The 57,671-nt window shown below is 60.0% G+C and carries 47 protein-coding genes (1 of these 47 running past the window's edge); 19 read left to right on the forward strand and 28 right to left on the reverse strand.

All coding sequences use genetic code 11. The annotated features are described in order from the left end of the window. The first annotated feature begins 77 nt into the window (after positions 1-77). Positions 78-833: a spermidine synthase gene (locus ACIP1X_RS10115; protein WP_053122388.1), complete on the forward strand. Its 756-nt coding sequence runs from the start codon at positions 78-80 to the stop codon at positions 831-833. A gap of 108 nt (positions 834-941) precedes the next feature. On the opposite strand, the gene ACIP1X_RS10120 is transcribed toward ACIP1X_RS10115, so the two are convergent. Further along, complete coding sequence (locus tag ACIP1X_RS10120) at positions 942-1,733, reverse strand: crotonase/enoyl-CoA hydratase family protein (RefSeq protein ID WP_212543698.1); 792 nt, start codon at positions 1,731-1,733, stop codon at positions 942-944. 423 nt (positions 1,734-2,156) lie between these two features. Between ACIP1X_RS10120 and ACIP1X_RS10125 the strand changes: the two genes are divergently transcribed. Beyond that, positions 2,157-3,830: a DEAD/DEAH box helicase gene (locus tag ACIP1X_RS10125; protein ID WP_053122275.1), complete on the forward strand. Its 1,674-nt coding sequence runs from the start codon at positions 2,157-2,159 to the stop codon at positions 3,828-3,830. Positions 3,831-3,989: 159 nt separating this feature from the next. On the opposite strand, the gene ACIP1X_RS10130 is transcribed toward ACIP1X_RS10125, so the two are convergent. Beyond that, on the reverse strand, positions 3,990-4,757 hold the full coding sequence (locus ACIP1X_RS10130) for a DODA-type extradiol aromatic ring-opening family dioxygenase (RefSeq protein WP_400751615.1): 768 nt from the start codon (positions 4,755-4,757) through the stop codon (positions 3,990-3,992). Positions 4,758-4,859: 102 nt separating this feature from the next. Between ACIP1X_RS10130 and ACIP1X_RS10135 the strand changes: the two genes are divergently transcribed. After that, positions 4,860-5,516, forward strand: a complete 657-nt coding sequence (locus ACIP1X_RS10135) for a thiopurine S-methyltransferase (protein WP_400751617.1) — start codon at positions 4,860-4,862, stop codon at positions 5,514-5,516. 90 nt (positions 5,517-5,606) lie between these two features. Here ACIP1X_RS10135 and ACIP1X_RS10140 read toward each other — a convergent pair whose 3' ends face one another. Next, positions 5,607-5,828: a YgdI/YgdR family lipoprotein gene (locus ACIP1X_RS10140; RefSeq protein WP_053122269.1), complete on the reverse strand. Its 222-nt coding sequence runs from the start codon at positions 5,826-5,828 to the stop codon at positions 5,607-5,609. Positions 5,829-5,906: 78 nt separating this feature from the next. Further along, a complete protein-coding gene (mobA, locus tag ACIP1X_RS10145) occupies positions 5,907-6,509 on the reverse strand; it encodes a molybdenum cofactor guanylyltransferase MobA (RefSeq protein ID WP_400751620.1) in 603 nt (200 codons plus the stop codon). An 81-nt stretch (positions 6,510-6,590) separates the two neighbouring features. Between mobA and moaB the strand changes: the two genes are divergently transcribed. Together moaB and glp are read left to right on the forward strand one after the other, a co-directional pair. Continuing rightward, positions 6,591-7,130, forward strand: coding sequence for a molybdenum cofactor biosynthesis protein B (moaB, locus tag ACIP1X_RS10150; protein ID WP_053122265.1), 540 nt, complete (start codon positions 6,591-6,593; stop codon positions 7,128-7,130). Beyond that, positions 7,114-8,340 carry a gephyrin-like molybdotransferase Glp gene (gene glp, locus ACIP1X_RS10155; protein WP_212543694.1) on the forward strand — a complete coding sequence of 409 codons (1,227 nt, stop codon included), beginning with the start codon at positions 7,114-7,116 and terminating at the stop codon, positions 8,338-8,340. Before moaB ends, glp begins: the two co-directional genes overlap by 17 nt. A gap of 60 nt (positions 8,341-8,400) precedes the next feature. Here glp and ACIP1X_RS10160 read toward each other — a convergent pair whose 3' ends face one another. Next, positions 8,401-8,709, reverse strand: coding sequence for a hypothetical protein (locus ACIP1X_RS10160; protein ID WP_212549054.1), 309 nt, complete (start codon positions 8,707-8,709; stop codon positions 8,401-8,403). Between the two features lie 316 nt (positions 8,710-9,025). Here ACIP1X_RS10160 and yegS point away from each other — a divergent pair, with 316 nt between their 5' ends. Beyond that, positions 9,026-9,943 carry a lipid kinase YegS gene (gene yegS, locus ACIP1X_RS10165; protein WP_400751623.1) on the forward strand — a complete coding sequence of 306 codons (918 nt, stop codon included), beginning with the start codon at positions 9,026-9,028 and terminating at the stop codon, positions 9,941-9,943. Here the strand turns inward: yegS and ACIP1X_RS10170 are convergent. The 3 genes from ACIP1X_RS10170 to ACIP1X_RS10180 form a co-directional block, all read right to left on the reverse strand. Further along, positions 9,927-10,586 (reverse strand): response regulator transcription factor, encoded by a 660-nt coding sequence (locus ACIP1X_RS10170; protein WP_053122257.1) that lies wholly within the window; start codon positions 10,584-10,586, stop codon positions 9,927-9,929. The two genes, yegS and ACIP1X_RS10170, sit on opposite strands and share 17 nt — an antisense overlap. Then, positions 10,583-11,476, reverse strand: a complete 894-nt coding sequence (locus ACIP1X_RS10175; protein WP_053122255.1) for a sensor histidine kinase — start codon at positions 11,474-11,476, stop codon at positions 10,583-10,585. The genes ACIP1X_RS10170 and ACIP1X_RS10175 overlap by 4 nt, the downstream gene beginning before the upstream one ends. A gap of 475 nt (positions 11,477-11,951) precedes the next feature. After that, complete coding sequence (locus tag ACIP1X_RS10180; RefSeq protein ID WP_212543691.1) at positions 11,952-12,422, reverse strand: hypothetical protein; 471 nt, start codon at positions 12,420-12,422, stop codon at positions 11,952-11,954. A gap of 456 nt (positions 12,423-12,878) precedes the next feature. Here ACIP1X_RS10180 and ACIP1X_RS10185 point away from each other — a divergent pair, with 456 nt between their 5' ends. Both ACIP1X_RS10185 and ACIP1X_RS10190 read left to right on the forward strand, forming a co-directional pair. Further along, positions 12,879-13,814: a chemotaxis protein CheV gene (locus ACIP1X_RS10185; protein ID WP_007908676.1), complete on the forward strand. Its 936-nt coding sequence runs from the start codon at positions 12,879-12,881 to the stop codon at positions 13,812-13,814. Between the two features lie 259 nt (positions 13,815-14,073). Further along, positions 14,074-14,880, forward strand: coding sequence for an MOSC domain-containing protein (locus ACIP1X_RS10190; RefSeq protein ID WP_400751626.1), 807 nt, complete (start codon positions 14,074-14,076; stop codon positions 14,878-14,880). Between the two features lie 72 nt (positions 14,881-14,952). Here ACIP1X_RS10190 and ACIP1X_RS10195 read toward each other — a convergent pair whose 3' ends face one another. The 8 genes from ACIP1X_RS10195 to ACIP1X_RS10230 all read right to left on the reverse strand — a co-directional run bounded on the left by ACIP1X_RS10195 (position 14,953) and on the right by ACIP1X_RS10230 (position 24,297). Beyond that, complete coding sequence (locus tag ACIP1X_RS10195; RefSeq protein ID WP_007940055.1) at positions 14,953-15,237, reverse strand: pyrimidine/purine nucleoside phosphorylase; 285 nt, start codon at positions 15,235-15,237, stop codon at positions 14,953-14,955. 105 nt (positions 15,238-15,342) lie between these two features. Further along, positions 15,343-15,885 carry an exonuclease domain-containing protein gene (locus tag ACIP1X_RS10200; RefSeq protein ID WP_127929212.1) on the reverse strand — a complete coding sequence of 181 codons (543 nt, stop codon included), beginning with the start codon at positions 15,883-15,885 and terminating at the stop codon, positions 15,343-15,345. Positions 15,886-15,955: 70 nt separating this feature from the next. Continuing rightward, the gene (locus tag ACIP1X_RS10205) at positions 15,956-17,917 is read right to left on the reverse strand and encodes an acetyl/propionyl/methylcrotonyl-CoA carboxylase subunit alpha (protein WP_400751631.1); all 1,962 of its coding nucleotides are present in this window, start codon (positions 17,915-17,917) and stop codon (positions 15,956-15,958) included. 110 nt (positions 17,918-18,027) lie between these two features. Continuing rightward, a complete protein-coding gene (locus ACIP1X_RS10210) occupies positions 18,028-18,825 on the reverse strand; it encodes an enoyl-CoA hydratase/isomerase family protein (RefSeq protein ID WP_400751634.1) in 798 nt (265 codons plus the stop codon). Beyond that, positions 18,822-19,979 (reverse strand): citronellyl-CoA dehydrogenase, encoded by a 1,158-nt coding sequence (gene atuD / locus ACIP1X_RS10215; protein ID WP_105705203.1) that lies wholly within the window; start codon positions 19,977-19,979, stop codon positions 18,822-18,824. Before atuD ends, ACIP1X_RS10210 begins: the two co-directional genes overlap by 4 nt. Before the next feature lie 31 nt (positions 19,980-20,010). Continuing rightward, positions 20,011-21,627, reverse strand: a complete 1,617-nt coding sequence (atuC, locus tag ACIP1X_RS10220) for a geranyl-CoA carboxylase subunit beta (protein ID WP_053122241.1) — start codon at positions 21,625-21,627, stop codon at positions 20,011-20,013. A 3-nt stretch (positions 21,628-21,630) separates the two neighbouring features. Continuing rightward, on the reverse strand, positions 21,631-22,500 hold the full coding sequence (locus ACIP1X_RS10225) for an SDR family oxidoreductase (RefSeq protein ID WP_400751638.1): 870 nt from the start codon (positions 22,498-22,500) through the stop codon (positions 21,631-21,633). Positions 22,501-22,512: 12 nt separating this feature from the next. Then, positions 22,513-24,297: an acyclic terpene utilization AtuA family protein gene (locus ACIP1X_RS10230; RefSeq protein ID WP_400751641.1), complete on the reverse strand. Its 1,785-nt coding sequence runs from the start codon at positions 24,295-24,297 to the stop codon at positions 22,513-22,515. 185 nt (positions 24,298-24,482) lie between these two features. Between ACIP1X_RS10230 and ACIP1X_RS10235 the strand changes: the two genes are divergently transcribed. The 3 genes from ACIP1X_RS10235 to ACIP1X_RS10245 all read left to right on the forward strand — a co-directional run bounded on the left by ACIP1X_RS10235 (position 24,483) and on the right by ACIP1X_RS10245 (position 27,096). After that, positions 24,483-25,106, forward strand: coding sequence for a TetR/AcrR family transcriptional regulator (locus ACIP1X_RS10235; RefSeq protein ID WP_282354236.1), 624 nt, complete (start codon positions 24,483-24,485; stop codon positions 25,104-25,106). A gap of 127 nt (positions 25,107-25,233) precedes the next feature. Then, on the forward strand, positions 25,234-25,995 hold the full coding sequence (locus ACIP1X_RS10240; RefSeq protein WP_400751644.1) for a substrate-binding periplasmic protein: 762 nt from the start codon (positions 25,234-25,236) through the stop codon (positions 25,993-25,995). 87 nt (positions 25,996-26,082) lie between these two features. Then, a complete protein-coding gene (locus ACIP1X_RS10245) occupies positions 26,083-27,096 on the forward strand; it encodes a GNAT family N-acetyltransferase (protein ID WP_400751647.1) in 1,014 nt (337 codons plus the stop codon). A 135-nt stretch (positions 27,097-27,231) separates the two neighbouring features. Here the strand turns inward: ACIP1X_RS10245 and ACIP1X_RS10250 are convergent, their stop codons facing one another. Then, complete coding sequence (locus tag ACIP1X_RS10250) at positions 27,232-27,786, reverse strand: RNA polymerase factor sigma-70 (protein ID WP_053122228.1); 555 nt, start codon at positions 27,784-27,786, stop codon at positions 27,232-27,234. Positions 27,787-28,157: 371 nt separating this feature from the next. Between ACIP1X_RS10250 and ACIP1X_RS10255 the strand changes: the two genes are divergently transcribed. From ACIP1X_RS10255 to ACIP1X_RS10265, 3 genes are all read left to right on the forward strand, one after another. Next, positions 28,158-41,156: a non-ribosomal peptide synthetase gene (locus ACIP1X_RS10255; protein WP_400751650.1), complete on the forward strand. Its 12,999-nt coding sequence runs from the start codon at positions 28,158-28,160 to the stop codon at positions 41,154-41,156. A 191-nt stretch (positions 41,157-41,347) separates the two neighbouring features. Beyond that, the gene (locus tag ACIP1X_RS10260; RefSeq protein ID WP_400751652.1) at positions 41,348-42,172 is read left to right on the forward strand and encodes an alpha/beta fold hydrolase; all 825 of its coding nucleotides are present in this window, start codon (positions 41,348-41,350) and stop codon (positions 42,170-42,172) included. 120 nt (positions 42,173-42,292) lie between these two features. Beyond that, complete coding sequence (locus tag ACIP1X_RS10265) at positions 42,293-43,816, forward strand: hypothetical protein (RefSeq protein ID WP_400751655.1); 1,524 nt, start codon at positions 42,293-42,295, stop codon at positions 43,814-43,816. Positions 43,817-43,864: 48 nt separating this feature from the next. On the opposite strand, the gene dsbG is transcribed toward ACIP1X_RS10265, so the two are convergent. The 4 genes from dsbG to ACIP1X_RS10285 all read right to left on the reverse strand — a co-directional run bounded on the left by dsbG (position 43,865) and on the right by ACIP1X_RS10285 (position 48,036). Continuing rightward, the gene (gene dsbG / locus ACIP1X_RS10270; RefSeq protein WP_400751658.1) at positions 43,865-44,635 is read right to left on the reverse strand and encodes a thiol:disulfide interchange protein DsbG; all 771 of its coding nucleotides are present in this window, start codon (positions 44,633-44,635) and stop codon (positions 43,865-43,867) included. Continuing rightward, a complete protein-coding gene (locus ACIP1X_RS10275) occupies positions 44,611-45,492 on the reverse strand; it encodes a TlpA disulfide reductase family protein (RefSeq protein ID WP_053122220.1) in 882 nt (293 codons plus the stop codon). The genes dsbG and ACIP1X_RS10275 overlap by 25 nt, the downstream gene beginning before the upstream one ends. Then, complete coding sequence (gene dsbD / locus ACIP1X_RS10280) at positions 45,492-47,225, reverse strand: protein-disulfide reductase DsbD (RefSeq protein WP_400751660.1); 1,734 nt, start codon at positions 47,223-47,225, stop codon at positions 45,492-45,494. The genes ACIP1X_RS10275 and dsbD overlap by 1 nt, the downstream gene beginning before the upstream one ends. A gap of 103 nt (positions 47,226-47,328) precedes the next feature. Next, entirely contained in the window at positions 47,329-48,036 is a 708-nt protein-coding gene (locus ACIP1X_RS10285; RefSeq protein WP_400751663.1) for a hypothetical protein, read from the reverse strand. Positions 48,037-48,306: 270 nt separating this feature from the next. Here ACIP1X_RS10285 and ACIP1X_RS10290 point away from each other — a divergent pair, with 270 nt between their 5' ends. The 5 genes from ACIP1X_RS10290 to ACIP1X_RS10310 all read left to right on the forward strand — a co-directional run bounded on the left by ACIP1X_RS10290 (position 48,307) and on the right by ACIP1X_RS10310 (position 52,874). Beyond that, a complete protein-coding gene (locus tag ACIP1X_RS10290) occupies positions 48,307-48,987 on the forward strand; it encodes a response regulator (protein ID WP_053122214.1) in 681 nt (226 codons plus the stop codon). Further along, entirely contained in the window at positions 48,987-50,309 is a 1,323-nt protein-coding gene (locus tag ACIP1X_RS10295) for an ATP-binding protein (RefSeq protein ID WP_400751666.1), read from the forward strand. Before ACIP1X_RS10290 ends, ACIP1X_RS10295 begins: the two co-directional genes overlap by 1 nt. A 216-nt stretch (positions 50,310-50,525) precedes the next feature. Further along, positions 50,526-51,011, forward strand: a complete 486-nt coding sequence (locus ACIP1X_RS10300) for a GNAT family N-acetyltransferase (protein ID WP_400751669.1) — start codon at positions 50,526-50,528, stop codon at positions 51,009-51,011. A 142-nt stretch (positions 51,012-51,153) separates the two neighbouring features. Further along, positions 51,154-52,566 carry an aspartate aminotransferase family protein gene (locus ACIP1X_RS10305; RefSeq protein WP_400751672.1) on the forward strand — a complete coding sequence of 471 codons (1,413 nt, stop codon included), beginning with the start codon at positions 51,154-51,156 and terminating at the stop codon, positions 52,564-52,566. A gap of 83 nt (positions 52,567-52,649) precedes the next feature. After that, entirely contained in the window at positions 52,650-52,874 is a 225-nt protein-coding gene (locus ACIP1X_RS10310; protein WP_053122206.1) for an MbtH family protein, read from the forward strand. Between the two features lie 141 nt (positions 52,875-53,015). Here ACIP1X_RS10310 and ACIP1X_RS10315 read toward each other — a convergent pair whose 3' ends face one another. The 7 genes in view from ACIP1X_RS10315 to ACIP1X_RS10345 are tightly spaced (at most 35 nt apart) and all read right to left on the reverse strand, a layout consistent with a single transcriptional unit that may run on beyond the window. Then, positions 53,016-53,918, reverse strand: a complete 903-nt coding sequence (locus tag ACIP1X_RS10315; protein ID WP_400751675.1) for a metal ABC transporter substrate-binding protein — start codon at positions 53,916-53,918, stop codon at positions 53,016-53,018. Further along, positions 53,919-54,818 (reverse strand): metal ABC transporter permease, encoded by a 900-nt coding sequence (locus tag ACIP1X_RS10320; RefSeq protein ID WP_400751678.1) that lies wholly within the window; start codon positions 54,816-54,818, stop codon positions 53,919-53,921. Next, positions 54,818-55,663, reverse strand: coding sequence for a metal ABC transporter ATP-binding protein (locus ACIP1X_RS10325; protein ID WP_400751680.1), 846 nt, complete (start codon positions 55,661-55,663; stop codon positions 54,818-54,820). The genes ACIP1X_RS10320 and ACIP1X_RS10325 overlap by 1 nt, the downstream gene beginning before the upstream one ends. Continuing rightward, positions 55,660-56,589 (reverse strand): metal ABC transporter substrate-binding protein, encoded by a 930-nt coding sequence (locus ACIP1X_RS10330; RefSeq protein WP_053122200.1) that lies wholly within the window; start codon positions 56,587-56,589, stop codon positions 55,660-55,662. Before ACIP1X_RS10330 ends, ACIP1X_RS10325 begins: the two co-directional genes overlap by 4 nt. A gap of 35 nt (positions 56,590-56,624) precedes the next feature. Further along, positions 56,625-57,200: a DUF6162 family protein gene (locus ACIP1X_RS10335; RefSeq protein ID WP_400751683.1), complete on the reverse strand. Its 576-nt coding sequence runs from the start codon at positions 57,198-57,200 to the stop codon at positions 56,625-56,627. Next, on the reverse strand, positions 57,197-57,538 hold the full coding sequence (locus tag ACIP1X_RS10340; RefSeq protein ID WP_400751684.1) for a hypothetical protein: 342 nt from the start codon (positions 57,536-57,538) through the stop codon (positions 57,197-57,199). Before ACIP1X_RS10340 ends, ACIP1X_RS10335 begins: the two co-directional genes overlap by 4 nt. Beyond that, a protein-coding gene (locus ACIP1X_RS10345; protein ID WP_053122195.1) for a hypothetical protein crosses the window boundary here: on the reverse strand, positions 57,535-57,671 show its end. 406 nt of this gene lie beyond the right edge of the window; the window shows 137 of its 543 coding nt (coding positions 407-543); the start codon falls outside the window, past its right edge — the gene reads right to left on this strand; its stop codon occupies positions 57,535-57,537. The genes ACIP1X_RS10340 and ACIP1X_RS10345 overlap by 4 nt, the downstream gene beginning before the upstream one ends.

A 57,671-nucleotide genomic window follows, 5' to 3' on the forward strand; every position in this document is an offset into this window, starting at 1 on the left:
GCCGACAATCGCCGCTTTGCCACGGCGCCACAGCGGTGCCATCGCGTCACCGCGCCCGGTGACCATCAGGAGACGAAATGACTGAGGAGCGCGTCGAGCATCTGCTCGCCGAAGTACAGGATGAGTTCGGCGTGATTCGCGTGCTGGAAGTGGCCGATTACCGCTTTCTCGAATTCGGCGATGCGATCGAGCAGAGCTGCGTGTTCACCGCTGACCCGAGCTGGCTGGAGTACGACTACACCCGCGCGATGCTGATCGGCGCGTTGTGCCATGAGCAACCGGACAGCGCGCTGTTTCTCGGGTTGGGTGCGGGGACATTGACCCAGGCCTGCCTCAAGTTTCTGCCACTGGAAGATGTTGAAGCCATCGAGTTGCGCCCGGACGTGCCGCGTCTGGCGATCGAATACCTTGGGCTGGATGATGACCCGCGTCTGTACATCCGTGTTGGCGATGCGCTGGAATTGCTGCCGACGGCGGAACCTGCGGATTTGATCTTCGTCGACCTCTACACCGACGTCGGGCCGGGTGTCGGGCACCTGGCCTGGGGTTTTCTCGGTGACTGCCAGAAGCGTTTGAATCCGGGCGGCTGGCTGGTGATCAATCAGTGGGCCACCGATGATGGCCAGCCGTTGGGCGCGGCGCTGTTGCGCGGGCTCTATCACCGGCATTACTGGGAGCTGCCGGTGAAGGAGGGCAATGTGATTCTGCTGGTGCCGGCGGATCTCGATCAGGAACTGGACATGCAGGCGTTGACTGCGCGGGCCGAAGCGCTGGCGCCGCGGTTGGGGTATTCGTTGCAGTCGTTGATCAACGCGATTCGCCCGGCCACCTGAGTTGCCAGTGCTGGCCCCTTCGCGAGCAAGCCCGCTCCCACATTTACAATGCGTTCCCCCTGTGGGAGCGGGCTTGCTCGCGAAGACGGCCTCAAAACCACCACAGCTTCAGATCCCTTTGAATATTCCGGGCCGCCGCTCCACCAGCGACCGCACGCCTTCCTTGGCATCCTCACTCGCCAACAACTTCTTCACCAACGCCGGCAAGCCCTGCGTCGCCGCCGTCTCACCCTCATACCGCGCCTGCCGCGCCGACATCAACGTCGCCTGCACCCCCAACGGCGCCTGTCGCGCGATCCGCTCCGCCAATTCAATCGCCCGAGGCAACAAATCCTCACTGGCCATCACTTCTTGCACCAACCCCAAGCGCAACGCATCGTGCGCATCAAACTCATCGCCGGTCAGCAGCCAGCGCATTGCATTGCCCCAGCCGGCAATCTGTTGAAAACGCAAAGTCGCGCCACCAAAAGGAAAAATCCCACGCTGCACTTCCATTTGCGCGAAGCGGGTGTTGCTCGCGCAAAGATTGATATCCGCCGCCAACATCAGCTCGATCCCGATGGTCAGGCAATAACCCTGCGCCGCGACAATCACCGGTTTGCTTACCCGTGGCCCGACGAAAACACCCCACGGATCGCAACCGCCGGTCGGAACCTGCCAACCTTCGGCCAATGCTGAGCTGGCATTTACCAGATCCAGACCGGCGGTAAAGTGTTCGCCATGGCCGAACACCACCGCTACCCGCGCCTCGCTGTCGGCTTCGAACTCGCCATAGGCCAGGCTCAAGTCGTTGAGCAGGTCGAGGTCGAAAGCATTGCGCTTGGCCGCTCGATCCAGGCCGATCAGGTGGACGTGACCACGACGTTCTCGGCTGACGCGGCCGGCGCAGGGCTGATTCATCGGTAGATCCTCGGGCGGGAAGGGCAGGTGCAGCGACGGAATGCCGCACGTCGGTGAATCGTTTAAGCGTCATCGCCCGCAGGGCCGGGCCTTTGAAAAATAGACCTTGGAACGATTATCCGCAAAACCCCGTTACACAGCGGTGACACACGCATTTTGCCGATAAAAAAAGCTCCCTTTTTGGGCAATTTCCGGTATAGTGCGCGCCGGCCTTTAACCGGGCCGCGTTTAGGTAGCGCAATTCCCCGAAGTCAGCTTCGGCTGCACGTCCGCACTGCGGGCTCTTCCCGGACGATTCTTTTTTTCATTCATTCGTTTTCGCAAATCCCCGCCGACAAAGCAGCCAGGGCGACTCTTGAGTCTCAACACGGCATGCGCAGCTTTGGAGCATGGGTCTTTGCGGATGCACTTAGAGGCAGACCCATGACCCAGGAAACCGGCGGCTTCGCCGCTTTTAATCTTAATCCGAATATTCTTGCAGCCGTCATCGCGACTGGCTACGAAGAACCTTCGGCTATTCAGCAGCAATCGATCCCGATCATCATGGCCGGTCAAGACATGATTGGTCAGGCGCAAACCGGTACGGGTAAAACCGCCGCATTCGCCCTGCCGATCCTGCACCGCATCGATCCTGCCAAGCGCGAGCCGCAAGCCCTGATCCTGGCGCCAACCCGTGAGTTGGCGCTGCAAGTAGCAACCGCTTTCGAAACCTACGCCAAGCAAATGCCAGGCGTTACTGTTGTGGCCGTTTACGGCGGCGCGCCGATGGGCCCGCAACTGAAAGCAATCCGTAATGGCGCACAGATCGTTGTCGCCACCCCGGGCCGTCTGTGCGACCACCTGCGTCGTGACGAAAAAGTCCTGTCGACCGTGAACCACCTGGTTCTCGACGAAGCGGACGAAATGCTCAAACTGGGTTTCATGGACGACCTCGAAGTTATCTTCAAGGCTCTGCCACCGACCCGTCAGACCGTACTGTTCTCGGCCACCTTGCCGCAGTCGATCCGCGCCATTGCCGAACGCCATCTGCGCGATCCGCAACACGTGAAGATCCAGACCAAGACCCAGACCGTTACCGCGATCGAACAGGCTCACCTGTTGGTTCACGCTGACCAGAAGACTTCGGCTGTTCTCAGCTTGCTGGAAGTGGAAGACTTCGACGCTCTGATCATGTTCGTGCGCACCAAGCAAGCGACCCTGGATCTGGCCAGCGCCCTCGACGCCAAAGGCTACAAAGCCGCCGCGTTGAACGGTGACATCGCCCAGAACCAGCGTGAGCGCGTTATCGACTCGCTGAAAGATGGCCGTCTGGACATCGTTGTGGCGACCGACGTTGCTGCTCGTGGTCTGGACGTTCCGCGCATCACTCACGTGTTCAACGTTGACATGCCGTACGATCCAGAGTCCTACGTTCACCGTATCGGTCGTACTGGCCGTGCCGGTCGCGAAGGTCGTGCACTGCTGCTGGTGACTCCACGTGAGCGCCGCATGCTGCAAGTGATCGAGCGTGTAACCGGTCAGAAGGTTGCTGAAGTTCGCCTGCCGGACGCTCAAGCCGTTCTCGATGCGCGCATCAAGAAACTGACCAACAGCCTGTCGCCGCTGGTAGCTGATGCTGAATCGACTCACGGTGAGTTGCTCGATCGTCTGACCGCAGACATCGGCTGCACCCCGCGTGCTCTGGCTGCTGCGCTGTTGCGCAAAGCCACCAACGGTCAAGCGCTGAACCTGGCTGCAATCGAGAAGGAACGCCCACTGGTGCCGAACAATGCACCGCGTGGCGACCGTCCTGAGCGCACTGGCGATCGTCCTGATCGTGGTGACCGCGAGCGTCGCGCGCCAATGCCTCTGGGCGAAGGCCGTGCTCGTTGCCGTACCGCGCTGGGTGCGCGTGACGGTATCGCTGCGAAAAACCTGCTGGGCGCCATCCTCAACGAAGGCGGTCTGGCCCGTGAAGCGATCGGTCGCATCCAGGTGCGTGACAGCTTCAGCCTCGTCGAGCTGCCGGAAGATGGTCTGGACAAACTCCTGACCAAACTGAAGGACACTCGCGTTGCCGGTAAGCAGTTGAAGCTGCGTCGCTATCGCGAAGATTGATCCGCCCTTGGGCTGATTGATCGCACATAAAAAATCCCCGACTGGTTCGGGGATTTTTTTTGCCTGTTTTTCAGGATCAAAAGATCGCAGCCTTCGGCAGCTCCTACATTTGGAATGCGTTCCCCTTGTAGGAGCTGCCGAAGGCTGCGATCTTTTGCTTTAACCGAAGCGGTAAATATCCATCCCCAGCGCACCCATCGTGAACCCCTTGTGCGCCACGCTAAACTCACCCCCCGCACCCCGCGCAAAATACAGCGGCAACAAATGCTCATCACTCGGATGGTTGCGCACCGCATTCGGCGCCTGCTGACGATAATCGTGCAGCGCCGCCTCATCATCGGCCTGTAGCTTGTCGATCACCCAATCACGGAAATCCCGCGCCCATGGCTCAACGCTTTCCGGCCCGGCATGCCAGTCCAGTTCGCGCAGGTTGTGGGTGATGCTGCCAGAGCCGATCAACAGAATCCCTTGCTCGCGTAAACCGGCCAAGGCTCGACCCACACGGGTCTGAAGCGCCGGGCCTGCCCGACTTGGCAGCGAAACCTGCACCACCGGAATATTCGCCTGCGGATACATCAGCGACAACGGCACCCACACGCCATGATCGAAAGGGCGCTGCGGGTCGAGACGTGCTGGCAGGTTGTTCGCCGTCAGCAACTGCGCCACTTCTCCAGCCAGTTGCGGATCGCCCGGCGCCGGGTATTGCACTTCAAACAGCGCACGGGGAAACCCGCCAAAGTCATGCCAGGTTTCCGGTTGCGGATTGCTGCTGACCAACAGTTCGTGGCTCTCCCAGTGTGCAGAGACGATCACGATGGCTTTCGGTGTCGGCAGTTCGGCGGCCAATCGCGCGAGAGCCGGGCCGCTGGCGCCTGGCTCCAATGCAAGCATCGGTGAGCCGTGTGAGATATACAGACTGGGAAACATGTGCGGGCTCCTGAACGGTAAGATGGCCCATCTTCAGTCACTTCATTGATCTAAATCTAATATAAGTTTTAACGCTTTTTGATCGAATTTTTAGGGGGATGCATGCAGCCTGAGTTTTGGCACAAGAAGTGGGCTTCGAACCAGATCGGCTTTCATTTACCGCAAGTGAATCCTTATCTACAACGTTTCTGGCCGGATCTGAACCTCTCGTCACACGCGCGGGTGCTGGTGCCGTTGTGTGGGAAAAGTCTGGATTTGCTGTGGCTGGCCGGGCGCGGGCATCGGGTTCTCGGTATTGAGCTGTCGGAGAAAGCCGTAGAAGACTTTTTCAGCGAGCAACAACTGCAGCCACAGATCAGCGAGCACGGCGTCTTCAAGGTTTACCGCGCTGGCGCAATCGAGTTGTGGTGCGGTGACGTTTTCGCGCTGAGCGCAGAGGACGTTGCCGATTGTTCCGCGCTGTACGACCGTGCAGCAGTGATCGCCTTGCCGGCGCCAATGCGCGAGCGTTACGCCGAGCATTTGCAGAATATTCTGCCGGCGGGTTTGAAGGGGCTGTTGATTACGCTGGATTACGATCAATCGCAAATTTCCGGACCGCCGTTCTCCGTAGACGATGCTCAAGTGCAACACATGTTCGGCGGTGCGTGGCAGATGCAGGTACTGGAATCGCAGGATGTGCTGAGTGACAGCGGCAAGTTTGTGCAGGCAGGTGCTACGCGACTTGAGGAGCGGGTCTATCGGATAACCGCTCGGTAACTTCCTTGCGCGCATAAAAAATGCCCCGACGTATCGGGGCATTTTTTTAGCCAGGCAAACCGGCTGGGTCAGACGTCGCTTCGAAGAACCTTACAGTTCTTTAACGGTGCGAACCTGATCCTTGTTGATGCGAGTTTCTTTGCCGTCCAGCTGCTGGAACTCGTAGAAACCCGAATCATCATCGTATTTCGGCGTGTCGACGGCCTGGATTTCGCGACCGTCATTCAGCGTGATCACTGTAGGCGACGAGCAACCGGCGAGGGTGGCCAGGCCCAGTGCGAGCATGAGAGAGGCGATGGTCCGTTGAGTCATGGGTGTGTCTCCGAATGGGAATTCTTTTGGTTACTGAGCTTGAGACGTATACAAGGCGTGAGAGTTCCTTGAATAGTGTCAGTCTGACACAGTGTTATGCGCCTTTAACAGTTCGGGGGTGTTGAGGTTGCCCAGTCGCGGGTCATTGTCCGGGCATTCCAATGCAGTGGCGCCGAGGCTGCGCATCACCCGGCCGGGGCTGCGTTCACCGCTGTTCCAGGCGGTTTCGAAGGCTGGCAGCAGGCTCACGGGAATCACGCACAACAACGGTTCCCAGTGCTCGTCGTGCCACAACATTAAAGGTTTGTCAGGATTGTGATTGGCGGTTTCGCGCATGCTTTGCAGCAGTGCTTCGTCGATTCGCGGAACATCGCACGGCAACACCAGCAAGTGCGAATGGCGCGCCGCTTTCAAGCCTGCACGAATACCGGCGAGTGGCCCGGGGAAGTCACCTTCGTCATCCACCACCAATTGATCGGCATAAGTTTCATAGCGTTCGCGATTGCGGTTGCAGGAGATGATCAAGTCGTCCGTCAGCGCTCGTACTTTGCGCTGCAGATGCGCAATCAGCGGTTCGCCGTGCCACTCGATCAAACCTTTGTCCTGACCGCCCATGCGCTGGCCGCGTCCGCCTGCCAGCAGCAGCACGGAACAAGGGGGCAATGGCGTATTTGCGGTCATTTTGGCTCTCCGTAGGGGCGGCGTAAAAAGGGGGCGCTGTGATATAACACCGGGCTGTTTCTCCTACAACTGGACGAGCCTATGAAAGCCAAGGCTGATGTACCTTTCGCACCGCTCAATATTGCCGTGCTGACTGTCAGCGATACCCGAACACTGGAAACCGACACCTCAGGTCAGGTCTTTGTCGATCGCCTGTTGGCGGCCGGCCACAACCTGGCCGAGCGGGTTCTGCTCAAAGATGATCTGTATAAAATTCGTGCGCAAGTCGCCAACTGGATCGCCGACGATGTTGTGCAGGTCGTGTTGATCACTGGCGGCACCGGCTTCACCGGCCGTGACAGTACGCCGGAAGCGGTGGCCTGTCTGCTCGACAAACAGGTCGATGGCTTTGGCGAATTGTTCCGCCAGATCTCGGTGGCCGATATCGGCACCTCAACCGTGCAATCCCGCGCACTGGCCGGTCTGGCCAATGGCACGCTGGTGTGCTGCCTGCCGGGTTCGACCAATGCCGTGCGCACCGGTTGGGACGGGATTCTCGCCGAGCAACTGGATTCCCGTCACCGTCCATGCAATTTCGTCCCGCATCTGAAACAGGCGGCGCCTTGTGAATCCCGTGGGTAAGCCGGGCAAGACCGCTGCGCTGATGCCTGTCGAAGTGGCATTGGCGCGGCTGCTGGAAATGGCCGAGGCCTCGCCAATCGTCGAGCGTGAGTATTTGCCGCTCGCTGAGGTTCAGGGGCGCGTGCTGGCCGAGGATCTGGTTTCGACGCTGGATCTGCCGCCGTGGCCGAACAGTGCGATGGACGGTTACGCGCTGAATCTGGCCGACTGGACGGGCGAGCCGTTGCCGGTCAGCCAGAAAATATTCGCCGGGCAAGCGCCTGAACCTTTGCAGCGTGGAACCTGTGCTCGAATCTTCACCGGCGCACCTGTGCCGGCCGGAGCCGATTGTGTCGAGATGCAGGAAAACGCCGAAGTCATGGCGGACGGCCGCGTAGGTTTTTCCGAAGCCATGAAAGTCGGGCAGAACATTCGTCCGCAGGGCCAGGAAACCACGGTGGGTGAACTCGTCCTGTCGGCCGGCACTCGCCTGGGGCCGATCGAGCAGGGCTTGTCCGCTTCATTGGGCCGCGCCGGCCTGAATGTCGTGCGCAAGGTGCGCGTAGCCGTGCTGTCGACCGGCGATGAACTGATTGAGCCCGGTCAGGCATTGGGGCCGGGGCAGATTTACAACAGTAACCGTGTGGTGCTGTGCAGCTGGTTGCAGCGGCTGGGCTGCGAAGTGATCGATGCCGGGATTCTTCCGGACAATCTGGCGACGACCCGAGAGCGTCTGGGCGAATTGCAGGATGTCGATCTGATTCTCTCCACTGGTGGTGTTTCGGTCGGTGAGGCGGATTTTCTCGGCATCGCATTGAGGGAAGAAGGCGAGCTCGCCTTGTGGAAGCTGGCGATCAAACCCGGGAAACCGCTGACCTTCGGCCACTTTCGCAACGTGCCAGTGATCGGCCTGCCGGGTAACCCTGCTTCGACACTGGTGACCTTCGCCCTGTTAACCCGGCCGTATCTGTTGCGGCGCCAAGGCGTGCAAGACGTTGAACCACTCAAGTTCCGCGTGCCGGCAGGGTTCAACTGGCCAGTGGCTGGCAACCGTCGTGAGTACTTGCGCGGACGGCTGGAACAGGGCCGGGCAATCATCTATCGCAATCAAAGCTCCGGCGTTTTGCGCAGTGCAGCCTGGGCTGACGGTCTCGTCGAGGTGCTTGAGGGCCGGACGCTGGTTGAGGGCGACGAAGCTGTCTTCATTCCCCTGAGTGAGCTTCTGGGTTAACTGCCTCGGTATCCGCAGGTGCTGGCGCGTGTCGCCGGCACCTGCGGGCCCGCTCAGGCGTCAGTGAGCCATGAGCGAAATGATCTGGTCAAAACGACTGTTGGCTATCCATCCCAGCAAACCCATCACGACGGCTGTTGCGCCTGCCGCGTAGGCGAGGCGATGCTTGATGGTTCTGACATCGCCCCTGACTTCATCCATGTCCCTGCGGATGTATTTGAGGTGGGTTTCCAGCTCGGTGACGCGAGGTTCCATGTTCGTTTCTCCAGTGGGTTTGGCGCCGCTGTGGAAGTCAGTGGTGTGGCTGGTGCGACTTTGCGCGAGTGGAGCAACCGGGCTCACTGGCAGTCTGGCTTCTTGACTATGCATTGATGTTGACGCCTGCTGGAAATGGACGCGGGTCGCTAACGGTGTCAATGAAAGTATCGAAAGCCCTAGAGGTGTATCCACTCATTACATGCACATCCTTGTGTGTTTTCAGATTGAAGATTGATACCGCCGACGCACGATCTACCAATGGCTGGAGTTGGTCAATGCAGCCAATTCATCACATCTTGTAAGAAAAATCCCAGCCCTGTAGGACGCGTGCGCCGAGACGCCTGAATTAATTACGGTTCTTGCGGCTTTTTTCCGTGCGCCAGTGGTCAAGATGTCTCATACCGAATCCATTCACGGAGTGATTGCAATGAGTGAACGCAGGGCGCTGTTGATTCTGCATGGCAAGCAGGCACTCAACGAGGCGGTTCGTGCCGCCGTCGAAAGTAAACGCGAACAAGGCTGGGAGCTGGCCGTGCGCCTGACCTGGGAGGGCGGCGATGCCGAGCGTCTGGTCGAAGAGGCGCTGGCGGCTGGCTATAAACAGATTATCGCTGGTGGTGGCGATGGCACCTTGCGTGATATCGCCCAGGCGCTGGCGGCGCATCCGGGCGAAGCCAGCCTGGTGCTGTTGCCGCTGGGTACGGCGAACGATTTTTCCCGTGCGGCGGGCGTTCCGCTGGAGCCGGCAGAGGCTCTTGAGTTGCTCGATGTGCCTGCGCGCGACATCGATCTGGGCCAGGTTGGCGGGCAGATTTTCCTCAATATGGCCACGGGCGGTTTTGGTAGCCAGGTCACGGCCAATACTTCTGAAGACTTGAAGAAAGTGCTCGGGGGCGCGGCTTATCTGTTCACCGGTCTGTCGCGCTTCAGTGAGCTGCATGCTGCCTATGGCGAGTTACAGGGACCGGATTTCCACTGGCGTGGCGAGCTGCTGGCGCTGGGCATCGGCAATGGCCGTCAGGCGGGCGGTGGGCACGTGCTGTGTCCGCAGGCACTGGCCGATGATGGTCTTTTGGACATCAGCATTCTGCCGGCGCCACAGGAGTTGGTGGGTACCTTGAAGAATCTGCTCACTGATGGCTTCGGCCTCGACAACATGTTCGTGCGGACACGTTTGCCGTGGGTCGAAATCAAGGTGTCTGAAGGGCTTTACATCAATCTGGATGGCGAGCCACTGGAAGGCGATAGCCTGCGCTTCGAAGCGCGCCCCGCGGCATTGCAGGTGCATTTGCCTGAGGATTCGCCGCTATTGAGCGCTACGCTGCCGATCAGTCGTCCAGACTGATGATCTGTTCGCGCACGGCGAACAGCACCAGGCCCGCCACATCGTAGATCTGCAGACGTTTCATGATCTGCGCGCGGTGGGTCTCGACGGTTTTGATGCTCAGGCCCAGGCCGTTGGCGATTTCCCGGGTCGACTTGCCGCGCACGATCAGTCGGAGGATTTCCAGTTGGCGTGCCGTCAGGTTGTGCGAATCGGTGGTGTCCGGCTGGCCTTTTTGATTGCGAACCAGAGCCTGGTTGATCACCGTGTGGGCGATCGCCGGACTTAGATAACGCTCGTTATTGCGCAGCGCGTCCAGCGCGTGTTCAAGCTCGGTGCCGGTGGTGTCCTTGAGCAGATAACCGTAAGCGCCGGATTCCAGCGCCTGCATGATCAATGCGGGGTCGGTGTGCATCGACAGGATCAGCACTTTGCTTTGCGGGCGCACGCGTTTGAGTCGCTGCAACGCTTCGAGGCCGCCGGTTTCCTTCATGGAAATATCCAGCAAGACAATATCGGGGTTCAGCAGCTCGACCATTTCGAGCAACTGCGAGCCGTCATTGGCCTCGCCGATTACCGCGTAACCGGGAATATCCATAACCAGAGCGCGCACGCCGGCCCTGATCAGCGAGTGGTCATCCACTAGAAGTAAGTTACAAGTCAACGCATAACCTTATTCGTACTGGCCCGCTCGAGTGCGCGCGGCGCCCAGGGGAAAAGTGCTTCGATTTGAGTGCCTTTGCCCGGTTCGCTGATCACGCTCAGGGTGCCACCCAGTTGTTCGATCCGTTCGGCCATGCCGGCCATGCCACGTTGTCCTTCACGCCCAGGATTGACGGCCGGCGCGAAGCCCTGGCCATCATCGCTGATCAGCAGGGTCAAGCCCTTGGGCAAGCGCTGCACGCGAATCAGCAGGTTTTTCGCCTGGGCGTGACGCAGGATGTTGGTCACTGCCTCCTGCGCAATACGAAACGCAGCGACGGCCATTTCTTCCGGAATACCGTTCAAGCGCTGCTGGCAATCGAGGCTCCAGTGCACGTCGGTGTTGGTCAACGTTTTGAGCAGGTGCGCGCGCAGGCTCGCTTCAAGGCCAAGGCTGGTCAGTTGCCGTGGGTTGAGGATGGCCGATACGTCGCGGACTTTGTTGAGGGTTTCTTCGAGGGTGTCGCAGAGAACGGTGCATTGCTCCTGCAATTCCTCCGGCATACGGCGTTTCAGCCAGTCGCTTTGCAATTTGGCGGCGGTGAGCAATTGGCCGATGTCATCGTGCAGCTCGCGGCTGAGGCGATGGCGTTCGTTTTCCTGGACTTCCAGCAGGCGATCGGCCAGTTCCTGTGGCTGGAACTTGATCGATTTGCGTGACAGGCGATATTGCACCCAGACGCACGCCGTGGCTGCGATGTCGAGCAACAACAGACCCAGGCCCAACGGCTTGGAAAAACCGTAGGTCAGAAGGCTGCCCAGCGCAGCGGCGACACACAAGATGAGTGTGAACCGGCGGGCATTTTCCCGGGAGGGTGGCCATGTTGTGAGGGTCTTTATGCTGGCGTACATAACGGATGGAGCCAATGGATGTTCGCTGCGGGTAGACCGGTCGGTGGCTGACGGGTCTCTGTCTGGAAATGCTGTCAATTATGTGAATGATTTCAACTGGCTACAGTGAGCGGTAGTTAACCGCCAACTTCTCTGGACGCCGATCAATGAAATCACTTTGCCATTAATTTGAAAGCAACTAATGGGCGGCATAGTACCACTTAAGATACCGTTGGTCGCGCCTGCTCTATATGTCCAATGAGTCAGGAAAGACGCCATTATGGACGTATGTTCCATAATGGAAAAAAGTCGAAGTATGTTATTCGACAGATAAACAAATTGACTAAATCACGATTCTTAACACACAGGAAAACCCTGAGGCGGGCTGAAAATTATCCGTCGCATCAGGTGTGTTTATTTAGTTCGATATGTCGCTGGCGGGTATGAACTATTCAATAACGACATTAAATGAGTAGTGCTCAAGCCTGACGCCAGATCAGGCCTGTCGCTCGGAGAACGACAGAGGTGGCAAACGTTTGCCCGGCAAAGGCATCTGGAACTGGCTTTGCCCGACATGAAAGGCGAACGCTTCGATTAATGAGGCCTGTTCGCTGCCATCAAGGCTCAGTTGCCCGGTCTTCACATCGACCAGCTCCAGTTGCCAGGCCATCAGCGTGAAGCAATCTTTCAAGGCGCCCAGCGCTTGTTCGTGCAGGTCGACGTGATCCTGGGTCAGATTGAGCAGGCTGTAGATGTGCAGGGAAAACTCGGAAATCGCTTCCAGCGCCAGTGCCTCAGCTCTGCCGGCGAGCTTGAGCAGCGTGCCCTGCATGCACGCGATGGCATCCTTGTCATTGCTGATCAGTTGCAGATGGCTCAGGCATTCTTCCGACTTGGCCAGCAGCGTCTCAGCCTCAAGCAGAAATTCGGGGAAGCGTTGCGCCCAGTCTTTACGGTCGATCGGCATGCTTACCTCCACAGCGTCATGTCTGATGGGGGAGTGCCGTGTGTGGCGACGATCGTGAATCGTCGGCAGATCGCGCTCAGACGTGCCGCAGGTGCACTGGCTGTGGATTTCCATAGGATGGGTTGCCACTGAGTTGCGATCGCACACAATAGCCTGACTCCGTTCATGCAATGAGAATGGCGTCACATTAATGGCTATTGGATATCGCGAATATCAGGTTGGGCCTGATTGATACTAGGGGAATCCCTTAGGCGCGGGAACCTACCGTGCAAACCGAGGTCGCGCCGCGAAGACTGTAACAGATGAAAACAACCGGGCCAGTAAAGCATGATGTTAATGTGACATCAATGCCCGGTTGTGGCATTTTGATGGCTAATTTCTCAGCAATCAAGATTCGTCATTAACTGCCGATAAAGCCTGTTAGTGAATTCATCTGAACAAGCCCAGGAGTCATTGATGGCCGGCATTCTCGACACGGTAGACCAACGCACGCAACTGGTGGGTGAGAATCGCCTGGAAATTCTCATGTTTCGTCTGGCTGGACGCCAATTGTTTGCGATCAACGTGTTCAAGGTTCAGGAAGTCCTGCAACTGCCGAAGCTGACCCTGATGCCGCAGCGTCACCCGTTCGTGTGCGGCGTGGTCAACCTGCGCGGGCAGACCTTGCCGGTGATCGATCTGTCTCAGGCGATCGGCATGCGGCCGTTGGTGCCGGGCCCGAACAGCACCATCATCGTCACTGAATACAACCGCTCGGTGCAGGCATTCCTTGTGGGCGGTGTGGATCGCATCGTCAACATGAACTGGGAAGCCATTCTGCCGCCGCCGACCAGCGCTGGCCGTCAGCATTACCTGACCGCGATCAGCAAGGTCGACGATCAGTTGGTGGAAATCATCGACGTCGAGAAAGTTCTCGCCGAAATCGTCCCGTACAACGCCAAGGTCTCGCGGGAAAAACTCGAAGACCCGGTGCTCGAACGTGCCCGTGGTCGCGAAGTGCTGCTGGTTGACGATTCCAATGTGGCGCTCTCGCAACTGCGTGACACCCTTGGCCAGTTGGGCGTGAAGATGCACATCGCCAGCGACGGTTTGAAAGCGCTGAACATGCTCAAGGCCTGGGCTGACACCGGTGTGAACATGACTGACAAGTTGCTGATGATCTTCACCGACGCGGAAATGCCGGAAATGGACGGTTACCGTCTGACCACCGAAATCCGCAACGACCCGCGTCTGCGTGGGCTGTACGTGGTACTGCACACGTCGCTGTCGGGCAGCTTCAACGATTCGATGGTGAAGAAGGTTGGCTGCGACAACTTCCTCTCGAAATTCCAGCCGGACAAACTGGTTGATGTAGTGCGCCAGCGCCTGATGCTCGACGAAGTCCCTGCCTGATCACACACCCTTTGTAGGAGTGAGCCCTGTGGTGAGGGGATTTATCCCCGTTGGGCAGCGAAGCGGCCCCCAAATGCAGCCGACTCGAACATCATTTGAACCGCGTTCGCTGAATTTACGACTGCTGCGCAGCCGAACGGGGATAAATCCCCTCGCCACAAAGGTTGAGTTGCAGCTGGAATCCAGTGTGCGAATTCATGTTTTGATTCGTGCATGAAGCTCGTATAGGGTGGCGTTTTTATCCTCCAGGGAGCTGGCCATGCTGCGTCTGAGCGCGCTTTATCGTTACCCGTTGAAATCCGGCAAAGTCGATGTGCTGCAAAGCGTCGACCTCGACAAGCTGGGGCTCGATGGCGACCGACGCTGGATGCTCGTGGACGAAGCCAGCGGCCGCTTCCTGACCCAGCGTGCTGTAGCAAAAATGAGCCAGTTGTCGGCGCTGTGGAATGCCCGGGGCGGTCTGACCCTGAGCGCGCCGCAACAGTCTTCCATCGAAATCGCTTTGCCGGGCAGCGACGCCGAACTGCGCGGCGTGACTATCTGGCGTGACACCCTGCGCGTGCCGGATGCCGGTGATGAGGCGGCGCGTTGGGTCAGCGAGTTCATCGGCAAACCGACACGTCTGGTGCAAGTGCCGCTGGATCGTGCGCGCACCACGCCGTCAGGTGTCGGCAAGGATGATGATCAGGTCGCGTTCGCCGACGGTTTTCCGCTGCTGCTGATTGGCGAGGCGTCGCTGCAAGATCTGTCGCAACGGGTCGGGCGGCCGCTGGAGATGCTGCGTTTTCGCCCGAATCTGGTGATCGAAGGCAGCGAAGCGTACGCCGAGGATGGCTGGAAACGCATCCGTATCGGCGACGTCGAGTTCCGCGTGGTCAAGCCGTGCGCGCGCTGCATCCTTACCACCATCGACCCGCAGACTGGCGAGCGCAGTGCCGATCGTGAACCGCTGGCGACCTTGCAGAAATACCGCGCCGAAGCCGATGGCGCGATGTTCGGTCAGAACCTGGTGAATGACAGCAACGGTCGACTCGAGGTCGGAATGCCGGTGGAAATCCTCGAATAAGCCGCCCCTGAAACGAAAAATGCCCGAGTCCTTGGACCCGGGCATTTTATTGGTGCTGTGAAAACCGACGACTTAGCCGCGGTACTCGCACAGGTAAGCGGTATCAACCGCGACTTTCAGCTGGAATTTGCTGTTCGCCGGAACGTTGAACTGGCTGCCGGCGGCGAAGGTTTCCCAGTCGCTGCTGTCGGGCAGTTTCACGGTCAGTGCGCCGGAGACCACGTGCATGATTTCACGCTGGCTGGTGCCGAATTCGTATTCGCCCGGGGCCATGACGCCGATGGTCGCCGGACCTTCAGCGGTGCCAAAGGCGATCGACTTGACGGTGCCGTCGAAGTACTCGTTGACTTTAAACATGGGCGATTCCTCGAAAAGGGCTAAAAAATGGAGGCGGCCAGTATGCACAAGGCTTTGGGCGCCGTCACCTGCCCGGCGCCTGTCCAGCCAGTTCTCGAATTGACCCTAGAGTGGCAAAACCAGCGGCAACAATCGTGCGGTGTTGCGCGCATCTTCCAGCGCCCGGTGTTGCTGACCGCTGAACTGCATGCCGGCCAGTTGCAGCGCGCCGTTGAGCCCCAGCGGCCGCTCCAGGCGTCGGGCCTTGGCGAAGCGCTGTTTGAGGTTCATATGCGGCACTTTGCTCAATCCACTGTCGATCTGCAGGCGCTGCCATTCCTGGAGCAGTTGTTTGCGGTCGTAATCGCCCCAACTGGCCCAGCCTTCAAGACGTGATTGATGCTGCGCGAGCCAGCGTTCGAACGCCGGCCAGACCTCAGTCAGCGGTTGCGCCGTATCGATATTGGCCTGGGTGATGTGCGTCAGCTCGCGGCAGAACGGCGTCAGCAATGGCCGTCGAGTCGGTTTGACGAAGCGCTGGAAGTGATCCTGTTCGCGCCCGGCACGATCGACCAGCGTCGCGCCGATCTCGATAATTTCCATCTCGGTGACCGGCCAGCCACCCTCATCGGTGGTGGCTTCCAGATCTATGACCAGCCAGTGGGGCATCGCAGGGTTCCTGATTTGTACGTTCTGATTATTCAGAGCGTAGCCAAACCCTGCGTTTGCGCTCGGCTGACTACTCCACCTGCAACAGAACCTGACGATTTTTTACCTGATCGCCGACTTTGACCTGCACCCGCTTGAGCACGCCGTCGATGCCGGCCTTGAGCGGGTGCTCCATTTTCATTGCCTCCAGTACCACCAGCAGCTGACCTTTGCTGACCGGGCTGCCTTCGCTGACGAGTACGTCAACAATGGCGCCGTCCATGGGCGCTTTCAAGGTGCCGGAACTGACGCTGGTCTGACTGCCGATCACCGCGTGAGTTCGATCCTCCAGGCGCAGGCTGCCGGGATGGGTGAACAGCCAGAGTTGTTCGCCATCGAGACGACAGGCGTGGCGTTGGCGCAAGCCGTCGACTTCCAGCGTTATCGAGTGGGCGTCTTGATCGATGAGTTTCAATGCCAGTGTGCGTTCGGCGACTTGCACTTTGAACGCACCTTGCGGCTCAGCGAGCAGTTGCAGCGTCCAGTTTTGCTCATCAAGACCGAGGCGAAAATGCAGCGGCACACTGGCGTTATTACGCCAACCGGACAGCGGCGCACGATGACTGAGGGCGCTGGTTTGATAGAACAACACTGCCGCGATGGCCAGGTCTTCGGCACTCGGCGCGTAGCAGTTCAGGCACGCGTGATCGCTGAAATGCTGCGCGATAAATGCCGTGCTGAACTCACCGCTGATGAACTGCGGATGTTGCAGCAGGCTGACCAGCAACCGCTGATTGCTTTGCACACCCAGCAACACTGTGTCCTGCACCGCGCGCAGGAGTTTGCGTCGAGCCTCCTCGCGAGTAGCCCCGTGGGCGATCAGTTTGCCGAGCATCGGGTCGTAGAACGGGCTGACCGATTGCCCTTCGCGCAGACCATGATCGATACGCGCGCCGTGTTGCAGCGCGGGCTCCCACGCCTCTACACAACCGGTTTGCGGCAAGAAATCCTGCGCAGGGTCTTCGGCGTAAAGGCGCACTTCCATCGCATGACCATGGAGTTGCACCTGATCCTGAGTCAGCGGTAACGGCTGACCTTCGGCGACCCATAATTGCCAGGCGACCAGATCCAGCCCGGTGATTAGTTCTGTCACCGGATGCTCGACCTGCAAGCGAGTGTTCATCTCCAGAAAATAGAACTGCCCACGTGCATCGAGCAAGAATTCCACGGTGCCAGCGCCGACATAATTCACCGCACGTCCAGCCTTGAGAGCCGCTTCACCCATGGCCTGACGCAACTCGGCGGTCATCACCGGGCAGGGCGCTTCTTCGATGACTTTCTGATGGCGGCGCTGCACCGAGCAATCGCGCTCGCCGAGGTAGATCAGGTTGCCGTGTTGATCGCCGAACAGTTGCACTTCGACATGGCGCGGCTCAATCAACGCCTGTTCAAGAATCAATTCGTCGCTGCCAAAACCGTTCAACGCTTCGGAACGCGCGGTACGCAGTTGCGCCGGTAAATCAGAGCCATCGTGTACCAGACGCATGCCGCGACCGCCGCCACCGGCGCTGGCCTTGATCATCAATGGATAGCCGATACGCTCGGCTTCGCGCAGCAGGGTCACGTCGTCCTGCTCGGCGCCCTGGTAACCGGCGATGCACGGTACACCCGCGTCGAGCATGGCGATTTTCGAGCGACGTTTGCTGCCCATCAATTCGATGGCTGCGACGCTCGGGCCGATGAACGTCAGGCCAGCCTGTTCGCAGGCGCGGGCGAACTCGGCGTTTTCCGAGAGAAAACCGTAACCGGGATGAATGGCATCGGCGCCGCTGCGGCGCGCGGCGTCGATGATCGCCGGGATGTTCAGGTAGGACTGCTGCACGGGGGCGGGGCCGATGTGCACGGCTTGATCGGCGATGTGTACGTGCAGGGCGTCGGCGTCGGCGTCGCTGTAAACGGCGACGGTTCGGTAGCCGAGGGCTTGGGCGGTGCGCTGGATGCGGCAGGCGATTTCACCGCGGTTGGCGATCAGGATTTTTTGCAGGGTGGGCATGGTGGGTTTCCTGAGGTTTTTGCGGTGGATGTGGAGGCCTCTTCGCGAGCAGGCTCACTCCTACAGGGGAACGCATTCCAACTGTAGGAGTGAGCCTGCTCGCGATGCTTTCAGGTGGCCCACCGCGGTTTTCGCTTCTGCACAAAAGCCATGGTGCCCTCGATCCCTTCTTCTCCCGTCACCGCTTCGCTAAACCACTGCGCCGCTTCATCAAGCAACTCAGCCGATGGCTGCCCGGCACTCGCCAACAACAATTTCTTGGTCAGCGCATTCGCCTCCGGCGCACAACACAGCACATGCTGCAGCACCTCATCCAGTCGCTCAGCCAGCGCCTGCGCGTCCTGCTCGACAAAATGCACCAGCCCCAAACGGCGTGCCTGCTGCCCGTCAAAACGTGCGGCGGTCAGCGCCAGTCGCCGCGCTTCGGTCAGGCCAATGCGCTGCACCACAAACGGCGCGATCTGCGCCGGCAGCAGACCCAGGCTGGTTTCCGGCAAACCGAACTGCGCCTGATGATCGGCAATCGCAATGTCACTGACACACGCCAGCCCAAAACCGCCGCCGAGCACTGCGCCTTGCAGCACCGTGATCAGCGCTTGCGGCGCGTGCTGCGCTTCTTCCAGCAAAGCCCCGAACGCACGATTCAAATCACGGTAAGCATCGGCACCTTGAGCACGGGCACTGGCCATGTCCTTGATATCGCCCCCGGCACAGAAATGCCCGCCGGCGCCGCTGAGCACCAGAGCGCGAACACTGCGATCCTCGCGTACCGACGCCAGCACCGCACGCAATTCGCTGACCATTTGCAGGCTCATCGCATTGCGGCTGTCCGGGCGATTGAGGGTGATGTGCAGCACGCCGCCATGCAGTTCCAGCAACAGCGTCTGGCATTCCGGCAGGCTGCTCATTTCTTTTTCCCCGGCAGGATGCCCATCAGTTTGCAAATGATCCCCAGCATGATTTCGTCGGCGCCGCCGCCAATCGACACCAGCCGCACATCGCGATAAGCGCGGGCCACAGGGTTGTCCCACATGAAACCCATGCCACCCCAATATTGCAGGCAGCTGTCACTGACTTCGCGGCCGAGGCGCCCGGCCTTAAGCTTCGCCATCGACGCCAGCCGCGTGACGTCCTGGCCTTTCACGTACTGCTCGGTGGCCTGATAGACCAGCGCGCGCAGGCATTCGATTTCGGTTTGCAGTTCGGCGAGGCGGAAGTGGATCACCTGATTGTCGATCAGTGCATTGCCGAAGGTCTTGCGCTCCTTGCAGTACTCGATGGTGCTGTCGACGCAATATTCCAGGCCCTTGATCATGTTCGCCGCGCCGAACAGGCGTTCTTCCTGAAACTGCAGCATCTGCATCATGAACCCGGCGCCTTCATGGCCGACGCGGTTGCGCTGCGGCACGCGCACGTCGTCGAAAAACACCTGGGCGGTTTCCGAGCTGCGCATGCCGAGCTTGTCGAGGTGCGAACTGAGACTGATGCCCGGCGTGTTCATCGGCACCATGATCAGCGACTTGTTGATGTGCGGTTTATCGTCGGAAGTATTCGCCAGCAGGCAGATGAAATCAGCACTCGGCGAGTTGGTGATCCACATCTTGCTGCCATTGATCACGTAGTCGTCGCCGTCCTTGCGCGCGGTGGTTTTCAGCCCGGCGACGTCGGAGCCAGCGCCGACCTCGGAAACGCCGATGCAGCCAACCTGCTCGCCGGTGATTGCCGGACGAAGGAACTCTTCGCGCAATTCATCGGAGCCGAAACGGGCGAGGGCGGGCGTACACATGTCGGTCTGCACGCCGATCGACATCGGAATGCCGCCGCAATGAATGGTGCCGAACTCTTCAGCAGCGACAATCGAATAGCTGTAATCGAGACCCATGCCGCCGAATTTTTCCGGTTTGGAAATACCGAGCAAACCGAGGTCGCCGGCCTTGCGGAAAATCTCGTGGATGGGAAAGCGTCCGGCCTTTTCCCATTCATCGACGTGCGGATTGATCTCGTGCTCGACGAACTGGCGGACGGTACGGCGCAGAGCTTCGTGTTCCGGGGTGAAGATCATTTTTTATTGTTCTCCGTAAGATCCGTGGCGGTCAGAACCGGCTGACGCCGAAGCTGTTGGGTTGCAACGTGCGAATGTCGGCTTCGTGGCAGATGTCGAGCAAATAGCCGAGCAGAGTACGCGTGTCGCGTGGATCGATCAGCCCGTCGTCCCACAGGTTGGCGCTGCCGTAGAGCGCGGTGGACTGGCTGTCGAGTTTCTGCGCGGTGACCTGTTCAAGCATGTCGAGCATTTTCGGATCCGGCGTCAAACCGTCCTTGAGCTGTTTGGCTTCGGTAACGATGCGCAGAACTTTACCGGCCTGCGCGCCGCCCATTACAGCGGTGCGGCTGTTCGGCCAGGCAAAGATAAAGCGCGGATCGAGACCTCGTCCGCACATTGCATAGTTACCGGCGCCGTACGAGCCGCCGACGACGATGGTCAGTTTAGGCACCCGCGCGTTGGCCACCGCTTGAATCAGTTTCGAGCCGTGTTTGATCACGCCTTGCTGTTCCGATTCGGTGCCGACCATGAAACCGGTGGTGTTGTGGAAAAACAGCAACGGCGTCTGGCTCTGATCGCACAGCTGAATGAACTGCGCCGCTTTGCTCGCACCGTTCGGCGTGATCGGACCGTTGTTGCCGATGAAACCGCAGGCGCGACCCTGAATCTTCAATTGCCCGCAAAGGGTTTGCTGATCGAACTCGCCCTTGAATTCCAGAAAGCAGGATTCGTCGGCGATGCGCGCGATGATTTCCCGCACGTCGTAAGGTTTTTTCGGATCGTCGGGAATCAAGCCGAGCAGTTCTTCGATGGGGTAGAGCGGTTCTTTGTATTGCGGCTCCGGCAGCCATGGCAGTTGTTCATTCCACGGCAGCATTCGCAGAATTTCACGCACCTGACGCACGCCGTCGGCATCGTTTTCAGCGAGATATTCCGCCGTGCCGGCGACCTGCGCGTGCATCTCGGCGCCGCCGAGTTCTTCATCGGTGGCGACTTCCCCCGTGGCCGCTTTGAGTAACGGCGGGCCGGCCAAAAACAGCTTGGCCTTGCCGCGCACCACCACCACGTAATCCGACAGTCCCGGCTGATAAGCGCCGCCCGCCGTCGCTGAGCCGTGCACCACGGTGATCTGCGGCAAACCCATCGCCGACATCCGCGCCTGGTTGGCAAAACTGCGCGCACCTTCCACAAAAATATCCGCCGCGTAATTGAGGTTGGCGCCGCCGCTTTCGGCGAGGGTAATCACCGGCAGTTTGTTTTCCTGAGCGATCTGTTGCAGGCGCAGGGATTTTTTCAAACCGCTCGGTGAGATCGTGCCGCCCTTGATCGCACTGTTGTTGGCGACCACCATTGCGCGGATGCCACAAACGTAACCGATGCCGGCGATCAGTCCGCCACCGGCCGAGCTGCCGTCCTTGTCGTCATGCAACTTATAACCGGCGAGACTGGCCAGTTCGAGAAACGGTGCGCCGGGATCGAGCAACAGATTCAGGCGTTCGCGCGGCAGTAACTGTCCGCGCTTGTCGAATTTGGCTTTGGCTTCAGCGGCTTTGTTCAGCAGGTTTTGTTCGAGTTGCTGCACTTGCTCGATGGCCACGAGCATTGCCGCACGATTGCGCGCAAACGCCTCACTGTGCGGATCGAGTTGGGACTGGATCTGCGGCATGGCTTACTCCTTGTCCTTCAGCACGTCTGGAAGGTAGGCGCGATGGAAGCCATTGAACGACTCGCTGTGAGTCGCTTTGTGCAACGGCCACGCACGGCTGCCGAGGCTGGCCGCGCCATCAATTTTCAATGTGCTGCCGCTAATAAATGCCGCCGCCGGGCTGAGCAAAAATACAATCGCTGCGCTGACTTCCGATTCGGTGCCGATGCGCTTGAGCGGCACATGCTCGCGCAGGGTCGGAATCACCGCTTTGAACGCGCCTTCGTAAGTGTCCATGCCGCTGGAGGCGATCCAGCCCGGCGCCACCGCGTTGACCCGCACCCCGGCATAGCCCCATTCAAACGCGGCGGTTTTGGTGAAGTTGTCCATGCCCGAACGCGCCGCGCCCGAGTGGCCCATACCGGGCATGCCGCCCCACATGTCGGCGAGCATGTTGACGATGCTGCCGCCGTGCTTGCTCATCGACTGGTTGAACACTTCCCGCGCCATCAGAAAACCGCCGACCAGATTGGTACGCAGCACGGTTTCGAAACCTTTCTGATTGATCGAAGCCAGCGGCGACGGGTATTGGCCGCCAGCATTGTTGACCAGGCCGTGAATCGGCCCGTGCTCGGCGATCAGTTCCTTGACCAGTTGTTTTACCGCTTCTTCATCACGAATATCGCAGGCCTGCCAATGCGCACGGCCGCCGTCCTCGGCAATTTCGGCGGTGACTTTTTCCAGTTTTTCCGGTTTGCGCCCGACCAGCAGCACGTTGGCGCCGAGCGCTGCCAGTTCGTGCGCGGTGCAACGGCCGATGCCGCTGCCGCCACCGGTGACGATGATGGTCTGGCCGCTGAACAGCTCGGCATTGAAAATCGACGCGTAAGCCATGCACACCATCCTCTAGTCGAGCTGTTCGGCGATGCTCTGCGGCACCGGGATCTGGATTTCCAATAATTGCTGGGCGAAGGCTTTGCCTTGCGGGTCGATGCGCAGACTGGCCACGCCGCCACCGCCGAGTGCGTTTTCCAAAAGAAAGTTGAGGCTGTGGGTGCCGGGCAGATACCAGCGTTCGACCCGGCCGTGGATCGGGTCGAGCACGTGGCTCATCCAGTCGACGATCACTGCCGGAGTCAACGCTTCGGCGATCCACGGCAAGTATTCGGGTTTGCGCGGCAGCACGCCGATGTTGCTGTGATTGCCCTTGTCACCGGAGCGCGCCACGGCCAGTTTCACCAGTGCCACGCTGGCATCGGCGCGGCCCTGAGGTTTCGGCGGTTGCTGGGCAATGGGCAAGTCTTCGCTGTCGAGCGCGACCAATGAGGGCAGGGCGCAAGAATGGCGTTCACCGGCAAGATCGATCTGCAAGGTGCAGGCGTTTTTATCGATCAGGAATGAGAACAAACGGATCAGCGGATACACGGTTGGCCGTCCGCCAACGATGCCGGTCAGCCCGGGCGCCATGCCGGTCGCGGCCTGGGCGATTTCCCGGGAGAACAGAATCAGCGCCTGTTTGCTCGGGTGCCGCACGGCGAGTTTGATCACCACTTCGCGGCTGTCGCGACGTTGCCCGTGCGCGCCGTAAGTGGCTTCGCTGCCGAGCAGTTCGATGTGGGCTTCGCTGTAGGGCGCCCAGCCGCGCTGACTGAACATTTCCGCGGTCTTGTCGATGATTGCCTGACTGACGCGCTGCGCTTTTTCAACGGCATCGATGCCGGCGATCAGGCAACTGGCGGTGCAGCGAAAGCCGTCCGGGCAGGTGGCGCTGACCTTGTATTTATCCGTCGGCGGCAGGCCTTTGGCGCCGTGAACGTGTACCGCGTTTTTGCCTTGCTGCTGAAGTTTGACCTCGGTGAAATCGCAGACGACGTCGGGCAACAGATAGGCCTGCGGATCGCCGATTTCGTAAAGCATTTGCTCGCCAACGGTCAGTGGCGTGACCAGTCCACCGGAACCTTCCGGTTTGCTGACGATAAATTGGCTGTCGGCACTGACTTCGACGATTGGAAAACCGATGTGTTCGTAATCCGGCACGTCGCGCCAGTCGGTGAAATTGCCGCCGGTGCATTGCGCGCCACATTCGATGATGTGCCCGGCCAGTGCGGCTTGGGCGAGTTTGTCGTAGTCGTGCCACGACCAGCCGAATTCGTGCACCAGCGCCGCGCTGACCACGGCGCTGTCGACTACTCGGCCGGTGATGACGATATCGGCGCCCAGTCGCAACGCTTCGACAATGCCCGGCGCACCGAGGTAGGCGTTGGTCGAGACGCACATTGGCGGCAACGGGGCGCCGCTGAACATTTCAGTGATGCCGCTGAGTTGTTTTAATTGCGGTTGCAGGTCATCGCCGAGCAACACGGCGATTTTCAGTGGGATGCCGGCCTTGTCGCAGGCCGCTTGCAGGGCAGCGGCGCAGGCTTGCGGGTTGACCCCGCCGGCGTTGCTGATGACACGGATATTTTGCTCGGCGAGTTGTGGCAGCAGCGGTGTAAGGACTTCGATAAAGTCCCCGGCGAACCCGGCCTGCGGGTCTTTCATGCGCGCGCCGGCCATGATCGACATGGTGATTTCGGCCAGATAGTCGAACACCAGATAGTCCAGTTTGCCGCCGTCGACTAACTGCGCGGCGGCGGTCGACGTGTCTCCCCAGAATGCACTGGCGCATCCGATGCGAACGGTGGTGGGCATTTTTATCTCCGACTCAGCAACCTGCGACAGAAGTGTCTGGAGGCTACCAAGCAAGCGCTTGGTTTGTAAACAGTGAAACACTATCTTCTGCCCAAGCGCTTGCTTGGTTGCCGTTGGCGGCTTAAATTGCGCGCAACCCTGCGGTTTCAGGGGGCAACAGACTGATCGACTGTAGGAGAGAACGGGTGGACGAGCAAAAAGCCCTGAGGGTCATGCGCGAATTGGTCGATGACGGCCAGTTGACCGACCCGGACAGCGCGCGCGGCAAACTGCTGCAAGTGGCGGCTCACCTGTTCCGTAATAAAGGCTACGAACGCACCACGGTGCGCGATCTGGCCGGCGCGGTGGGGATTCAGTCGGGGAGTATTTTTCATCACTTTAAAAGCAAGGACGAAATTCTCCGGGCGGTGATGGAAGAAACCATCCGTTACAACACGGCACTGATGCGCGCCGCGCTCGCCGATGCGAACAATGTGCGTGAGCGGGTGCTGGCGCTGATCCGCTGCGAATTGCAGTCGATCATGGGCGGCAGCGGCGAAGCGATGGCGGTGCTGGTGTATGAATGGCGTTCGTTGTCCGAAGAGGGCCAAGCCAAAGTGCTGGCGCTGCGCGATGTCTACGAAGACCTCTGGCTAGAGGTGCTCGGCGAAGCCAAAGAGGCCGGGTTTATTCGCGGCGACGTGTTTATCACTCGACGTTTTCTCACCGGTGCGTTGTCCTGGACGACCACCTGGTTCCGTGCCGGCGGCAGTCTGAGCCTCGATCAACTGGCGGATGAGGCGCTGATTCTGGTGCTTGAAGAGCGCTGAGACGCTTTCTATCAGGCGGTGAAACTGGCTAACTGGGCGAAACCGCCTAGCTTGAATGCATTGATCGGTATTTTTCGGGGAGTGGGGTGTTTTGAAGTCTTCGCCAATTCGGACGGCGTCGGGCGTTATGCTCGCAGCGCTGGCGGCATTCTGGTTGTTGCCTGCGCAAGCAGCGCAACTGGTTCGAGTGGGCGCCGCGCACTTTCCGCCGTACACCATCCGCCCGGAAAACGGTGCCGACACCGGTCTGCTGCCACAATTGGTCGAATCGCTGAACCGCCTGCAAAAAGACTATCAATTCGTCCTCGTGCCGACTTCGATCCCGCGACGTTTCGGTGATTTCAAACAAGGCCGGATCGACATGGCGATCTTCGAGAACCCTGATTGGGGCTGGAAGGAAATCCCTCACACCGACGTCGACATGGGCCTTGAAGACGCCGAGATTTTCGTCGCGCAACGTGAAGACGGTCGCCAGCAGAACTATTTCGCTGACCTTAAAGGCAAGCGTCTGGCGTTGTTCAGCGGCTATCACTATGAGTTCGCCAACTTCAACGCCGACCCGAAATTCCTCGCGCAGAATTTCAATGCAACGTTGACCTATTCCCACGACAGCAACCTGCTGATGGTGCTGCGCGGGCGCGCCGACATTGCTCTGGTGACGCGCTCCTATCTGAGCGATTACCTGCTGCGCAACGAGAAGGTTCGCGACGAGTTGCTGGTGTCGCAGCGCATTGATCAGGTTTACCACCACTACGCGATTCTGCGTCCCGCCGCGCCGATCACCGGCGAGGCGTTCGGCAAGCTGCTGCAAGGCCTGCGCGACAACGGCGAGATGCTGAAAATCTTCGATCCGTACAAGATTGCCGTGGTGCCAGTGCCGCATCACTGAGGCACCGATTTCTCTGCCAAGCCTAAATTTCCCCTGCCGGATCACGTCCCATCGTTGAACTGTCGACGATTATCGTGAGCCCGACCCATGTCCAATCTGAATGACCTGACTGCCTTGTCCCTGCCCTCGGGCAGCCAACTGGTAGCCGATGCCACCGAAAGCCGTCTGAGCCTGAGCCTGGACGGGCAACCATTGATTCGCCTGCGCCTCGATCGCGAGGCCAAAGGGCCGATCCAGATCGATGAGCGTTTCGCCTTGCCGCCGGGGCAAGCGCTGTGGGCAGCCTGTTATTGGCTGTTCGCCCGCGACCCTGAGTGCCAGCAATTGACCTGGCAACTCGATCAACCGCCGACCGAAGCCTTGCTCAGCGGTTTGCTGGTGAGCACCGAGGTGGCCGGCGAATATCGCTGCGAGCGCACGTTGTTCTGGCAACTGCCGCAACCGTGGCTCGGCACGTCGCTGACCGGCAGCTATCCGCAGCAAATGGTCATCAGCGCTGGCAAGCGCCATCCACTGCGACCGGTGAAACCGCGCGGTGAAGTCTATCGGCGTTTCGATGCGCGACTGGGCGCGTGGATTTCCCTGCGCACCGTGGAAATCGAAGAGGATCTGCCGCGCTTCAACCGTTGGCAAAACAGCCCGCGCGTCGCCAGTTTCTGGCAGGAAGAAGGCAGCATCGACAAGCACCGCGAATACCTGAGCAAACTCGACGCCGACCCGCACACACTGACCTTGATTGGCTGTTTCGATGATCAGCCGTTCGCCTACTTCGAAGCTTATTGGGCCAAGGAAGATCGTATCGCGCCGTTCTACGATGCCGACGATTACGACCGGGGCATTCACATGCTGGTGGGGGAGGAGGATCACCGCGGCCCGCATAAAGTCGCGAGCTGGTTATCGGCGCTGGTGCATTACTTGTTTCTGGATGATCCGCGCACCCAGCGCGTGGTCGCCGAACCGCGTGCTGATAACGCGAAGATGATTGGCCACATGCAGAACCAGTGCTTCCACTGCGAGAAGGAATTCGACTTCCCGCATAAGCGTGCGGCGCTGATGATTCTGGGGCGTGAGCGGTTTTTTGATCGGTGCAAGTTGGCTTGAGGTGACCGGGCTTGAGATCTATTGCGCTCTCAAGTCTGCCTTCGCGAGCAAGCCCGCTCCCACATTTGATCTATGTACACAATTCAAATGTGGGAGCGGGCTTGCTCGCGAATGGCTTGACGCCGAATTAAGATCCTAGCGCCGCCCCGCAATCACCACATCCCGACGACTGCTCGACACTTTGCGGCAGTGCACCAGCGCATCGCGAATCATGAAGTTGACCAGGGTCGGCGAAACACCGAGTTCCTTGGCGATGTCCTTTTGCGGCACGCCGTGCAAGCGGTACATCTCGAACGCGTAGCGAGTGCGGCTGGGCAGCTCGGTCAGTGCGTCGGCGATGTGCTCCAGGGTGGAGAAGTTGATGTGCGAGGTTTCCGGCGAAGCACCTTGAATGACCACGTTCAGCCCTTCCTCTTCAGGGCCTGAGTATTTCTGCTCCAGCGCCTGTTTGCGGTAGTGATCGATGGCCAGGTTGCGCACGATCTGGAACAGATAACTCAGTTGCGCCTTGATCGACGACGTGATCGGTGGCGCCGATTGCAGTCGGAAAAACGCATCCTGCACCACGTCTTCGGCACGTGACCGGCAGCCGGTAATGCGGGCTGCAATCTTGACCAGAATCAGTCGATTGTCGACGAATGCCTGAAGTAGCGGTGAATCGCACCTGCTTGTGGATACTGGTTCCGTCATGGAAATCACCTTGCTGCCAAATAGGTTAGTGGGACGCCTTGGGGGGACGGGGCCGTCCTACACATCGAGCGACAAATTATGTTGAATGATAATGATTGTCAATTGAGAAAGAGAACTAATGATACAAATTGGTGCGTTGTGAGAACTGCGACACGCCGCCGCATCCCAGCCCCGTTGGCGATCCAGCCTGCCGACTAATTATTTCAAGACGTCATCCGTTCTCATTGGTGAATGGTTCCGGGTACCGAACCCCGACCAGACAGCATTCCGCAGCCTTGCGCGGTCGGCACAGACCGCGCCCTGCATGCCCTTGAGGGCGTGACGCAGCAACCCGATTCCACTCAGCAAGCCGACTTCAGGCAGGAAACCTCATGACCGACGCGTTCGACATCCCCAGCACTCTGGTCCAAGCCCTCCAGCGCCGCGCGGCCCTGACGCCGGATCAACTGGCCTTGCGTTTTCTTGCCGAAAACGAAGAACAGGCTGTGGTGCTCAGCTATCGCGAACTCGATCAACGCGCGCGCACGATTGCTGCCGCGTTGCAGGCTGAGGCGGGATTTGGTGATCGCGCGGTGTTGTTGTTTCCCAGCGGCCCGGATTACGTCGCGGCGTTTTTTGGTTGCCTGTATGCGGGCGTGATCGCAGTGCCGGCGTATCCGCCGGAATCGGCGCGCCGACACCATCAGGAACGTTTGCTGTCGATCATCGCCGACGCCGAACCGCGTCTGCTGCTGACCAGCGCCGACCTGCGCGACGCCTTGCAGCAGATCGAAGGCGCGCCGCCGCTGTTGTGCGTCGACACACTCGACAATGCGCTGGCCGAAAACTGGCTTGAGCCGAGCCTGCCGCAAGAGCACATCGCCTTCCTGCAATACACCTCCGGCTCGACTGCGTTACCCAAAGGCGTGCAGGTCAGCCACGGTAATCTGGTGGCCAACGAACTGTTGATTCGCCACGGTTTCGGCATCGATGTGAACCCGGATGATGTGATCGTCAGTTGGCTGCCGCTGTATCACGACATGGGTTTGATCGGCGGTCTGCTGCAACCGATTTTCAGCGGTGTGCCGTGCATCCTCATGTCGCCGGCGTACTTCCTCGGTCGGCCATTGCGCTGGCTCGAAGCGATCAGCCAATACGGCGGCACCATCAGCGGCGGGCCGGATTTTGCCTATCGCTTGTGCAGCGAACGGGTCAGCGAATCGGCGCTGGAGCGTCTCGACCTGAGCCGCTGGCGCGTGGCCTATTCCGGTTCCGAACCGATCCGCCTCGACACCCTGGAACGCTTCGCCGACAAGTTCGCCGCGAGCGGTTTCAGCGATAACAGTTTCATGGCCTCGTACGGTCTGGCCGAGGCCACGCTGTTCGTCGCCGGCACCCCGCGCGGCACCGGCATTCCTGCACTGCGCGTGGACGATCAAGCGCTGGCGCAAAATCGTGCCGAGCCGGGCGATGGTTCCCCGATCATGAGTTGCGGTATCAGCCAGCCTGAGCACGCAGTGCTGATCGTTGAGCCCAATACGCTCGTAGAACTCGCTAACAATGCCGTCGGCGAAGTCTGGGCGACCGGCCCGAGCATTGCCCTCGGTTACTGGCGCAACCCCGAAGCCAGCGCCAAAACCTTCGTCCAGCACGCTGGCCGCACCTGGCTGCGCACTGGCGACCTGGGTTTTATCCGCAACGGCGAACTGTTCATCACCGGTCGCCTGAAAGACATGCTCATCGTGCGCGGCCACAACCTCTATCCGCAGGACATCGAACAAACCGTCGAGCGCGAAGTGGAAGTGGTGCGCAAGGGCCGCGTCGCTGCATTCGCGGTCAATCAGAATGGCGAAGAAGGCATCGGCATCGCGGCGGAAATCAGCCGCAGCGTGCAGAAAATCCTGTCGCCGGAAGCGTTGATCAAAGCCATTCGCCAAGCCGTGGCCGAGGCGTATCAAGAAGCGCCGAGCGTGGTCGTATTGCTCAATCCCGGCGCACTGCCGAAAACCTCCAGCGGCAAATTGCAGCGCTCGGCGTGCCGCAATCGTCTGGCCGATGGCAGCCTCGACTGCTACGTGGTGTTCCCGTCGAGCGCCACTGAAACTCAAGAATCGGGAGCCAGCGCCTCCGAACTTGAAACACTGATCGGCAAGATCTGGGCTGAGCAACTCAACGTCAAACAGGTCAACGCCGACGATCACTTCTTCCTGCTTGGCGGTAACTCGATCGCCGCCACGCAAGTGATCGCCCGTGTTCGCGAAGCACTCAGTCTGGAGCTGAGCCTTCGCCTGCTGTTCGAAGCGCCGACCCTCTCCACGTTTGCCGCCGCAGTCGCCCAGCAACAACAGGACGGCGGCAGCGCGCAAGGTGAAATCACCGCGCTGTCACGTTCCGAGCCGATGCCGCAATCGCTGGCGCAAAACCGTTTGTGGATCACCTGGCAACTCGACCCGCACAGCAGCGCCTACAACATTCCCGGCGGCCTGCGCTTGCGTGGCGAACTCGATGAAGACGCACTGCGCGCCAGCTTTCAGCAATTGATCGAGCGCCACGAATCCCTGCGCACGCGTTTCTTCGAACGTGACGGCGTAGCGCTGCAACATGTCGATGCCGCTGCCGATTTCAACCTGCAATTGATCGACATCAGTGACCTGCCAGCCGATGAACGCGAAGGCCGCGCGCAGCAGATCCGCGACGACGAAGCCCGCACTCAGTTCGATCTGGAGAAAGGCCCGCTGCTGTGGGTGACGCTGATCCGTCTCGACGATGAAGATCACCAATTGCTGGTGACGATGCACCACATCATCGCTGACGGTTGGTCGATGAACGTGTTGATCGACGAATTCTCGCGCCTGTACGCCGCGGCCTCGCAAGGCACAACGGCCAACCTCGCGCCGCTGCCAACCCAATACGCCGACTACGGCAGCTGGCAGCGCCAATGGCTGGGGCAAGGAGAGGGCGAGCAACAACTGGCTTACTGGAAAGCACAGTTGGGTGACGAGCATCCAACACTGGAACTGGCCACCGATCATCCGCGCTCGGCGCAACACAAACACAGCGCTGCACGTCACACCGTGCGTCTGGACGTCAGCCTCAGCGAGGCGATTCGCAACACAGCGCAAGCGCATCAATCGACACCATTCATGCTGTTGCTCTCGGCGTTCCAGAGCCTGCTGCATCGCTACAGCGGTCAGCGTGATATTCGCATCGGCGTGCCCAACGCCAACCGTCCGCGCCTGGAAACTCAAGGCCTGATCGGCTTCTTCATCAACACCCAAGTGCTGCGCGCCGAGATCGATTCGCGCCTGCCATTCGTTGAGCTGCTGGCGCAAACCCGCCAGGCCACACTCGGCGCGCAGGCGAATCAGGATCTGCCGTTCGAACAACTGCTCGAAGCTTTCCCGCAGGCCCGCGAACAAGGTCTGTTCCAGATCATGTTCAACCACCAGCAGCGCGACCTCAGTGCGCTCAAACGCCTGCCGGGTTTGCTCGCCGAAGAGTTGCCGTGGCACAGCCGCGAAGCCAAATTCGACCTGCAATTGCACAGTGAAGAGGACCGTAATGGTCGCCTGACATTGTCCTTCGACTACGCCGACGAACTGTTCGACGCCGCGACCATCGCGCGACTGGCCGAGCATTTCAGCAATCTGTTGCGCGAAGTCTGCGAGCGTCCAGAACAAGCCATCGGCGATCTGCAATTGCTCACCGTCGGCGAACACGATCAGCAGAAAAACTGGAGCGTCGCGCCGTGCGCCCCGGCACAACAATGGCTGCCCGAACTGCTCGCCGAACAAGCGCGGCAAACCCCGGAACGCATCGCGCTGGTGTGGGAGGGCGGTAGCCTCGATTTTGCCGAACTGCACACGCAAGCCAACCGCCTCGCGCACTATCTGCGCGACAAAGGCGTCGGCCCGGACGTTTGCGTGGCCATCGCCGCCGAGCGTTCGCCACAACTGTTGATCGGCCTGTTGGCGATCATCAAGGCCGGCGGCGCTTACGTGCCGCTGGATCCGGAATACCCGGCTGATCGCCTGGCTTACATGCTCAGCGACAGCGGCGTCGAATTGCTCCTGACTCAAACCGAACTGCTCGGCCGTTTACCGGCCAGCGACGGCGTCAGCGTGATCGCCATGGACGCCCTGCACCTGGAAAACTGGCCGAGCCAGGCACCTGGTCTGCACTTGCACGGCGACAACCTCGCCTACGTGATCTACACCTCGGGCTCCACCGGCCAGCCGAAAGGCGTCGGCAATACGCATGCGGCACTGGCCGAACGTCTGCAATGGATGCAGAGCGCTTACGCGTTGAATGAAACCGATGTGTTGATGCAAAAGGCGCCGATCAGTTTCGACGTCTCGGTGTGGGAATGCTTCTGGCCGCTGATCACTGGTGCGCGCTTGCTGCTTGCCGGCGCCGGTGAACACCGCGATCCGCATCGCATCGCGCAACTGGTGCAAGAACATGGCGTGACCACGCTGCACTTTGTACCGCCGCTGCTTTCGCTGTTCATCGACGAACCGCTGAGCGCCGAAGGCACCAGCCTGCGCCGCGTTTTTTCCGGTGGTGAAGCGCTGCCCGCTGAACTGCGCAACCGCGTGTTGGCGCAACTACCAGCGGTGCAATTGCACAACCGTTACGGCCCGACTGAAACCGCGATCAACGTCACGCACTGGCATTGCAGCACCGCCGATGGCGAGCGTTCGCCGATTGGCCGGCCGCTGGGCAACGTGATTTGCCGCGTGCTCGACGCTGATCTCAATCCCGTACCGGCCGGTGTGCCGGGTGAGTTGTGCATCAGCGGCATTGGTCTGGCTCGCGGTTACCTCGGTCGTCCTTCGTTGACTGCCGAGCGTTTTGTCGTTGATCCATTGGGCGAGCATGGCGCACGTTTGTACCGCACCGGCGACCGCGCGCGCTGGACGTCTGACGGCGTGATCGAATACCTCGGTCGCCTCGATCAGCAGGTCAAACTGCGTGGTTTCCGTGTCGAACCGGAAGAAATCGAAGCGCGGTTACTCGCTCAGGACGGCGTCGCCCAAGCCGTGGTGCTGGTGCGCGAAACCGCTGCCGGCGCGCAACTGATCGGCTACTTCACCGCGACCGATGCCAGTGAACATCACGACGAACAAATCGCTCGTCTGAAAACCGCACTCGCCGCCGAACTGCCGGAATACATGGTGCCGGTGCAACTGATGCGCCTCGACGCAATGCCGCTCAGCCCCAGCGGCAAACTCGACCGCCGTGCCTTGCCCGAGCCGCAATGGCAAGTGCGTGTACACGTCGAACCAGTGACCGAACTGGAACAACGGATCGCCGCGATCTGGCGCGAAGTCCTTGGCCTGAGCCAGGTCGGCCTGCGCGACGACTTCTTCGCCCTCGGCGGCCACTCGCTGCTGGCCACGCAAATCATCTCGCGCACCCGTCAGGCCTGTGACGTCGAGCTGCCGTTGCGCGCGTTGTTCGAGCACAGCGAACTCGGTGATTTCGCCGAACAGATTCGCTTGATCCAAGTCAGCGGCCGCACCAACAAACAGCCGCCAATCGCCAAAGTCGACCGCAGTAAAGCAGTGCCGCTGTCGTACTCGCAACAGCGCATGTGGTTCCTCTGGCAGATGGAACCGGACAGCCCGGCGTACAACGTCGGTGGCATGGCGCGCCTGCGTGGCGTGTTGCACGTCGAGCGTTTCGAGGCTGCGTTGCAAGCGCTGATCCTGCGCCACGAAACCCTGCGCACGACGTTCCCGAGCGTCGACGGCATCGCCCGTCAACAGGTGCATGCCGAGACCGGCGTGCGCATGGGCTGGAAGGATTTCTCGAAAATTGCCGCCGATCTGCGCGAGCAACAGGTTCAGCAATTCGCCGACGAAGAAGCGCATCTGCCGTTCGATCTGGATACTGGCCCGCTGCTGCGCGCCTGTCTGGTGAAGACCGCCGAGCACGAACATTACTTCGTGCTGACCCTGCACCACATCGTCACCGAAGGCTGGGCGATGGACATTTTCGCCCGCGAACTCAGCGCACTGTACGAAGCGTTTGTCGACGACCGCGATTCGCCACTGGAGCCGCTGCCGGTGCAGTACCTCGACTACAGCGTCTGGCAGCGCAACTGGCTGGAATCCGGTGAGCGACAGCGCCAACTCGATTACTGGACGGCGCAACTCGGTCGCGAACATCCGCTGCTGGAATTGCCCGGCGACCGCCCGCGTCCGCCGGTGCAAAGCCACCAGGGCGAGCTGTTCCGTTTCGACCTGAGCGACGACCTCGCCGCGCGGGTTCGTGCGTTCAATGCGCAAAACGGTCTGACCCTGTTCATGACCATGACCGCCGCGCTTGCCACGCTGCTTTACCGCTACAGCGGCCAGACCGATCTGCGCATCGGCGCGCCGGTGGCCAACCGTATTCGTCCGGAAAGTGAAGGGCTGATCGGTGCGTTTCTCAACACTCAAGTGCTGCGCTGCCAGCTCGACGGCATGATGTCGGTCGGCGAGCTGTTCGAGCAGGTGCGCCACACGGTGATCGAAGGGCAATCGCACCAGGATCTGCCGTTCGATCATCTGGTCGAAGCCTTGCAGCCGCCGCGCAGTGCCGCGTACAACCCGCTGTTCCAGGTGATGTGCAACGTGCAGCGCTGGGAATTTCAGCAGAGCCGCATGCTCGCTGGCATGACCGTCGAATATCTGGCCAACGATGCGCGGGCGACCAAGTTCGACCTCAACCTGGAAGTCACCGACCTCGACCATCGTCTCGGTTGCTGCCTGACGTACAGCACCGATTTGTTCGACGAACCGACCATCGCGCGCATGGCCAAACATTGGCGCAATTTGCTCGAAGCGCTGATCGCTGATCCGCAACAGCGCCTCAGTGAATTGCCGTTGCTTGACGCGCCCGAGCAACAGCAACTGCTCGACAGCCTCGGCATCGAGCCGGGCGAGCATCGTCTCGACCAGTGTATTCATCACCTGTTCGCCGAACATGCACTGGCGCGCAAAGACGCAGCGGCCTTGACTTTCGCCGGGCAGACTTTGAGCTACGCCGAACTCGACGCCCGTGCCAATCGTCTGGCCTGGGCGTTGCGGGCGCGTGGCGTCGGCCCGCAAGTGCGCGTCGGTCTGGCACTGGAGCGTTCGCTGGAAATGGTCATCGGCCTGCTGGCGATTCTCAAGGCGGGCGGTGCGTATGTGCCGCTGGATCCGGAATATCCGCTCGACCGTCTGCATTACATGATCGAAGACAGCCGCATTGGGCTGCTGCTCAGTGATCGGGCAATGTTCAACGCCCTCGGCGATCTACCGTCGAGTGTGGCGCGTTGGTGCCTGGAAGACGACAGTGCAGCGCTGGCCGATTACCCGGCCACTGAGCTGCCGTTTATCAGCCTGCCGCAGCATCAGGCCTATCTGATTTACACCTCGGGTTCGACCGGAAAACCGAAAGGCGTGGTGGTTTCCCACGGCGAAATCGCCATGCACTGTCAGGCCGTGATCGAGCGGTTTGGCATGCGCCCGGACGACTGCGAACTGCACTTCTATTCGATCAACTTCGATGCGGCGACTGAGCGTTTGTTGGTGCCGCTGCTCAGCGGCGCGCAAGTGGTGTTGCGTGCGCAAGGTCAGTGGGACGCGGAAGAAATCTGCGGTTTGATCCGCACGCATAAAATCAACGTGCTCGGTTTCACCCCGAGCTACGGCAGCCAGTTGGCGCAGTTCCTCTCGACGCAAAACGAGATCCTGCCGGTGCGGATGATCATCACCGGCGGTGAAGCGCTGACCGGCGAACATCTGCAACGCATCCGTGCGGCGTTCAAACCGGCGATGTTTTTCAACGCCTACGGCCCGACGGAAACCGTGGTCATGCCACTGGCCAGTCTGGCGCCTGAGGTGCTGGAAGAGGGCGCCGGCAGTGTGCCGATCGGCAGCGTGATTGGCGCGCGTGTTGCGTACATTCTCGACGCCGATCTGGCGCTGGTGCCACAGGGCGCGACCGGTGAATTGTTCGTCGGCGGCGCGGGTCTGGCGCAGGCGTATCACGATCGTCCGGGCATCACTGCTGAGCGTTTTGTCGCGGATCCGTTTGCCGCTGACGGCGGACGCATGTACCGCACCGGCGACCTGGTGCGCCAGCGTGGCGATGGCTTGGTTGAATACCTGGGCCGGATCGACCATCAGGTGAAAATTCGTGGTTTCCGCATCGAACTGGGCGAAATCGAAACCCGTCTGCTTGATCACGCTTCGATCCGCGAAGCCGTGGTGCTCGCCCTTGATGCGCCAAGCGGCAAACAACTGGTGGGCTATCTGGTGACTGAAGTCGCCGAGCAAAGCGAAGCCAGACAGGCTGAACTGCGCGAAGCCCTCAAGTCGCACCTCAAGACACAACTGCCGGATTACATGGTGCCGACGCACCTGATTCTGCTGGCGAGCATGCCGCTGACCGCCAACGGCAAACTCGATCGTCGTGCTTTGCCGGCGCCGGATCCGGAGCTCAATCGCCAGGATTACGTGGCGCCGAGCAACGCATTGGAACAGACCCTGGCGCAGATCTGGTGCGCGGTGCTCAATGTCGAACAGGTGGGCCTCAACGACAATTTCTTCGAACTCGGTGGCGACTCGATTCTGTCGATTCAAGTGGTCAGCCGCGCGCGTCAGCAAGGCATTCATTTCAGCCCGCGTGATCTGTTCCAGCATCAGACTGTGCAGACCCTCGCCGCTGTGGCCAGTCGCAGCGAACAAGTGACAGCGGAGCAAGGCTTGGTGACCGGTGAATCGCGTCTGACGCCGATTCAGCATTGGTTCTTCGACACGGAAATTCCGGAGCGTCAGCACTGGAATCAGGCGCTGTTACTGGAGCCAACCGTGGCGCTGCAACCGCATCGTCTGGAGCAAGCGCTGCTGGCGGTGATCGAGCAGCATGATGCCCTGCGTCTGCGCTTCACCGAGGCCAACGGCGTGTGGCAAGCGACGCACCAACCGGTGTCGGATGCGCCGGTGTTGTGGCAAGTGCGCGTGCCGTCGATGGACAAGTGTGAAGCGCTGTTCGCCGATGCCCAGCGCAGCCTCGACCTTGCGCAAGGGCCGCTGCTGCGTGCCGTGCTGGTCGACGGCCCGGAAGCTCAGCAACGGCTGTTTATCGCGATTCATCACTTGGTGGTTGATGGCGTTTCGTGGCGCGTGATGCTCGACGATTTGCAAACCGTGTACCGCCAACTTGACGCCGAGCAAGCGGTGAAACTGCCGGCAAAAACCAGTGCCTTCAAAGACTGGGCCGCACGCTTGCAGGCCTACGCCGGCAGCGAATCCCTGCGCGAAGAACTCAACTGGTGGCAAACCCAGTTGGCCGGTCAAAACGCCGATCTGCCTTGCGAAAACCCGCAGGGCGGCCAGCAGAATCGTCATGCACAAACCGTCAGCGTGCGCCTCGATGCCGAGCACACCAAACAGCTGCTGCAACAGGCGCCGGCCGCTTATCGCACGCAGGTCAACGATCTGCTGCTGACGGCCCTGGCCCGCGTGCTGTGCCGCTGGAGCGGTCAGCCATCGGCGCTGATTCAACTGGAAGGCCACGGTCGCGAAACCCTGTTCGACGAGATCGACCTGACCCGTACCGTCGGCTGGTTCACCAGTGCTTACCCGCTGCGCCTGACCCCGCACAACATCGAAGAGGCCGCAGGGCAGGGCGCTTCGATCAAGGCAATCAAAGAGCAACTGCGCGCGATACCGCACAAAGGTCTGGGTTATGGCGTGCTGCGTTATCTGGCCGATGATTTCACTCAGCGCAGCATGGAGGCGCTGCCGCATGCACCGGTCACCTTCAACTACCTCGGCCAGTTCGACCAGAGCTTCGCCAGCGATGCGCTGTTCCGCCCGCTGGATGAGCCGGTCGGTGCCGCCCATGATCCGCAGGCGCCATTGCCGAATGAATTGAGCGTCGACAGTCAGGTGTATGGTGGTGAATTGCTCTTGCGCTGGACGTTCAGCGCCGAGCGTTACGACGCGCAAACCATCCACGATCTGGCCGATGCGTACCTCGGTGAGCTGCAAAGCCTGATCGGCCATTGCCTGCAAGACGAAGCCGGTGGCCTGACGCCGTCGGACTTCCCGCTGGCCAGACTGACTCAGGCGCAACTCGATGCATTGCCGGTGCCGGCCGCGCACATCGAAGACGTCTACCCGTTGACGCCGATGCAAGAAGGCATGTTGTTGCACACCTTGCTCGAACCGGGCACCGGTCTGTACTACATGCAGGATCGCTACCGCATCAACAGCGAACTCGATGCCGAGCGTTTCGCTAATGCATGGCAAGCGGTGATCGCCCGTCACGAAGCGTTGCGCGCCTCGTTCTGCTGGAACGTTGGCGAAGACATGCTGCAAGTGATTCACACGCCGGGTCGCACGCCAATCGAATATCTGGACTGGAGCGCCATCGCCGAAACCGAGCAGGAACCAAAGCTGCAAGCGCTGCTGAAAAGCGAGCGCGAGGCCGGTTTCGATCTGCTCAATCAGGCGCCGTTTCACCTGCGCCTGATCAAGGTCGGCGCGGCGCGCTACTGGTTCATGATGAGCAACCACCACATCCTCATCGATGCCTGGTGCCGCTCGTTGCTGATGAACGACTTCTTCGAGATCTATACCGCTCTGGGTGAAGGTCGCGAAGCGCAATTGAGCACGCCGCCGCGTTATCGCGATTACATCGGCTGGCTGCAACGCCAGAGTCTCGCCGAAGCGCGGCAGTGGTGGCAGCAGAATCTGCAAGGGTTCGAGCGCACCACGCCGATCCCGAGCGACCGTCCGTTCTTGCGTGAACATGCCGGTGAAAGCGGCGGCATGATCGTCGGCGACCGCTACACCCGTCTCAATGTCGAGGACGGAGTGCGTCTGCGTGAATTGGCGCAAGCGCATCAACTGACTATCAACACTTTTGCTCAAGCTGCGTGGGCCTTGGTGCTGCGCCGTATGAGCGGCGATCGTGACGTGCTGTTCGGCGTGACTGTGGCCGGGCGTCCGGTGGACATGCCGGAGATGCAACGCACCGTCGGTCTGTTCATCAACAGCATCGCGCTGCGGGTGCAGATGCCGGCAGACGATGAACGCAGCAGCGTGCGTCAGTGGCTCAGCGCTTTGCTCGACAGCAACATGCAACTGCGCGAGTACGAATACCTGCCGCTGGTGAACATTCAGGAACAAAGCGAATTGCCGAAAGGCCAGCCGCTGTTCGACAGCCTGTTCGTCTTCGAAAATGCCCCGGTGGAAGTCTCGGTGCTGGATCGCGCGCAGAGCCTGAACGCGACCTCGGACTCCGGACGAACCCACACTAACTTCCCGTTGACGGCGGTGTGTTACCCGGGCGATGACCTTGGTTTGCACCTGTCGTATGACCAGCGTTATTTCGACGAATCGACCATCGAGCGCATGCTCGGCGAGTTCAAGCGTCTGCTGCTGGCGCTGGTCGAGGGCTTCCATGGCGACATGGCTGATCTGCCGCTGTTGGGCGCTGAGGAGCAGGATTTCCTGCTGCATGGTTGCAACCAGAGTGCCCACGATTATCCGCTGGAGCAGAGCTATGTGGCGCTGTTCGAAACGCAGGTTACCGCGCATCCGCAACGCATCGCCGCGACGTGCCTTGATCAGCAACAGAGCTACGCCGAGCTGAACCACAACGCCAACCGTCTCGGCCATGCACTGGTCGCGGCCGGGGTGCAGATGGATCAACCGGTGGCCTTGCTCGCCGAGCGCAATCTCGACCTGCTCGGCATGATCATCGGCAGCTTCAAGGCGGGCGCGGGTTATCTGCCGCTGGATCCGGGTCTGCCGAGTCAGCGTTTGCAACGCATCATCGAGCTGAGCCGCACGCCGCTGCTGGTGTGCAGTGAGGCCTGTCGTGAACAGGCGCAGACCTTGCTGGATGAATTCAGCTGCGCCAATCGTCCACGGCTTCTGGTTTGGGAAGAAGTGCAGGCTTTGGCGTTATCGTCAGCGAATCCTGGCATTTACAGCGGCCCGGACAACCTCGCTTACGTGATCTACACCTCGGGCTCCACCGGCCTGCCGAAAGGAGTGATGGTCGAACAGCGCGGCATGCTCAATAACCAGTTGAGCAAGGTGCCGTATTTGAATTTGTGTGACGCCGATGTGATCGCGCAGACCGCTTCGCAGAGCTTCGATATTTCGGTCTGGCAGTTCCTTGCCGCGCCGCTGTTCGGCGCGCGAGTGGACATTGTGCCGAATACGATTGCCCACGATCCGCAAGGTCTGCTGAAGCATGTGCAAGCGCAAGGCATCACCGTGCTGGAGAGTGTGCCTTCGCTGATTCAGGGCATGCTCGCTTCGGATCGCCTGAGTCTCGATGGCTTGCGCTGGATGTTGCCGACGGGTGAGGCGATGCCGCCGGAGCTGGCGCATCAGTGGTTGCTGCGTTATCCGCAGATTGGTCTGGTCAACGCGTATGGCCCGGCGGAATGTTCCGACGACGTGGCGTTCTTCCGGGTCGACATGGCCTCGACGCGCGGCAGTTATTTGCCGATCGGCACGCCGACCGACAACAACTTGCTGTATCTGCTCGATGGCGCGCTGGAACTGGTGCCGTTGGGTGCGGTGGGTGAGTTGTGCGTGGCGGGCACGGGCGTCGGTCGCGGTTATGTCAGCGATCCGCTGCGCACGGCGCCGGTGTTTGTGCCGAACCCGTTCGGTGCGCCGGGCGAACGTCTGTATCGCACCGGAGACCTGGCGCGGCGGCGTAGCGATGGTGTGTTGGAGTACGTTGGCCGCGTTGACCATCAGGTGAAAATACGTGGTTACCGGATTGAGCTGGGTGAGATCGAAGCGCGTCTGCATGAACAGCCGGAAGTGCGCGATGGCGCGGTCGGTGTGCAGGAGGGCGTCAACGGCAAGCACTTGGTTGGTTATCTGGTGGCGGCCGATTCGGCACTCAATCCGAGCGAGCGCCTTGAGCGGATCAAGCAGCGTCTGCGCGCCGAACTGCCGGAATACATGGTGCCGTTGCACTGGTTATGGCTCGATCAACTGCCGCTGAATGCCAACGGCAAACTTGATCGCAAAGCCTTGCCGGCGCTGGAGATCGGTCAACTGCAGAGTCAGGATTATCTGGCGCCGCGCAATGAGCTGGAGCAGACGCTGGCGGACATTTGGGCCGAGGTGTTGAAGGTCGAGCAGGTCGGTGTGCGCGACAACTTTTTCGAACTGGGCGGGCATTCGTTGCTGGCCACGCAGATCGCTTCGCGTGTGCAAAAATCCTTGCAACGAGATGTGCCGCTGCGGGCGATGTTCGAGTGCAGCACGGTGGAGGAGTTGGCCGAGTACATTGACGGGCTGGCGGCGAGTGACATTACCGAGGAGAAGGTGGATCGGTTGAATGATCTGATGGCGGAGCTGGAGGGGTTGTAATTTTTTAGCGTCTGCACTGGCCTCTTCGCGAGCAAGCCCGCTCCCACAGTTGGAATGCGTTCCCCTGTGGGAGCGGGCTTGCTCGCGAAGGCGTCATCAGCCTCAACACAAACCGCATCATTTCCCCGATTGACGACAACCAACCGGCAGCTCAGTCTGCCGGTTCTGTTTTTTACCGCGCAGGTGAATCGATGCCCTTCTTTACGGTTGACGGACAAGCGCTGCATTACATTGATCAAGGCACCGGCCCGGCGGTACTGCTCGCCGGCAGCTATCTGTGGGATCAGGCCATGTGGGCGCCGCAGATCACCGCGTTGTCGCCACACTACCGGGTGATCGCCCTCGATCTGTGGGGCCACGGCGAGTCAGGCCGGCTACCGGAAGGCACCACCTCCCTCGATGACATCGCCCGGCAGGCGCAGGCCTTGCTCGATCATCTACAGATTGATCAGGTCACTCTCGTCGGATTGTCGGTCGGCGGAATGTGGGGCGCACGTCTCGCGCTGGCGGCACCGAAGCGGATCAACGGGCTGGTGCTGATGGACACCTACCTCGGCGTCGAACCGGAACCTACCCGCCAGTACTATTTCTCGCTGTTCAAGCAAATCGAAGACACCGGCGAAATCTCCGAGCAACTGCTCGACATCGTCGTACCGATCTTCTTCCGCCCGGGCATCGATCCGCAGTCGCCGCTGTATCAGGCATTCCGCGCGAAACTGGCGGCCTACAGCGCAGATCGCCTGCGCGAAAGCATCGTGCCGATGGGGCGCATCACCTTTGGCCGCGAAAATTTGTTGCCGCGTCTGGGCGAATTGGACGCTGCCAGCACGCTGGTGCTGTGCGGCGATCAGGACAAGCCACGGCCACCGTCGGAGGCCAAGGAAATGGCCGAGTTGATTGGCTGCCCGTGGGCGCTAGTGCCGGAAGCGGGGCATATCTCCAATCTGGAGAATGCGCAGTTTGTGACGGAGGTGTTGTTTGCCTTTTTGGCTGAACAGAACCGTTCCATCGCCTGAACCACCTTTCTGCATCCCGCGCTACTGTCAACTCTGACAGTAGCGCGGCTCTCTCGAACAGGCATCAAATGGCTTCGCCCGGTGTGGGCTGAATCGTGTGATCCCGACAGGAGAGTCGTCATGTCCAATCAATCAGCAAATGATCCTGAACTTCCGGTTCCATTGGTAGTAGATGCGTCGTACAACTCGACTTTGTCCCCTGGCAAGGCGTTGAGCGGTACAACTGTACGAATTGATTTTCCGGGGCTCAGTACCGCACATACTGTCCGGCTCTTTTGGGCACGGCCCGGCCATATCGAGGAATTTACCACCCAGTCGAAGGGCGTTTCACTTCCCGCAGAGGTGTTTATTTCAGCGTCGCTCGTTGGTCTATCTGTCGGTAAAACCGTGCAGGTTTGGTATGAGGCAAGTTCGGGCGGGGACGTGATGCTTTCTCACAAACTCGATCTGACTGTAGAACACATTCCCCCCGCCGATTTGCCGGAACCGCGGTTACCCGATGTCGTCATGATCGAAGGTACTGTATTTCTGGACATGCGCAGGTTCTCAGGTAATGCGCGTGTGCAGCTTGCCCCTTGGTGGTTCATCGCGCTGGGGCAGCACATCTGGATCAGCGTTGTCGGACAGCGCAATTATCCTACCCATGAAACGCTTGATTTGGTCACTGCACTGGAAGTGACGTCAGAGCAGGTCAGCAACGGTCTGGAATTAACCATTGATCGAAGCTGGTTGAGTGGGCTCGACGATAAATCGGCTTTGACGCTGAAGACGTTTGTTACGTTCGACAAAGGCTCGAACATTGATACCGCTCATGAATTGCCACGCTGGAACAACCTTTTGCTGAAATCAGATACCGACTTGCTGGCACCTGCCGTCGAACAGACGTTGAACGGTGTGCTGAACCCGGAACTGGTCTCGGAAAAAGTGACCATCGTTATCAAGTACGACGGCATGCGCTTGACTGACAAGATCAAGCCGTTTTGGCGTGGCACTCCGGGAGACGGTTCGCCTGAGCTGGCAACTGTTCATGGTAATGCTGAAGGGACTGTTGAAGTTGCCGTAAGCGCATCGGCAGTGGCCGCCAATGAGGGTAATACGGTCGAAGTGAGCTACATGGTCGAGCGCGATGACATCGAGCGACCTTCACCGATCACTCGAGTAACGGTGCAGAAGCAGCGCTATGTTCATGTAGAAAATTTTGATGATCAGGAAGTGAAACTTGTCAGTGCCGCTGACGATTACACATTCAACTTACCCACCATGTCGATCAAGTTGCTTGAGGGCGAAGGATCGGCAGGCATCATGCGTTATGGCTACACCACTGTCGGGTTCATTGAAGAACTTTCTTTTGCCATGTGCATTGATTCACCCATGACATCCCCGCCCCAACAGATTCAGTTTGAATTTAAGGTGGATTACGAGCAGATTTCGTTCACGTGGGCCCATCTGCACCATAAAGGTATCGTCGAATACTTCGATGCCAATGGTGCACCCTTGGGGAGGGATGAATACCACGGTATCAATGAGGGTGGAGCCCTGCATCAATTGATCGAATTCGTCGCGCCAGCACAGTCACGCATCAAGTTCATGAGAGTGACCTGCGAGGACTTTAGCTTTCTCGACTTCTTCAAAAAGTGCGGTTGATCGTTCCTGCCACAATCGAAGCCCGCTCTTAAGAGCGGGCTTTACTCATTATTTAGGCCCGAGAATCTGCGCCAATTTGTCCGGTGAAGGCGCGCCTTGTTGCTGTTGCAGCTCGCCCTTGTCATCCATGTAGAAAATCGCCGGGGTGGCCTGCAAATCCAGGTCTTCCATCAACTGCATGTTCGCCGCCAGTTTGGTTTGCACGGTTGCGGGAATATCTTTCAAGGCTTTGAGCGAGCTGCCCTTGCCAGCCTTTTCGTGATCTTCCAGGGCTTTGGCCGGGTCTTTTGCGGCCAGCAGTGCAGCGGATTTGCCCGGGCTGTCTTCGCGGATGATCCCGACCATGATGTGGCGCAATTGCACCTTGCCGGACTTCACCCAAGGCCGCGCCTGTTCCCAGAACATGTTGCAGTACGGGCAGTTCGGGTCGCTGAACAGGTAAACGGTGCGCGGTGCATCTTTGTTGCCGTCCTGAATCCAGTTGCTCGCTTCGAACTTGGCCCAGACTTCCTTGGCCATCGGCGCGTAGACCAGTTTCTGCAACGGTTCGCTGCTCAAGTCCTTGCCGTCGGCGTCGTACATATTGCCGAGAATGACGTGTTTGCCATCCGCGGTCAGGTACAGCGCCATGCCGCGATTCTGGTATTGCGCCGCATAGCCGCGCAAACCGTCGGGGGCATCGAACTGGCCGACGATTTTCGCGCCTTTGGCTTCGATCTGTTTGATCGCGGCCGGCAGTTCTTCAGCGGCCTGCACGGACGGCAGGTGCAACAGGGCAGTGCCCAGAGTCAGCGTCAGCAGGTGGCGGAGGCGGGGCATGGCAGTTTCCTTGCAGAGTTGACCGTCGCTGCGGCCGGATTGGGACTTGAAGGCGCGGTGTCGAAGTTTTCCAGTGCGCGCGCCAGGCTGGCATTGGACAACTCGCCCAAGTGGCTGCCCAGCAGGCGGCCATCAGGGCTATAGAACAGCGTAGTCGGCAAAGCCATGGAACCCACGGCTTGACCGAGTCGGCCGCCGCGATCGAACAACACGTTGTTCAGGCTCAGGCCTTGGGTTTCGAGAAACGTCGCGACGCTTTGCATGCTTTCCGCCTGATTGACGAACAGGAAGGTCAGGTCGGGACGTTGTTGCTGAGCGTTTTCCAGCACCGGCATTTCCCGTCGGCACGGCGGGCACCAGGTCGCCCAGAGGTTGATCACCAGCGGGCCACCCTGATAATCGCTGAGTTTGACCGTCTCCCCGGCGGCATTGCGCAGGGCAATGTCCGGCAGGCGCGTGCCCTGTTCGTAAATGTTCAGTGACAGCGTCGCCAACAGCCAGAACACCACGCCACTGGCTACGCCAAAACCCAACGGTCGACGCAAGCCCGGACGACGCCAGCCGCGATACAGCGCAGCCAACAGCAGAACGATCACCCCCGGCCAGGCCAGAAAGCCACCATCGCGCAGGTCGATGATTTGCCACGGGTCATTGCGGTAGTGCGACCAGTACATCAGCACAAACGCGATGCGCGCGGCCAACATGCCCAGCAGAAACAGACTGAACAGCGCCGACTCGGGGTTATCACCGCCGCGCTTGGCCACCCGCCAGCCGACAAACGTCGCCAGCGCCAAAGCACTGATCAGCAGCAGGTGGTTAAGCGCGATGGCAAAAGTGCCGAGGGTGAAAGTCAGCATTAATTGGCGTCCCGGGTGGTGGCCCAGCGTTGCAGGAAGGTGTCGGCATCAACTTCGCCGGTGATGCGCTGGCTGCGGCGTTCTTCGCCGTCAGAGCCGATCCAGACGAAACTCGGTGGCCCCGGCACTTTGTAACGGCTGAGCAGTTCGCGGCTGGCAGCGTTGTCGGCGGTGACATCGAGCCTGAGCAGACGCACATCACTCAGCGCCTGCATCACCTTGTCTTTGCCGAACACCTGTTTCTCCATGACTTTGCACGACACGCACCAGTCGGCGTAGTAATCGAGCAGCACCCACTGGCCCTTGGCTTTCGCAGCATCCAGTTCGCTTTGCAAAGCGGCAGGATCCTTGATGGTGGTGAACGCTTCGTGGCCATTCGGTGCGGCGCTTGCGGTGCGACCGGCACTGTAAACCTGCAGTGGTTGGTACGGATCATCACTGCCGCCCGCCGCGCCGATCACCAGCAAACTGCCCCACAAACCCAGCAGCAGTGCAGTGGCGCCGAACATCTGCGCAACTCGGCCAAAGCCTTCGGATTGTTTCCAGGCGCTGTAAGCAGCGATCAACAGCAGTGCACCGCACAGGCCCAGCCACAACGACGGATCCAGCACCGGACGCAGCATCAGCAACGCGGTAGCAAGAAAGAGGAAACCGAACACGCCTTTGAGCAGGTTCATCCACGCACCCGGTTTCGGCAGGAAGCGATTACCAACCGTGACCAGCAGCAACAGCGGTACGCCAATACCAATACCCAGCGAGAACAGAATCAAACCGCCGTGCAGCGCATTGCCACTCTGCGCGATATACAGCAGCGCACCGGCCAGCGGCGCGGTCATGCACGGGCCGACCAGCAGACCGGACAACGCGCCCAAAACACCGGCGCCAATCAGGCTGCCACCACTGCGACTGCGTGAGGCGTGTTCAAGACGATCACGCAGCGCCACCGGCAGTTGCAGTTCAAAGAAGCCGAACATCGGCAACGCCAGCACCACGAAGATCGCGGCAAAGGTGCCGAGCAGCCAAGGGTTTTGCAGCCACGCTTGCAGGTTGGCACCGAGCAGCGCGGCAATCACGCCCATCGCGGCATACACCAGCGCCATGCAAATCACATAACTGCCGGCCAGCGCAAAACCTCGACGCGGAGTGGCGCCGCTGCCGACGACCATGCCCGCCAGAATCGGCAGCATCGGCAACGTGCAAGGGGTGAAGGCCAGCAACAGACCAAGGCCGAAGAACACCAGCAAACTCCAGCCCAGCGCCCGTTGTTGCAGGCTGCTGGCCAAGGCTTGATCCGGCGCTTCGGTGCTGGCAGCGACGGCGGCTTTGCCCCCCAGATCAATCACGCGGGTTTGCGGCGGATAGCACAGACCGGCATCGGCGCAGCCCTGATAGCTGACCTTGATCTGGCCGCTGGCCGAGGCCGGGATTTTCACCTCCAGGCCTTGGCGGTAAACCGGTTGCTCACCGAAAAACTCATCGCTGTGGGATTCACCTGTTGGCAGCGCTGGTTGTTGTTCGGCGGTCAGCCCATCGAATTTCAGGCGTTTCTGATACAGGTAGTAGCCGTCGGTGATTTGCCAGAACAGCTGGGTTTCACCGGATTCCAGGCGTTCGGAGGTGAGGACGAACGCCTTGTCGACCGGCAAAAATTCCGGTTTTGATTCGAAAGGATTATTCCCGGCCTGGGCCAGGCTCGAAATCAGCAGTGCAAACAAAAGAAAAAAATGACGCATGGAGGAGCCTTGTCCCTGTGCAAGTGTGGCGAACAATGGGGGCTAGAGATTAACCGATGATTAACCTCGCCCGGTAACCCGCCAGACGCCGCATTTGCCCGGATCAGTCGCGTAACAGCCCTGGCCAATTGCCGTCGTTGACATCGATCGGACCGGCGAGAAGCCTGAATGTCATCAGGTTGTATCGCAGGTACTGATTACCTGTGAGGAAAATGTAGTAGTAACTGTCAGCCAGTGATCGGTCGTTTTGTACTGCAGTAATCATCCTGTGCTTATACGGTTCAAGTCCTGGCCAGGTGTCGTTAGTGATTTCTTTGTGAACTAAATGATGTTTAGGCGAAGTCAGATCCAGAGAGAGATAAGAGCCATCATTCAGCAGAAACTCAAAACCCCGAGGTCGCAGTGCAGTTTCACGCCAGGTGCCAGCGATAATGCGCTCGAAGTAGGGCGCCAGCATCGACCATGGCGATTTCGACAGGGGCATGAAACTGTTGACTCTGTCAGCGTCCTGATCGTATTTGCAGACCATGGGTTGCTCGCCGTCGAGGTAGAAAAACCACAGGATATCGGAGTCAAACCCCAGATATTCAGGGGTTTTAAAACCGGTGGTGGTAAATCCGAAGCGTAAATCCTTTGCGTGGGTATGGAAGTCATGCCAGTTGATGGCATTGGGCGTAGTGGGATGTCCATCAATAACCCGGTTGTCCTCAATGTCGAAGCGGGAGTAAGTATTGGTATCTTTGAAAAAGAAATAGATTTTGTCTTTGCCTGCGCGCCAGTCGACCGCTACAAAGTTTTTTAGTTGGGGCATGATCGTGTCCGGATTGAAATGATTAACAGAGAAGTTGCTGTTTTCGACAATAATCCAGTTGTGGTTAAAAGCACGGCAGTCTGTTATGCGCTTTGTTTCTGTAGCGGAATCAACCAGACGGTTTTAATCAATTACCGGCTGAAAAAGTACAATCAAACCGGGGGTTCCAAGCCCTATCTGCCTCTGCGCTTCTCGCCAGGCATAGCGCACGCCATAATTGCCACTTAATCTTTCTCTGTTCGAATCGCCTTTTTTGCTCACGGAGCTCCCATGCACGTACTGGTTTGCGAAGACGACGAGCTGATCGCCAGCGGGATCGTTGCCGGTCTCACGGCTCAGGGGCTGACCGTAGAGCACGTCAACACCGCGTCTAAGGCGCGGGCGATGCTCAAAGTCGCGGAATTTGACGTGATGGTGCTCGATCTCGGCCTGCCCGACGAAGATGGCCTCAAGTTGCTGCAACAATTGCGGCAGAGTGGCCTGGAAATTCCGGTGCTGATTTTGACCGCACGCGATTCGGTCACAGACCGCGTCGACGGTTTGCAGGCCGGCGCCGACGATTACCTGCTCAAGCCCTTCGATCTGCGCGAACTGTTCGCGCGTCTGCAAACCCTGTTGCGCCGCGTCGCCGGTCGCAGCGTCAATCTGATCGAGCACGGCGCACTGACTTATGACCCAAGCAGCCGCGAAACCATGCTCGCCGGGCAGCCGGTCGATCTGTCGCGACGCGAGCAATCACTGCTGCAAGCGCTGTTGCACAATCGCGGCCGGGTGCTTTCCACCGAACAGTTGAAAGACAGCGTCTACGGCTTCAACGACGAGTTGGAAAGCAACGCGCTCAACGTGCACATCCATCACCTGCGCAGCAAACTCGGCAAAGGCATCGTCGAAACCGTGCGCGGTCTGGGCTATCGCCTCGGCCCGGCGGATGGCGGAGATCAAGGCAAGTGATGAGTCTGCGACTGCGTCTGAGCCTGACCCTCGGCGCCGCGTTCGCGCTGATCTGGGCGCTGGCCGCGGCCTGGATGCTCAGCGACCTGCGCAACCAGATGATGTTTTCCCTCGACCAGCGCCTGGTGGCGTCGGCGCGCATGGTCGCCGGGTTGCTGGAACAGTTGCCGACACTGCCAAGCAAAGGCGAGGGCACTCACTTCAGCGCGGAACAACTGAACATTCCCGGCGGCATGGCGTGTCAGGTCAGTTCGTTACGCGGGGAAATTCTCGCCCGCAGCCACAACAATCCTGAACAAGCGCTGGAAGCCGAGAAAATGGGTTTCCACGATCAGATGATCGACGGCGCGCCGTGGCGCAGTTTCACCCTCGCGCGCGGCGATGTGCGCATCACCACGGCGGATCGGCAGATCGAACGTGAGGCGCTGAACATGTCGATTCTGCTCGCTGCTTCAGTGCCCGTGGGTGTGGCGTTGCTTGGCTGCTTGTGTCTGCTGTGGCTGGGCATCGGTCAAGGATTGGCACCGCTCAATCGACTGCGCGAAGCGTTGATGCGGCGTAATGCCGACTCGCTGGAACCGTTGCAGTTGCAGTCATTTCCCAGCGAATTGAAACCGTTGCTGGATACGCAGAATCAGCTGTTTCAGCGTATCGGCAAAACCATCGAGCGCGAACGCCGTCTGACCGGTGACGCCGCCCATGAACTGCGCAGCCCGCTGACGGCGATCAAGACTCACCTGCAAGTCGCGCGCATGACCGAGGGCAGCGCTCGCGATCAGTCACTGGCGCGGGCCGAGGAGGGCGCTGACCGATTGCATCGAACCCTTGAACAATTGCTGTTGCTGGCGCGGGTTGAGGGCAGTTTGTCGTTCGACGACGGCTCGCAATGCAGTGCCGAGCAAGTCGCGCGGTTGGCGATTCAGGATGCCACCGGCGGCGAGCGGCTGCGGATCAAACTGCAACTGCCTGCCCAACTGTCCGAGGCGCCGCTGCAAATGCCGGCAGTCTTGGCGATCGCCGCGCTGCGCAATCTGCTCGACAACGCGCTGCGCCATACACCGGAAGATTGCGCAGTGGAGGTGAGCATGGAAACCATCGGAAACCGCGTGCGTTTTGTCGTGCGCGACCATGGCCCGGGCATTGCGCCGGATGATTTGCAGCACCTGACCCAGCGTTTCTGGCGCAATGGTCAGAGCACCGGTTGCGGCCTGGGACTGGCGATTGTTCAGGCGATCGTTCAGCGTTGTGATTGCGCCCTGCATTTCGACAGCCGCGCGGATGGGTTGCGCGTCGAACTGAGCATGCCGCTGCAACCGATCTAATCCCAACGACGTCCCCATGTGGGAGCGGGCTTGCTCGCGAAAGCGGTGTACCAGTCAATGCAATGTTGCCTGACCCTGCGCTTTCGCGAGCAAGCCCGCTCCCACAGGGGATCTGTGTTAGGCACATTAAATGTAACTTCTTGGTGGTCGCTATACGGAGTTGGTGGCGGTAAGGTCAGCCCCAGCTTTATCTCAATGGATTGAGGAAACTGCGCCATGGAAGCCCCCATCTGCATTCGTCCCGCCACTCTGGCTGACGCCGGCATCATCAGCCGCATCATCGAACGTTCTATCCGCATCGGTTGCGCACTCGATCATCGCAACGATCCCCGACGGGTCAACGAATGGATTTCCCGGCAGTCAGCTGAAGACATCAGCGCCTGGCTCGCCAACCCGCAGCTCTACCTCAACATCGCCCTGCTCGACGACAAACCGATCGGCGTCGGCATGGCCACAGCGAATGGCGATATCACCTTCTGTTACGTGCAACCGGAGTGCTTTCGACGCGGTGCAGGCAGGGCGCTGATGACCGATCTCGAAGGCTGGTTGCGCATTCGCGGGGCGATCCACATTCAACTCAACAGCACCCGCACCGGTGAGCCGTTTTATCACCATCTGGGCTACCGCGAATCGGCGCCAGCCCTTAACGACAAAGGCCTGCAGACGCAGCCCATGAGCAAGCCGTTGGCAGACTCCAGCTGACAACTCGATCAAGGGTCTAAATCCTCGACACGCTGAAGCGTTTCCAGAACAGGAAAACCTGCAAGTGCGCCCCGCGACGGGAACGCGCATCTGCCCGGTGTGCTGTTTTGGTCACTATCCATAGCGTATTGAGGGTCGAGAGATGTCAGTCGCCACCAGCCTTATTGAAGAGTCGTCGGCCCGGGTCACCTCGGTGCCGGCGGAAACGCTGTACCAGTTCAACGAGTCGCCGCTGCTCGCGCGTCAGGCACAACAGGAATCCAATGCCCGCAGCTATCCGCGGCGCATTCCGCTGGCGCTCAAACGCGCCAAAGGTCTGTACGTTGAAGACGTTGAAGGGCGCACGTTCATCGACTGCCTGGCCGGTGCCGGCACGCTTGCATTGGGGCATAACCACCCGGTGGTGATCGAAGCGATCCAGCAAGTGCTGGCCGATGAATTGCCGCTGCACACGCTGGACCTGACCACGCCGGTCAAGGATCAATTTGTTCAGGATCTGTTTGCTTTGCTGCCAGCGGCTTTGGCAGCAGAAGCGAAAATCCAGTTCTGCGGCCCAACCGGTACTGATGCCGTGGAAGCCGCATTGAAACTGGTGCGCACGGCCACCGGACGCAGCACCGTGCTGTCGTTCTCCGGCGGTTATCACGGCATGAGCCAGGGCGCGTTGAGCCTGATGGGCAGTCTGGGGCCAAAGAAACCGTTGGGCGCGTTACTCAGCAACGGCGTGCAGTTCATGCCGTTCCCGTACGACTACCGTTGCCCGTTCGGCCTCGGCGGCGTGGCCGGTGTGAAAGCCAACCTGAGCTATCTGGACAACCTGCTCAACGACCCCGAAGCCGGCGTGCAACTGCCCGCAGCGGTGATCGTCGAAGCAGTGCAGGGCGAGGGCGGAGTGATTCCGGCGGACATCGAGTGGCTGCGCGGTTTGCGCCGGATCACCGAGAAGGCCGGCGTCGCATTGATCGTCGACGAGATTCAAAGCGGATTCGCCCGCACCGGCAAGATGTTTGCCTTCGAACACGCGGGCATCGTGCCAGACGTGGTGGTGCTGTCCAAAGCCATCGGCGGCAGCCTGCCGCTGGCGGTGGTGGTCTATCGCGACTGGCTCGACACCTGGCAGCCGGGCGCGCACGCCGGCACCTTCCGTGGCAATCAAATGGCGATGGCTGCCGGGTCGGCGGTGATGCGTTATCTGGTCGAACACAAGGTTTGCGAACATGCCGCCGCCATGGGCGAACGCTTGAGCGAGCACTTGCGGATTCTACAGCGCGACTTCCCGCAACTCGGCGATATTCGCGGTCGCGGTCTGATGCTCGGGGTTGAACTGGTCGACCCGAACGGTGCGGCGGATGCGCTCGGTCATCCGCCGGCCTTCGCCCGTCTGGCGCCGCTGGTACAGCGTGAATGCCTTAAGCGCGGGCTGATTCTGGAGCTCGGCGGTCGGCATGGCGCGGTGGTGCGTTTTCTGCCGCCGCTGGTGATTACTGCGGCGGAGATCGACCGTGTCGCCGAGATCTTCGGCCGCGCGTTGGCCGCTGCCACCACCGCTGTGTAAATTTTTCGCCGCGCCGAACGTTCTTTCTTTATACCCGGCTGCACCCGTTGTGCAGCCCACCCTTACAACGATGGAGAACCAGCATGACGTCAGTATTCGACCGCGAGGACATCCTCTTTCAGGTCGTGGTCAACCACGAAGAGCAGTACTCGATCTGGCCGGACTACAAGGCCGTGCCGGAAGGCTGGCGCACCGTGGGCAAGAGCGGCCTGAAAAAGGAATGCCTGGCCTACATCGAGGAAGTCTGGACTGACATGCGTCCGCTGAGCTTGCGGCAGAAGATGGAAGCGCAGGTCGCGGCGCAGTAAGCGCCCGGCAAAAACAAACCCGCTAACCGGTGACGGTTAGCGGGTTTTTTTATGTCCTTAAAAGATCGCAGCCTTCGGCAGCTCCTACATTGGTAAGCATAAATCCTGTAGGAGCTGCCGAAGGCTGCGATCTTTTGATCTTCAGCCCTTCAATCCTTTAAGCACCAAATCCACATTCCCCTCCAGCTCCGCCACCGGATCCGCCGCATCGGTACTCAACACCACCAACCGACTACCCGAGGCCGCCACCGCCGCTTTCACCGCATCGGAAGGCTGGCGATGATGCAGCACCACCGCCACGTCATTATCCTTCAACGTCGCCGTCAGTTTCTGCAGATCCTCAGCCGTCCATTCCGCATCCGGCCGTGGATCCTGGCCGACCAACTCCAGATTGAGGCTGCCAATCAAATAGCCAAAGTGATCACTCAAACTCATCACACTCAGATTATCCGCGCTGGCCAACTTCGCCTCGCTGTCGGCACTGAGTTTGAGCAAACGCTGTTTCAACGCCGCCAGATTCGCCTCGATTGCAGGCTTTGCGCTCGGTGCCAGACGCACCAGATCCGCCGCCATCACGTCGGCCATGCGCCCCATGTTGTTGCTCGCCAGCCACGGCTGACTGTTCAAGCCGTCCACCTTCAGATCCGGCTGCACAGCGATGCCGGGCAGGGCGCCGTCCACCGGGCGCGCGGCGTCGACCTCAACGATACGGATATTGCTGCGCCGAGAAATCGGGTACAGCGGATCATCGGCCCACAGCGAGCGCACGCCGATCACCGCGTCGGCGTCGGTCGCCAGTTTGCTCAGCGCCGGCGCGCCGCGTCCGGTGAAATAAGCGGTCTGGCGACTGCCCGGCAGATTCGCCGGCGCCGCGCGTTCGAGCTTGACATCAGTGCCTTTGAGCAACACTTCGCCCAAGCCGTAGGTGATCGGCAGCGAAGCCAGCACGTGCAGCGGCTTGGCGCTTTCAGCGGCGAACACCGGAGTGCTGACCACGCCGTAGAGGGCCATGGCCAGGGTCAGTTTGCGCATTGAAAAAGTCATTTATCCAAGATTCCCTTTCAGACTCGGGACGACGCCGCGCGCGATGGCGGCGAGGGCGAAGGCAATGCCGGCAACCAGAATGATCGCGGCGCCGGACGGAATCGGCAGATCGAAAACGATCGGCGCGAGAATCCCGCACAAGGTGCTCACAGTAGCGATCAACACTGAATACCAGAAAAAGCCCTTGAGCGACTGGCTGAGCAAGCGTGCCGCAGCGGCCGGAATCACCAGCAGCGCACCGACCAGAATCGCACCAATGACCTTTACCGCCGCCACAGTGATCAAGGTCACCAGAATCACAAACAGATAGTCCAGGGTCTTCACCGCGACGCCGCGCACCGCCGCCAGTTGCGGGTTGAAACTGGCAAGCATGATGCGGTTGTACAACGGCAGTGCCAGCGCCATGACCAGCGAGCCGACGATGGCCAGCACCGCCAGGTCATTGCCATTGACGGTCAACACCGAACCGAACAGCACGTTCTCCAGAATGTGCACGTTGATCTTGCCGGCGAGAATCAGCAGCAGGCTCGCACCCAAGGCCAGCGACACCGAGAGGAACACGCCGATCAAGGTATCTGGCGCCAGACCGGTGCGGTTACGCAGGTAATTGAGCAGGATGCCGAACAACAGGCAGTAGCCGAACAGACTGCCGTACGGCCCGGTGTAGGGTTCGCCAAGCAGAATGCCAATGGCCACGCCGGTCAATGCGGCATGGCCGACCGCTTCGGAGAAGAACGCGAAGCGCTTGACCACCACCAGCGTGCCGAGGCCGCCGAGCACCGGGCCGATCAACAGGCCGGCGAGCAGCGCATTGACGACAAAACCGTAGGCCAGCGCTTCCGGCAGATAACCGGACGAGGCCCAGCCTTGAACCATCAAACGAAAGGCTTCGTAACTCATCAGCTCGCGCTCCGTGGATGGGTCGAAAACAGTGTCAGCAGACGCTCCGGGGTCAACGCCTCGCGAGGTGTGGCGTCGAACAGCACGCGACGATTGAGGCCGGTGACGCGATCGGCCAGACGGCCGACGGCTTCCAGATCATGCTCGATCCACAACACCGTGATGCCGGCCGCACGCCAATCGCCGAGCAGGCGTTCGAACACCTGAATCCCGGCTTCGTCGAGAGCTGACATCGGCTCATCGAGCACCAGCAATTGCGGCGCCGGAATCAAACCCTGTGCGAGCAAAACCCGCTGCCGCTCACCGCCGGACAGCGCGCCCATGCGCCGCTTGCGCTTGTCCTGCATGCCGACGCGTTCCAGCGCATCGCCGATGGCGCCGGCGTAGTGTTTGCTCAAACCGAGGAACGCCGGACGACGCTGGCACATCGCGGCCATGAAATCGTCGACGGTCATCGGCAGACCGCGATCGAATTCCAGCGTTTGCGGCACATAACCGATGGTGCCGGGCTCGCCGGGCCATTGCAGGCTGAGCTGGCCCTGATGCGGCATCTGCCCGAGCAGGGTTTTGATCAACGAACTCTTGCCGCCACCGTTGGGGCCGACCAATGCGTGTACGTTGCCGGGCAACACCTGAAAACTGACCTTATCGAGAATCGTCGTCCGCCCCAGCGTCAGACAAACCTCAGCAAAATCCAAAGTCGGCCCCGAAACCTGTAGGAGCGAGCCTGCTCGCGAAAGCGGTGTGTCATCCAGCGAAGATATTGACTGAGCGGACGCCTTCGCGAGCAGGCTCGCTCCCACAGGGGATCCGGGCTCATTCGAAATTGATTCTTTTGAAGTCATGCCCCCGACTCCTGAATCGCCCGCACCACGGTGTTGAGGTTGCCGGTCATTTCCTTTTCGTACTTGTCGGCGGTGTATTCGCCGTAGGAAATATGCGACAGCGGGTACAGCTTCACCCCGGATTCACGCTGAATGGTATCGACGTAACTCGACGGGAAATCCATCTCCGAGAAGATCACTTTCACGTCCAGTTCGCGCAGTTGATCGATGGTCTTCTTCAACTGGCTCGGGCTCGGCTCGATGCCGTGCGCCGGCTCGACCACGGCGGTTACTTCCAGACCGAACTCACGCAACAGATAGTCGTAAGCGGCATGGACGGTGGCGACGCGCAACTCGGCGTTCGGCGCCTCGGTCAGCTTGGCCAGCGCGTCGGCGCGCATCTGCCGCAGGCGTTTGCCGTAGGCGCGGGCGTTCTGCGTGTAGGTTTTGGCGTTGTCCGGGTCGAGTTTGCCCAGTTCGCGGGCGATGTTGTTGACCTGGGCGATCGAGGCGCTGATCGACAAGAACGTGTGCGGGTTGACCACTTTGCCGGCCCCGCGCGCGGCTACGCCAGTGGCGGCCAAGAGCGGCACGTTTTCGTTGGCTTCGATGGTTTTGACGTTCGGCGTTTCGCTGGCGGCGATCATCCGGTCGGCAAAATCATCATGGCCGACACCGTTGAGCACGATCACGTCCAGTCCGCTGATGCGCTTGATGTCTTCGGCGCGCGGCTCGTAGGCGTGCGGGTTGAAACCGGCCGGAATCAGCGGCACCACTTCGGCCTTATCGCCGACGATGTTCGCCACATAGCTGTAATACGGGTGCAGGGTGATGCCGATGCGCAGGCGTTTGGCCTGATCGGCGCTGGCCAACGGGCTCAGCAGGCAGGCACAGAGACCGGCTAAAAACAGACGCAACAACGGACGGCGGGACGATGAAATAGACATGGGCAAACGGTCTTCTCTCGGGTGAGGGCGAGGAATCAATGGCGGTGTTCGCGGGTAACCCCGGCATCGTATTGCGCGACGATCTGTTTCCAGCCCGACGCGGACAGGGCGGCGGCGGTCAGTTCGGTCGGCACTTTGAGATCGGCATCGCGGTTGAGCCAGATGTCCGGTGCAGCGCTGTGATCGGCGCTCAACAGCATCACGAACGAACCGGCGACGGCGGGTGCCTGACTGTGGCCAAAGTAGGCAGTGTCGGCCAGCAATTGCCAGGCATGACCGCCGCGACTGACCGAACTCGCATCCTGAGCAAACGGCGCGAAACCTTCGTCAGCCAGATTTTTCGGGGTCGGCAAGGTTTGCTGTTCTTCGCGTAGCAGACGGATTTCGTCGAGGGTCACTCGCAGATCGGCATAGATGCCTTGCTCCGAAGCACTGAGATCGCGGCGCGCATCGAACTGATGACTGGCGACCGGCTCCGGCTCATGGGACACCCCGCGCCACGCCACCACCGAACCGGCGACCGCGAGAATCAGCAGGCACAACAGCAACACATTGAGGGTTTCATGGCCGGCACCGGCCGGGCGGACGACTTGCGTGGTGGGCGTACTCATGGGGCCTCAATATCCGCTTGGTCGATTTCGACGACGTGGCCGGGACCCGCGTCGAACAGCACGTAGAATTCGGCGCCGGGTTTTTTGAAGGTCAGCGTTGAATCACTGCCAAGCTTGCCCGGCACCAGAATCGTTTCGTCGTAACCGATCACGTCGAGGGTCACGCCGGGGGCGCCGCTGCCGTCGGAAAAACCGCCGGTGCATTTGATCTGGTCGGCGTCGATGGCTTTGCATTCGCACATCGGGTTATGCGCCAGAGCGCTGCCAGTGAAACCGGCGCAGAGCACCAGCAACGCGGCGCTCAGCCGCAGGCAGGAAGGGCGTTGCGAGCGGGTCATGGTTTGGCTCCTTGTTGAGTCAGCCAGGCAATGGTGGCGGGGGAGGCCTGGCTCAGGGGAATCGAGGCCTGATGCATGCTGCCGTCCCAGCCTTCCATGGTGATCCACAGTTCGGCGTCGGCTTTGGTTTTCT

It is taken from the genome of Pseudomonas sp. NPDC088885 (genome assembly GCF_044750025.1).
GTDB classification, from domain to species: Bacteria; Pseudomonadota; Gammaproteobacteria; order Pseudomonadales; family Pseudomonadaceae; genus Aquipseudomonas; species Aquipseudomonas rustica.

Coding starts and splice junctions, on each gene's coding strand:
- ACIP1X_RS10115 (WP_053122388.1), top strand. CDS start 78: ATGACTGAGGAGCGCGTCGAGCATCTGCTCGCCGAAGTACAGGATGAG.
- ACIP1X_RS10120 (WP_212543698.1), bottom strand. CDS start 1,733: ATGAATCAGCCCTGCGCCGGCCGCGTCAGCCGAGAACGTCGTGGTCAC.
- ACIP1X_RS10125 (WP_053122275.1), top strand. CDS start 2,157: ATGACCCAGGAAACCGGCGGCTTCGCCGCTTTTAATCTTAATCCGAAT.
- ACIP1X_RS10130 (WP_400751615.1), bottom strand. CDS start 4,757: ATGTTTCCCAGTCTGTATATCTCACACGGCTCACCGATGCTTGCATTG.
- ACIP1X_RS10135 (WP_400751617.1), top strand. CDS start 4,860: ATGCAGCCTGAGTTTTGGCACAAGAAGTGGGCTTCGAACCAGATCGGC.
- ACIP1X_RS10140 (WP_053122269.1), bottom strand. CDS start 5,828: ATGACTCAACGGACCATCGCCTCTCTCATGCTCGCACTGGGCCTGGCC.
- mobA (WP_400751620.1), bottom strand. CDS start 6,509: ATGACCGCAAATACGCCATTGCCCCCTTGTTCCGTGCTGCTGCTGGCA.
- moaB (WP_053122265.1), top strand. CDS start 6,591: ATGAAAGCCAAGGCTGATGTACCTTTCGCACCGCTCAATATTGCCGTG.
- ACIP1X_RS10160 (WP_212549054.1), bottom strand. CDS start 8,709: ATGCATAGTCAAGAAGCCAGACTGCCAGTGAGCCCGGTTGCTCCACTC.
- yegS (WP_400751623.1), top strand. CDS start 9,026: ATGAGTGAACGCAGGGCGCTGTTGATTCTGCATGGCAAGCAGGCACTC.
- ACIP1X_RS10175 (WP_053122255.1), bottom strand. CDS start 11,476: ATGTACGCCAGCATAAAGACCCTCACAACATGGCCACCCTCCCGGGAA.
- ACIP1X_RS10180 (WP_212543691.1), bottom strand. CDS start 12,422: ATGCCGATCGACCGTAAAGACTGGGCGCAACGCTTCCCCGAATTTCTG.
- ACIP1X_RS10185 (WP_007908676.1), top strand. CDS start 12,879: ATGGCCGGCATTCTCGACACGGTAGACCAACGCACGCAACTGGTGGGT.
- ACIP1X_RS10190 (WP_400751626.1), top strand. CDS start 14,074: ATGCTGCGTCTGAGCGCGCTTTATCGTTACCCGTTGAAATCCGGCAAA.
- ACIP1X_RS10195 (WP_007940055.1), bottom strand. CDS start 15,237: ATGTTTAAAGTCAACGAGTACTTCGACGGCACCGTCAAGTCGATCGCC.
- ACIP1X_RS10200 (WP_127929212.1), bottom strand. CDS start 15,885: ATGCCCCACTGGCTGGTCATAGATCTGGAAGCCACCACCGATGAGGGT.
- ACIP1X_RS10205 (WP_400751631.1), bottom strand. CDS start 17,917: ATGCCCACCCTGCAAAAAATCCTGATCGCCAACCGCGGTGAAATCGCC.
- ACIP1X_RS10210 (WP_400751634.1), bottom strand. CDS start 18,825: ATGAGCAGCCTGCCGGAATGCCAGACGCTGTTGCTGGAACTGCATGGC.
- atuD (WP_105705203.1), bottom strand. CDS start 19,979: ATGATCTTCACCCCGGAACACGAAGCTCTGCGCCGTACCGTCCGCCAG.
- atuC (WP_053122241.1), bottom strand. CDS start 21,627: ATGCCGCAGATCCAGTCCCAACTCGATCCGCACAGTGAGGCGTTTGCG.
- ACIP1X_RS10225 (WP_400751638.1), bottom strand. CDS start 22,500: ATGGCTTACGCGTCGATTTTCAATGCCGAGCTGTTCAGCGGCCAGACC.
- ACIP1X_RS10230 (WP_400751641.1), bottom strand. CDS start 24,297: ATGCCCACCACCGTTCGCATCGGATGCGCCAGTGCATTCTGGGGAGAC.
- ACIP1X_RS10240 (WP_400751644.1), top strand. CDS start 25,234: ATGCTCGCAGCGCTGGCGGCATTCTGGTTGTTGCCTGCGCAAGCAGCG.
- ACIP1X_RS10245 (WP_400751647.1), top strand. CDS start 26,083: ATGTCCAATCTGAATGACCTGACTGCCTTGTCCCTGCCCTCGGGCAGC.
- ACIP1X_RS10250 (WP_053122228.1), bottom strand. CDS start 27,786: ATGACGGAACCAGTATCCACAAGCAGGTGCGATTCACCGCTACTTCAG.
- ACIP1X_RS10255 (WP_400751650.1), top strand. CDS start 28,158: ATGACCGACGCGTTCGACATCCCCAGCACTCTGGTCCAAGCCCTCCAG.
- ACIP1X_RS10260 (WP_400751652.1), top strand. CDS start 41,348: ATGCCCTTCTTTACGGTTGACGGACAAGCGCTGCATTACATTGATCAA.
- ACIP1X_RS10265 (WP_400751655.1), top strand. CDS start 42,293: ATGTCCAATCAATCAGCAAATGATCCTGAACTTCCGGTTCCATTGGTA.
- dsbG (WP_400751658.1), bottom strand. CDS start 44,635: ATGCCCCGCCTCCGCCACCTGCTGACGCTGACTCTGGGCACTGCCCTG.
- ACIP1X_RS10275 (WP_053122220.1), bottom strand. CDS start 45,492: ATGCTGACTTTCACCCTCGGCACTTTTGCCATCGCGCTTAACCACCTG.
- dsbD (WP_400751660.1), bottom strand. CDS start 47,225: ATGCGTCATTTTTTTCTTTTGTTTGCACTGCTGATTTCGAGCCTGGCC.
- ACIP1X_RS10285 (WP_400751663.1), bottom strand. CDS start 48,036: ATGCCCCAACTAAAAAACTTTGTAGCGGTCGACTGGCGCGCAGGCAAA.
- ACIP1X_RS10290 (WP_053122214.1), top strand. CDS start 48,307: ATGCACGTACTGGTTTGCGAAGACGACGAGCTGATCGCCAGCGGGATC.
- ACIP1X_RS10295 (WP_400751666.1), top strand. CDS start 48,987: ATGAGTCTGCGACTGCGTCTGAGCCTGACCCTCGGCGCCGCGTTCGCG.
- ACIP1X_RS10300 (WP_400751669.1), top strand. CDS start 50,526: ATGGAAGCCCCCATCTGCATTCGTCCCGCCACTCTGGCTGACGCCGGC.
- ACIP1X_RS10305 (WP_400751672.1), top strand. CDS start 51,154: ATGTCAGTCGCCACCAGCCTTATTGAAGAGTCGTCGGCCCGGGTCACC.
- ACIP1X_RS10310 (WP_053122206.1), top strand. CDS start 52,650: ATGACGTCAGTATTCGACCGCGAGGACATCCTCTTTCAGGTCGTGGTC.
- ACIP1X_RS10315 (WP_400751675.1), bottom strand. CDS start 53,918: ATGACTTTTTCAATGCGCAAACTGACCCTGGCCATGGCCCTCTACGGC.
- ACIP1X_RS10320 (WP_400751678.1), bottom strand. CDS start 54,818: ATGAGTTACGAAGCCTTTCGTTTGATGGTTCAAGGCTGGGCCTCGTCC.
- ACIP1X_RS10325 (WP_400751680.1), bottom strand. CDS start 55,663: ATGACTTCAAAAGAATCAATTTCGAATGAGCCCGGATCCCCTGTGGGA.
- ACIP1X_RS10330 (WP_053122200.1), bottom strand. CDS start 56,589: ATGTCTATTTCATCGTCCCGCCGTCCGTTGTTGCGTCTGTTTTTAGCC.
- ACIP1X_RS10335 (WP_400751683.1), bottom strand. CDS start 57,200: ATGAGTACGCCCACCACGCAAGTCGTCCGCCCGGCCGGTGCCGGCCAT.
- ACIP1X_RS10340 (WP_400751684.1), bottom strand. CDS start 57,538: ATGACCCGCTCGCAACGCCCTTCCTGCCTGCGGCTGAGCGCCGCGTTG.